The sequence below is a fragment of the Alteromonas sp. 1_MG-2023 genome (genome assembly GCF_030547075.1).
In the GTDB taxonomy this organism is placed as follows: domain Bacteria; phylum Pseudomonadota; class Gammaproteobacteria; order Enterobacterales; family Alteromonadaceae; genus Alteromonas.
The window spans coordinates 1-50,320 of sequence record NZ_JAUOQH010000026.1 but is presented as its reverse complement, the minus strand read 5'-3'; the positions used below and the strand labels follow the sequence as shown (position 1 = coordinate 50,320).

The 50,320-nt window shown below is 44.4% G+C and carries 39 protein-coding genes and 1 tRNA gene; 28 read left to right on the top strand and 12 right to left on the bottom strand.

All coding sequences use genetic code 11. From position 1 onward, the window contains the following. The first annotated feature begins 537 nt into the window (after window positions 1-537). Window positions 538-2,934, top strand: a complete 2,397-nt coding sequence (locus Q4561_RS19080) for a hypothetical protein (RefSeq protein WP_303462840.1) — start codon at window positions 538-540, stop codon at window positions 2,932-2,934. Beyond that, the gene (locus Q4561_RS19075; RefSeq protein WP_303462839.1) at window positions 2,934-4,364 is read left to right on the top strand and encodes a toxin-antitoxin system YwqK family antitoxin; all 1,431 of its coding nucleotides are present in this window, start codon (window positions 2,934-2,936) and stop codon (window positions 4,362-4,364) included. Before Q4561_RS19080 ends, Q4561_RS19075 begins: the two co-directional genes overlap by 1 nt. A 1-nt stretch (window position 4,365) precedes the next feature. Here Q4561_RS19075 and Q4561_RS19070 read toward each other — a convergent pair whose 3' ends face one another. Then, complete coding sequence (locus Q4561_RS19070; RefSeq protein WP_303462838.1) at window positions 4,366-5,130, bottom strand: PEP-CTERM sorting domain-containing protein; 765 nt, start codon at window positions 5,128-5,130, stop codon at window positions 4,366-4,368. A gap of 361 nt (window positions 5,131-5,491) precedes the next feature. Between Q4561_RS19070 and Q4561_RS19065 the strand changes: the two genes are divergently transcribed. Together Q4561_RS19065 and Q4561_RS19060 are read left to right on the top strand one after the other, a co-directional pair. Further along, window positions 5,492-7,150, top strand: coding sequence for a hypothetical protein (locus Q4561_RS19065; protein ID WP_303462837.1), 1,659 nt, complete (start codon window positions 5,492-5,494; stop codon window positions 7,148-7,150). 409 nt (window positions 7,151-7,559) lie between these two features. After that, a complete protein-coding gene (locus Q4561_RS19060; protein ID WP_303462836.1) occupies window positions 7,560-10,100 on the top strand; it encodes a TonB-dependent receptor in 2,541 nt (846 codons plus the stop codon). A gap of 120 nt (window positions 10,101-10,220) precedes the next feature. On the opposite strand, the gene Q4561_RS19055 is transcribed toward Q4561_RS19060, so the two are convergent. Both Q4561_RS19055 and Q4561_RS19050 read right to left on the bottom strand, forming a co-directional pair. Beyond that, complete coding sequence (locus Q4561_RS19055; protein WP_303462834.1) at window positions 10,221-11,837, bottom strand: cisplatin damage response ATP-dependent DNA ligase; 1,617 nt, start codon at window positions 11,835-11,837, stop codon at window positions 10,221-10,223. A 2-nt stretch (window positions 11,838-11,839) separates the two neighbouring features. Next, entirely contained in the window at window positions 11,840-12,922 is a 1,083-nt protein-coding gene (locus tag Q4561_RS19050) for a ligase-associated DNA damage response exonuclease (RefSeq protein WP_303462833.1), read from the bottom strand. Between the two features lie 234 nt (window positions 12,923-13,156). Between Q4561_RS19050 and Q4561_RS19045 the strand changes: the two genes are divergently transcribed. Beyond that, window positions 13,157-15,640, top strand: a complete 2,484-nt coding sequence (locus Q4561_RS19045) for a ligase-associated DNA damage response DEXH box helicase (RefSeq protein WP_303462842.1) — start codon at window positions 13,157-13,159, stop codon at window positions 15,638-15,640. Here Q4561_RS19045 and Q4561_RS19040 read toward each other — a convergent pair. Beyond that, on the bottom strand, window positions 15,637-15,879 hold the full coding sequence (locus Q4561_RS19040) for a hypothetical protein (RefSeq protein ID WP_303462832.1): 243 nt from the start codon (window positions 15,877-15,879) through the stop codon (window positions 15,637-15,639). The genes Q4561_RS19045 and Q4561_RS19040 overlap by 4 nt on opposite strands. 324 nt (window positions 15,880-16,203) lie before the next feature. On the opposite strand from Q4561_RS19040, the gene Q4561_RS19035 reads away from it, so the two are divergent. Continuing rightward, window positions 16,204-17,010 (top strand): metallophosphoesterase, encoded by an 807-nt coding sequence (locus Q4561_RS19035; protein WP_303462831.1) that lies wholly within the window; start codon window positions 16,204-16,206, stop codon window positions 17,008-17,010. Between the two features lie 357 nt (window positions 17,011-17,367). Here the strand turns inward: Q4561_RS19035 and Q4561_RS19030 are convergent, their stop codons facing one another. From Q4561_RS19030 to Q4561_RS19015, 4 genes are all read right to left on the bottom strand, one after another. Then, window positions 17,368-18,261, bottom strand: coding sequence for a carbon-nitrogen hydrolase (locus Q4561_RS19030; RefSeq protein WP_303462830.1), 894 nt, complete (start codon window positions 18,259-18,261; stop codon window positions 17,368-17,370). After that, window positions 18,248-19,312 carry an agmatine deiminase family protein gene (locus Q4561_RS19025; RefSeq protein ID WP_303462829.1) on the bottom strand — a complete coding sequence of 355 codons (1,065 nt, stop codon included), beginning with the start codon at window positions 19,310-19,312 and terminating at the stop codon, window positions 18,248-18,250. Before Q4561_RS19025 ends, Q4561_RS19030 begins: the two co-directional genes overlap by 14 nt. Window positions 19,313-19,454: 142 nt before the next feature. Next, window positions 19,455-19,844: a carboxymuconolactone decarboxylase family protein gene (locus Q4561_RS19020; protein WP_303462827.1), complete on the bottom strand. Its 390-nt coding sequence runs from the start codon at window positions 19,842-19,844 to the stop codon at window positions 19,455-19,457. Window positions 19,845-19,910: 66 nt separating this feature from the next. Beyond that, window positions 19,911-20,282 (bottom strand): MerR family transcriptional regulator, encoded by a 372-nt coding sequence (locus Q4561_RS19015; RefSeq protein ID WP_303462826.1) that lies wholly within the window; start codon window positions 20,280-20,282, stop codon window positions 19,911-19,913. A 399-nt stretch (window positions 20,283-20,681) separates the two neighbouring features. Here Q4561_RS19015 and folE point away from each other — a divergent pair, with 399 nt between their 5' ends. Next, window positions 20,682-21,365 carry a GTP cyclohydrolase I FolE gene (gene folE, locus Q4561_RS19010; RefSeq protein WP_303462825.1) on the top strand — a complete coding sequence of 228 codons (684 nt, stop codon included), beginning with the start codon at window positions 20,682-20,684 and terminating at the stop codon, window positions 21,363-21,365. A 55-nt stretch (window positions 21,366-21,420) separates the two neighbouring features. Here the strand turns inward: folE and Q4561_RS19005 are convergent, their stop codons facing one another. The 3 genes from Q4561_RS19005 to Q4561_RS18995 all read right to left on the bottom strand — a co-directional run bounded on the left by Q4561_RS19005 (window position 21,421) and on the right by Q4561_RS18995 (window position 23,551). Beyond that, window positions 21,421-21,630 carry a hypothetical protein gene (locus Q4561_RS19005; protein ID WP_303462824.1) on the bottom strand — a complete coding sequence of 70 codons (210 nt, stop codon included), beginning with the start codon at window positions 21,628-21,630 and terminating at the stop codon, window positions 21,421-21,423. 515 nt (window positions 21,631-22,145) lie between these two features. Continuing rightward, complete coding sequence (locus tag Q4561_RS19000; protein WP_303462823.1) at window positions 22,146-22,529, bottom strand: VOC family protein; 384 nt, start codon at window positions 22,527-22,529, stop codon at window positions 22,146-22,148. 71 nt (window positions 22,530-22,600) lie between these two features. Then, window positions 22,601-23,551: an aldo/keto reductase family oxidoreductase gene (locus Q4561_RS18995; RefSeq protein WP_303462822.1), complete on the bottom strand. Its 951-nt coding sequence runs from the start codon at window positions 23,549-23,551 to the stop codon at window positions 22,601-22,603. A 98-nt stretch (window positions 23,552-23,649) separates the two neighbouring features. On the opposite strand from Q4561_RS18995, the gene Q4561_RS18990 reads away from it, so the two are divergent. From Q4561_RS18990 to Q4561_RS18965, 6 genes are all read left to right on the top strand, one after another. Beyond that, window positions 23,650-24,228 carry a lipocalin family protein gene (locus Q4561_RS18990; protein ID WP_303462821.1) on the top strand — a complete coding sequence of 193 codons (579 nt, stop codon included), beginning with the start codon at window positions 23,650-23,652 and terminating at the stop codon, window positions 24,226-24,228. Window positions 24,229-24,312: 84 nt separating this feature from the next. Continuing rightward, window positions 24,313-24,870 carry an alkylphosphonate utilization protein gene (locus Q4561_RS18985; protein ID WP_303462819.1) on the top strand — a complete coding sequence of 186 codons (558 nt, stop codon included), beginning with the start codon at window positions 24,313-24,315 and terminating at the stop codon, window positions 24,868-24,870. 28 nt (window positions 24,871-24,898) lie between these two features. After that, the gene (pyrC, locus tag Q4561_RS18980) at window positions 24,899-25,948 is read left to right on the top strand and encodes a dihydroorotase (protein WP_303462818.1); all 1,050 of its coding nucleotides are present in this window, start codon (window positions 24,899-24,901) and stop codon (window positions 25,946-25,948) included. After that, window positions 25,915-27,354, top strand: a complete 1,440-nt coding sequence (locus Q4561_RS18975) for an ABC transporter substrate-binding protein (protein ID WP_303462817.1) — start codon at window positions 25,915-25,917, stop codon at window positions 27,352-27,354. The genes pyrC and Q4561_RS18975 overlap by 34 nt, the downstream gene beginning before the upstream one ends. Then, complete coding sequence (dbpA, locus tag Q4561_RS18970) at window positions 27,351-28,733, top strand: ATP-dependent RNA helicase DbpA (protein WP_303462816.1); 1,383 nt, start codon at window positions 27,351-27,353, stop codon at window positions 28,731-28,733. Before Q4561_RS18975 ends, dbpA begins: the two co-directional genes overlap by 4 nt. 49 nt (window positions 28,734-28,782) lie before the next feature. Next, window positions 28,783-29,181 (top strand): ACT domain-containing protein, encoded by a 399-nt coding sequence (locus tag Q4561_RS18965; protein ID WP_303462815.1) that lies wholly within the window; start codon window positions 28,783-28,785, stop codon window positions 29,179-29,181. Between the two features lie 170 nt (window positions 29,182-29,351). On the opposite strand, the gene Q4561_RS18960 is transcribed toward Q4561_RS18965, so the two are convergent. Continuing rightward, complete coding sequence (locus Q4561_RS18960; protein WP_303462814.1) at window positions 29,352-31,412, bottom strand: M13 family metallopeptidase; 2,061 nt, start codon at window positions 31,410-31,412, stop codon at window positions 29,352-29,354. 249 nt (window positions 31,413-31,661) lie between these two features. Here Q4561_RS18960 and Q4561_RS18955 point away from each other — a divergent pair, with 249 nt between their 5' ends. The 15 genes from Q4561_RS18955 to Q4561_RS18885 form a co-directional block, all read left to right on the top strand. Continuing rightward, a complete protein-coding gene (locus Q4561_RS18955) occupies window positions 31,662-32,276 on the top strand; it encodes an RraA family protein (protein ID WP_303462813.1) in 615 nt (204 codons plus the stop codon). An 88-nt stretch (window positions 32,277-32,364) separates the two neighbouring features. Next, window positions 32,365-34,206, top strand: a complete 1,842-nt coding sequence (locus tag Q4561_RS18950; protein WP_303462812.1) for an ABC transporter ATP-binding protein — start codon at window positions 32,365-32,367, stop codon at window positions 34,204-34,206. 154 nt (window positions 34,207-34,360) lie between these two features. Continuing rightward, window positions 34,361-34,437: transfer RNA gene (locus Q4561_RS18945), tRNA-Trp, on the top strand. Between the two features lie 58 nt (window positions 34,438-34,495). Continuing rightward, window positions 34,496-34,873 carry a preprotein translocase subunit SecE gene (gene secE, locus Q4561_RS18940; protein ID WP_303462811.1) on the top strand — a complete coding sequence of 126 codons (378 nt, stop codon included), beginning with the start codon at window positions 34,496-34,498 and terminating at the stop codon, window positions 34,871-34,873. Between the two features lie 3 nt (window positions 34,874-34,876). Further along, entirely contained in the window at window positions 34,877-35,425 is a 549-nt protein-coding gene (gene nusG, locus Q4561_RS18935) for a transcription termination/antitermination protein NusG (protein ID WP_303462810.1), read from the top strand. A gap of 214 nt (window positions 35,426-35,639) precedes the next feature. Beyond that, window positions 35,640-36,068 (top strand): 50S ribosomal protein L11, encoded by a 429-nt coding sequence (gene rplK, locus Q4561_RS18930; RefSeq protein ID WP_013786332.1) that lies wholly within the window; start codon window positions 35,640-35,642, stop codon window positions 36,066-36,068. Window positions 36,069-36,072: 4 nt separating this feature from the next. Continuing rightward, window positions 36,073-36,768, top strand: a complete 696-nt coding sequence (rplA, locus tag Q4561_RS18925; protein ID WP_013786331.1) for a 50S ribosomal protein L1 — start codon at window positions 36,073-36,075, stop codon at window positions 36,766-36,768. 302 nt (window positions 36,769-37,070) lie between these two features. After that, complete coding sequence (gene rplJ, locus Q4561_RS18920; RefSeq protein WP_013786330.1) at window positions 37,071-37,589, top strand: 50S ribosomal protein L10; 519 nt, start codon at window positions 37,071-37,073, stop codon at window positions 37,587-37,589. Window positions 37,590-37,648: 59 nt separating this feature from the next. Continuing rightward, window positions 37,649-38,023: a 50S ribosomal protein L7/L12 gene (rplL, locus tag Q4561_RS18915; protein WP_013786329.1), complete on the top strand. Its 375-nt coding sequence runs from the start codon at window positions 37,649-37,651 to the stop codon at window positions 38,021-38,023. Window positions 38,024-38,345: 322 nt separating this feature from the next. Then, the gene (gene rpoB, locus Q4561_RS18910) at window positions 38,346-42,374 is read left to right on the top strand and encodes a DNA-directed RNA polymerase subunit beta (RefSeq protein ID WP_303462841.1); all 4,029 of its coding nucleotides are present in this window, start codon (window positions 38,346-38,348) and stop codon (window positions 42,372-42,374) included. Between the two features lie 81 nt (window positions 42,375-42,455). Then, entirely contained in the window at window positions 42,456-46,622 is a 4,167-nt protein-coding gene (gene rpoC, locus Q4561_RS18905) for a DNA-directed RNA polymerase subunit beta' (protein WP_303462809.1), read from the top strand. A gap of 307 nt (window positions 46,623-46,929) precedes the next feature. Continuing rightward, on the top strand, window positions 46,930-47,304 hold the full coding sequence (gene rpsL / locus Q4561_RS18900; RefSeq protein ID WP_013786326.1) for a 30S ribosomal protein S12: 375 nt from the start codon (window positions 46,930-46,932) through the stop codon (window positions 47,302-47,304). Window positions 47,305-47,378: 74 nt separating this feature from the next. Next, window positions 47,379-47,849 (top strand): 30S ribosomal protein S7, encoded by a 471-nt coding sequence (gene rpsG / locus Q4561_RS18895; protein ID WP_013786325.1) that lies wholly within the window; start codon window positions 47,379-47,381, stop codon window positions 47,847-47,849. A 27-nt stretch (window positions 47,850-47,876) separates the two neighbouring features. Beyond that, complete coding sequence (fusA, locus tag Q4561_RS18890; RefSeq protein ID WP_057795666.1) at window positions 47,877-49,982, top strand: elongation factor G; 2,106 nt, start codon at window positions 47,877-47,879, stop codon at window positions 49,980-49,982. 63 nt (window positions 49,983-50,045) lie between these two features. Beyond that, a partial coding sequence (locus tag Q4561_RS18885) for a GTP-binding protein (protein WP_263285996.1) occupies window positions 50,046-50,320 on the top strand: 275 nt, incomplete at its 3' end.

Genomic DNA, 50,320 nt, shown 5'->3' with positions numbered 1-50,320 from the left:
AATGAGTGATTTTCTAGGGCGAGGCATGGTTATGAATCAGCAGTAATAGTGAGTTTTCTATATTTGCGTGAAAGGGAGAAAAAATCTACTGAACTTGGGGATGGTTTGTATGGGTGTCTAACTAATAGGGGCCGAATTGGTTTCGTAGCCATATAATGGCGCAATTAAAAGACACAAAGTAAAGCTGCTATTTGTCTATCCAAGAGTTGCAGGAGATCTCTCCTGAATTTTTTGGAGTCCTAGGTTGGGTAAGTTGTAGTGCTCTAGGTATAGCGCGACCTTTAATTCTTTTGTGTGTGTCTTAGGCTAGTTCTAGATTTTGCCGATATTCACCTGTCGCATTCAAAACTTATAAAAGGCGATTGGCACTTTAGTTGCTTCTCTCCCTACTAAATAGGGTGGCTGTCTCACTTTTATTGAAATAATTAACTAAGGTCGCTACCCTTTTAAGTAGAGTATTTTCCTCTGCATTTCAAAGCTGTTTCACTTCGCTGTAACGCCAATCGCCTTTTCCCTCTATCAAATATACGAGAATTTATGCGTTCACTTTCTTACCTTTTTATCTTTTCTATTACGATATTTTTAGTGGGTTGCTTCGGCGATAACACTATCGAATTTAACCCTGAAGTAGGGGAGAGTCGTCATTATCACACCATTCAAGAGGTGGAAATATCTACGCCCGGTCGTGGTAGTGAAAACATGCGGTTAGATAGCTATGCAACGTTCGAAATAACAGAAAATAAAGCAGATAGTATTAATGTCCATATTTCCCCTGGAAAGGTTGAGACCGATATTGGCTCACGCACTTTCAGTACCTCTGTAGAAGGGGGCTTTCCTGCTGAATTACTTGGCGAGCAAGGCGCTGGCGCAGATATGGTCATCAATAGTCAGTCGGGAGAAATGATAGATGTTAAGACTGCGGGAAATAGTTTGCGTGACAGTTTAACTAATGTGCTTGGTAATAGCGTTGGTAAGTTACTCAATCATGTAAGCCAACCTAATATCGCAGTGCCAATCAGCCCCAACAAAGGGTGGACGAATACCACTGAGTTTCGTGGTGTTTCGAACGTTGAATTTAAGGTGACTAAGGTATCAGACTCAAAGGTATGGATAGAGTTTCAGGGAGGTAAGGAAAGAAATCGTTTAGCAGGGCTGGCAGTTATAGATAAAGCATCCGGCTGGGTAGAGCATCAAGTACTAACTTCAAGTAGTCAGCATACAATTTCAGGTAAGGAAATAGGCATACGTTCAACTGAAGTATTGGCTCGTGTTGTTGATGGAAAAGAAGCGTATGTGCCAACGATGAGAACAAAATGGGCGAACAGATGGCTTGATATTGTTGAGTCGGCGCAAACGCAAAAGGTTGAAGCTGCATCTGACTTAGCTAAAGTTTTCAGCGACCCAGATGGACAATTAATACAAAAGAAAGATGAGCTTTCTTTAGAGCTTAACCATGCGTTAAGCAAAAATGTTTTCTTGGGAAATGTCGAATTTAGTGAGCCGCTGGTTTTTGATAAGAACGATGAGCTTATTAACCAGCCAATACATATAGGGCCCACATTTTCTCACAATCAATATAGAGAAGAAGGCAAAGTTAGCACCGCACAAATACATTTCACGGGCGCGGGTGGTCTTACTGAGTCTATTAAGCAAGCTGCTAGTGTTCGGGCAAAAATAGCGTGGTATCCAGATGAGTCTTTTATTACCAACGTTTCGATAGACCAAAACCAAAAAGCTCATTACGAAGACAATGGGGTAATAATTAATTTTAGTCTGGTTGATTCTGGCGCTGTGGATCATACAGGTAGCGAAAACGGCAAGCAGAATAGCGATAGAGAGAATAGTGGTCGTCAAGATAATAGCGGTCAGGACACCCACAATAATGAATATCAGGAAAACGAGAGCAAGCAAACCAATAAAGGCCCTCAGACTACAAGCGGGAAGAGTAACGCTGATAACGTTAAAATTTACGAGCTTACCTTCGAGGGGCAGGAAAATGACCGCCTTAATTTTGAGTTAGGAGAGGGGCAAGCTTATGATGTTCAATATCACGCTTATCCTAACCCGCCTCAATGGTTAACTGCCGAGGAAAGTAATACGCGCTACCAAGCCAGTGCTCACACCGAAGCCCATAAGGTGTTAATTCGCACGAAAGAGCAGCCTTCCAGCCTTAATATTATCGTCTATCGTGCTGCGAAGGAGCCTGCTGAAGTTCGTGACATTGTGTTTCTTACCGAGGAAGCAAAGCGATTTAGCTCAACAAGGAAGCCCGAAACTAACTACTTATATGAAAGTGATACTCCACATGTGGGTGCAGAAAACCTCAAACCAAAGGGTATTGAAAAAGGACAAGTAGAATTGGTGCTGGGCAATGCTCAAATTGATGTTTGCACTGCGACCTTGTCTCCTAAAGCTGAAGAGGCTGGCAATGCATTGGTATTTAAGCCTGTTTTTAATAATAAGAGCTTTATAAAACCCGCATCGCTTTTATTGCAAACAGAAGATGGGATTAGGCAGTATTTCTATGGTTTAGGTGCACGAGAAGTGACATTAAGCTGCTCTCAAACCCAACAATGGGTAGATTCGAACCTAAAACTTGATGCTGAAACACCTTGGGTAGTGGCTATCGAGGATTTAACAGCTATTAATAGAGAAAAAGGTGAAAATAAAAATGAGGACACCCACACCGTGGGTGACATTCTTTCTCGCTATCGCTTCCTAGATGCAGAGGGCCGAGTACTTAGCTTAGTGACTATTAATCAAGATGTTACGTTGTCCCCAAGCACTGAAATAGAGGATGTTTTATTTCCTCATAATACACTTCGAATAGCCGGTGAACCTGTGGGTGTCCAAGAAATTAGGATGTCTGATACGCCTATCAACAAAACATTCAACATTACCTTCCTCAACTTACCAACGGGGAGTGATGAATAATGCGTTTTATTCTTTCATTGATGTTAGGTATTAGCCTTATGCCTTCGTTGGCGTATGGCGAAACCGAATATTTAGACGTTAATTTAAAGCCAACTAAGGTAGAGATAAATCGTCGCTATCATTATGAGAGCGACGTGAAACCCGATGAAAATGGCGTCTACACGATACCCGTTTACGATAAAGAAGGTGTACTAATAGTCACGTTTCAAAGTACTGAACCTGTCATTGCCCGCGGTACTTTTACCGGAAAACAAGTGGCAGAAGAGCGCAAGTTGGGATTGCTGAATAGGGTGATTTACGCCCTTGGTGAGGGCTTCGATGGACGCGTGGAAATGCGAGATAAAAGCGGTTACTTACAGGAAGAAGTGACCTACGTTAACGGCAAACGCGATGGCATAAAAAAGCAGTACTACGATAACGGTGCCATTAACGCCATTACGCACTTTAAGCAAAATAAAGAAGTGGGCACAACTAAACGTTGGAACAGGAACGGCGTACTAGTTAGAGAAACAAAGCGTACGGAAGAAGGTACCTTTATTAGCGAACATGAATGGAATAGCGAAGGCATTTTAAGGCAGGAAACAGTGCCCACAAAGATAGAAGGGTACGGGGCTGGACTTAAAGAAACTACTTGGGAACTCGGTGAAATAAAGACTTTCATTGCCGCTGGGGTGAGCGATCCTAGTCGAGGTTTTGTGCGTGGTGCTAATCACGCCTATAAGTTAATAAAAAGAGAGCGCGCAACAGACGGTGAGTTAATAGCACTGGAAGAAGTACATGACTATGGGCGAAACGGCGAGCAGCGTTTGTACCACGAAGGGTTCTCGATTATCGAGAATACAACGGATGGTAAGCGCGACGGCCTATACAGCCAAGGTGACTTCGGCGACGAAGCTACCAAGGGCATGTACAAAAACGGTATAAAAGTGGGTAAGTGGCGAGATACCAATAAAAGTGGCGATATTATATACGAAACCTACTCTAATGCTGGCGAACTAAACGGGGATCGAACTGTTCAAGATAGTGAAACCGAGGCCTACATCGTTAAAGAACATTACAGCAATGGCAAAAAGCACGGCAAATACCAACACTTCGATTATGATGGTAATTTGGATACATACGGAGTATATCAAGAGGGTGTTAAGACCGGAGACTGGGTAGAGGCTGAAAGCGACACCACTTGGAAAGGCACGTATAACCATGGTAAAAAAGTCGGACGTTGGCTCAAATACAACGCGCAAAAATATGTCGTTTACGACTTGCAGTACAAAGACGGAGATCTAAACGGCCCTCAATATTTATTTGCCGACAATGGCGCTATCACTTTATTTGAAATGCGAAAAAATGGCATCCGTCATGGCAAGCGAATTACCTACGAAAATGGTATCGAAACCAGTAGGGGAAACTTTGTGAACGGACAAAAAGAATAGCCTATTTTTCTACGTTAATATGCTTCCTTGCAGATAAACCTAATGCGCCTATGAAGAAAAGAAGCAAGGTGTTAGGCGCTGGTACGTTTACCTGTAAATCGTAAAATTGTGAGCCTTGGTCGTTGACTAACGTGAGTGACGGGACTGCTGCATTTATCTGAGCCCACTCGAGAAATGCATCGAAGTGATCTATTTGAGGCGTGCTCAAACGTGCGCCCATGATGCTATTATTCCGAATAAGACTAGTGACTGGATCTAACGCTCCACCAGTATATTCATCGAATAAGCCAATCATATGCCCGAACTCGTGAGCAGCTATAATGCCTTGATTGCGGTATCCCCATCCCGAGGGGTTTCCTGTATACCATTGCCTTAAATTCACGTTTCCATTACCGGCATTTACATTCACAAAGTGGTCGGCTTCCGAATACGAATCTATCCAGTCAACATTAAATACCGTGTCGTAGTAGAAAGTGCCGTCAAATAAGTCAAAGGCATTGCTCCAAATCGACTCAATACTGCTTTCCCACGTATCGCGTAACGTACTACCTGGGTCAACACCAGTTAAAAAAACATCGACATCAATGAGTAAGTCTTGGTTAACAAAGCCAATATCGTAACTTGCATTCCAAGCGAAGCCCCCAGTTGTAATACGATATGAAACGGTTTCAGATACAATATCAGTAATTAACCCTGCATGACTGGCAGTTGTAAATAGTAGCGTAAACCCGATTAGGCAGCGTTTGAAAAAGCGATTATGTAGCATGGTATACATCCTTGGCGTACAATTATTTGTGTAGGCCAACATAAAGCGGCTTCTGATAGACCTTCGTAAAAAAGGGTTACAAGAATAAGCTAAAACTAATAAATTTAAGTGTAAGACATAATCTGGATTTGTAAAAAAAATGTGCGAAGTTTTTATTGTCGATTAACGCTTTCACATTCCAAAGTACCTGCTATAAAAGCAGCCAGAATCATGCCGATGAAGCTTAAGACGAAATGTCAGTACTTCACTTAAATCTAATAAAATCTCCAATCAAATCCTCTGTTTAAATATTGTTCAATTCGTATCTATCTAAAAAAAATATCTGTGCTATATTCAAAAAACGTTTATCAAGGAAGACAAAATGAAATTAACGCTGATTTCAGTTGTGCTCATCTTTTATTCTTTTTTTGCTACTGCAAATTCGGACTTTAACGAATTAGAATCTTTGTTCACTCAATGGCGTGCGTTTGAAGCACCTCCATTACATCAATTGGCTCCAGACTATCGCGAGCAAACATTTCAAAAAAGAGAGCCTGAGTGGCTTACGTTTAAAACTAAACTTTTAGCCTTTGATAGAAAAAATTGGACTGTCGCACAGCAAGTGGACTGGTTCGTTATGCTGTCTGAAATCAACGGTTACGAATTTAACGCAAATATACTGAAACCTTGGCAACGTGATCCTGCATTTTATAAGCAGGTATGGACCTATCAAAGCGATGTTCCAGCACATGAAGGGCCGACGCCACACTATGTCACGGAGTTATGGACGTATCAGTTTCCCCTCAGTGAGGAAGAGCAGAAGCGCTTAGTAACTGATTTATCTCGCATAGCGCCTTTACAGCAACAGGCAAAGATAAATTTAACAGGGAATGCTAAAGAGTTATGGATAGCAGGAATTCGAGATATTCAAATACAACATGACGTGCTTCTTAAGCTATATACGTTAATTGAGAATACAGGCAATGAGGTGCTTATTGCGCAGCAACAGGAAGCTGTTGCATCGACGCAAGAATTTATAAATTGGCTGCAAAAAAAAGCACCTGAGAAGAGCGGTCCTTCAGGGTTGGGAATTGAACACTACACCTGGTATCAACAAAATGTGCATATGATGCCAATGTCATGGGCAGATGAAGAGCGTCTGCTGCGCCGAGAATTGAATCGTGCTTGGTCATCGTTAAAGTTAGAAGAGCAAAGAAATAAAGACATACCGCAACTCGTAGCAGTAAAAAATGCCGATGAATTCGACCAATTGGCTACTCGGTCTGCAGAGTACTTCTTAAATTTTCTAGACGAAGAAGATATTGTTACTGTCCCTGATTATTTTAAACCTGCTCTTTTTGATAAGTTAGGCAGCTTCGTTCCTGAAGAAAGCAGGCACTTTTTTCATATAGGTTCTCATCTCGACCCCACGCCACTTTATTCTCATTTTTATCATTGGTTTGAGTTGGCCATTATGGTGAATGATCCCAGTCCGCGCGTCTTAAGGAAGCAGTCTCTTCTTTATAACATTTTTGATTCGCGGAACGAGGGAACGGCTACGGCCGTGGAAGAAATTTTTATGCACGCGGGATTGTATGACCATAATCCCCGAGCGAGAGAAATTGTATGGGTAATGCTGGCACAGCGGGCTGCTAGAGGATTAGGGTCTTTGTATGCCCATGCTAATCAAATGACGATGGAGGACGCGGGCGATATTCATATGAATTACACCCCGAGAGGCTGGATGAAAACGGAGCCTGACTTGCTAATTTTTGAACAGCATCTTTACCTTCGTCAACCAGGATATGGCACAAGTTACGTGACCGGAAAAATTCTGCTAGACGCTGCCATGTTGCAAAAAGCAAAGCAGGATGAAGAACAGAATAAAACCTTCTCATTAAAATCATTTTTTGATGAGTTAAACAGTATCGGCGGCATTCCAATTGCCTTAGGTACTTGGGAAATGACAGGGGAAAAACCTGAATTCCTTAACGATGTAGAAAAAACAGCGCGTAGCAAAAGCAGTTTGAATGCTATGTAGCTAGCCCGATAAAAAGTCAGTGGTGGTGCGAAAGCCATTCTGATCTTTTTATATTGATATTCGTCGAATATCAACCTCAAAACGTGATGTGCTTTGACAGTCAAGCAATCGTCTATATCACGATAAATAAGTCGCTTTACCGTGGTTTTCAAGCAGCATTCAGTCTTGGTTAATACTCATTAACTAATCGATTAGGCAAGAAATTACGTGATTCCTACACGGCATCTGATGTGTTTAGATAGTTTCGTTGACCAAAAAACAATCTTCAAAACATACAAATTTGCCAGTAAAAATTGTTTTTCGATTTGAAAGCTTTTTTAAGGGATTGTTTGTAGTGTTTAGTCAAAGTTTCTGTCTTTCGCAACGGTGTCCAAATCTTCAATGAAAATAATAGAAACCAGGGAACACCATGAATATCAGAAAGTACTCATTAATTTCGCTATCAGTCGTCCTAGCGCTGGGCTCATCTGTATCGCTTGCTCAGGAATCGGATGAAGGGTTGGAGCGTATACAAGTCACAGGGTCAAATATAAAGCGCAACGATTTAGAAGGTGCAGCGCCGGTTCAGGTTATTGGGCGTGAAGATATTGACCGTACCGGTTTTACAAACTTGCAGCAATTACTAGAAACGCTTCCAGCGGCAGGTACTGGCACTTTTTCTACCCAAGGTAACAACCAAGATTCTACGGCAAATGGGGGCGCAGCAATAAGTCTTCGAGGCTTCGGTGCAGATGCGACCTTAGTACTCATTAACGGTCGTCGTGTTGCCAGCAGTGCGTTTGCAGAAGGGATTGTGAATTCTTTTGTGGATATCAATAATATTCCAGTTGCGGCTATAGAGCGCATTGAAATACTTAAAGATGGTGCTTCAGCCGTCTATGGCTCAGACGCGGTAGCAGGGGTAGTTAACGTTATTCTTCGTAAAAACTTTGAAGGTACAGAAGTGTCATTGGGTTTTGGTGGCACGACAGGCCCTAGCTATGAAGAAACAAGCTTTAGCCTCTTATGGGGAACCGGAAATGAAGAAAGTAACGCTACTGTCATTCTGGACTACTTTAAAAATACACCACTAATGCGCGATGAAGTGGGCATTTACGGCACAGTTTACCAGCCAGAAAATGGCATTGATGGGCGATCTTCTTCTGGGTTTCCCGGCACGTTTATTGTAGATGGCGTATTAACCCCTGATGCTGCTTGCCCTGACGAAAATATAGTTAACAGTACTTGTCGTTATGATTATGGGCCGGCGGGTGCAGTACTTCCTGTCGCTGAGCGTATTGGCGTCATGCTTCAAGCTAACCAAATGCTAAGTGATTATGCTGAAGGTTATATAGAGATGTCAGCACAGCATAATACGTCTATGGCGTTTGGGGCTGCCACACCACTTGGAAGAACGGCGGGTTTAACAGTAAGTGCTGAGCATCCAGATAACCCATACGGTACAGACGTTATTATTAATAACTACCGTACCGTCGATGCTGGGGGGCGGGTGTGGAATATCGAGTCAGATACATTGCGACTTGTTGCAGGTATCAGAGGAACGATTAAAAATTGGGATTACGATGTTTCTGCGCAAAAAGGACGAAGTAAATCTCTTCAGACTGGTGGAATTGGTGATGGTTGGATACGCGTAGACTATCTTCAAAGAGAAATAGATGCGGGTAACTACAATCCGTTTGGGGGGACTTACAATGATCCTGACGTAGTTGCCGATATATCGACGAGTTTGGTGCGACAAGGTGAGTCACATATGACCTCATTCAACGCCAATATCGCTGGCGATGTATTTACCATTTCAGACATGACTGTACAGATGGCGGCAGGTGCAGAGTACCGCGAAGAGGATGCATCAGATAAACCTGATGAGCAATTCGAAAGAGGGCTTATTTTCGGTACTGAGGCAATATCGGCACAGGCATCAAGAGATATCACGGCAGCATATATCGAGTTTTTGGTGCCTTTCACAGATACCTTTGATGTAACCTTGGCAGGTCGATACGATGATTACAGCGATTTTGGTTCTACCACAAATCCACAAGTTTCATTCTCCTGGCGACCGCTGGATAATTTCTCGTTAAGGGCTTCATGGGGGCAAGGATTCCGCGCTCCGTCTTTAGCTCAGATTGGATTAGGGCCATCTCAAGACTCTCCTTTAGTTGACGACTTTTATCGATGTGAATCGGATGGAGTGTGCGAAGGCGAGCGAGAAAGAAGCGTCATTTATACTTCTGATGCGGTATTGCAACCCGAAGAATCAACGACATGGAATATAGGGGTAGTGTGGCAAGTTACGGAAGCTTTCGATTTTACCGCTGACTTGTGGAGTATTGAGCAAGATAACAAAATCGATCAAAACCCTGTTGAAAACATTTACGCCGCTGAATGTGGGGATCAGAACAGCACTATTTGCCAGCGTTTTGACCCGCTTCCAGGGGAGACGTTAGGACAAATTGATAAAATATATAACGTATATGTCAATTTAAGCTCGCAAGAGGCTAGTGGGTTAGATGTTACGGCTGGATATCTATTTAAACTAGACGAGCTGGGCATGCTGAAATTTGGTGTCGACTGGTCATATATCGATTCGTTTGAGAAAGACGGTATCGAATACGCCGGAGAGCTCAATTATCCCGAGCATCGAGGTCGGATAACCGCGGATTGGACATTAGATGACTATGGAGTAACAGCAATAATTCAATACATCGGAGAGTTTGAGAGTTATCAAGCCTTATCGGTTATGGAGGAAAGTGAAGCTGATATGGTTGATTCGCATACCTTAGTGAGTTTACAAGGGCACTACAACATGAATGACAACACCAAATTCACGTTAGGAGCGACTAACCTTTTTGATACCGATCCACCATTTACTGCTCGAGGATATGGCTATGTGGCTGAAACGCATAGTCTTAGAGGGCGATTCATTTATGGCTCTATAAAATACAAGTTTTAGTTAATCCTATAAAACTATGCTTATAAAGCTATGCCCATAATACAATGAAAGCCCCCTCTAAGTCATTTAGAGGGGGTACCGAACTCAGTAAACAAAACCCAGACACAAAATATGTATGGGTTATTGTTCGATTAACGCTTTTACATTACTAAGTGTATCTGCCTCGTTCGCAGGTTTATCCCAGCGAATACGGTGTATGCGAGGAAATCGTAGCGCTACGCCTGATTTATGCCGTTTGGAGGGGTGAACCGCATCGAAAGCCACTTCTAGTACCAGCTCTTTTTTAACCTCTCGCACTGGCCCGAAACGGCCTATGGCGTTTCGTCTTACCCAGTTATCTAGTTTCTTAAGCTCTTCATCAGTAAATCCCGAGTAAGCTTTGCCGATAGGCAGCAGTTGCTCATCTTGCCATGCACCAAAGGTGTAATCGGAATAAAAGCTAGAGCGCTTACCGTGACCACGCTGGGCATACATCATCACCGCATCTACCACCAACGGGTCGCGTTTCCACTTGTACCACTGGCCTTTAGGTCTGCCTGGCACATAAGAGCTGCTTGAACGCTTTATCATTAACCCTTCTACCGCGCGGTTTTCACATACCCTTTTATGCAGTGCTTTAAGTTCTGTTGGTGAATCGGCAGATAAGCACTCAGATAAATGCAGGCGTGATTTATTGTCTTGTTCCTGAATACCATTTTTGTCAAACCATGCTTCTAGCGCTTTGCGTCGGGTAACAAGAGGGGAGTCGGTTAATTGCTTACCCTCTAACACCAGTGCATCATAAACAATAAGCCCTGCGGGGTTGGTTTTCATTAACGCTGCAGTGGGCTTTTTCTTATTGAGCCGCTGCTGCAGAGCATTAAATGTATTGACTTCATCGTTATGCATCACCAACAGTTCGCCATCTAGCACCATGTTATCTACAACCATATTGGCATTCACACTATCGAGTAGGTCGGGGAATGCATGGCTAATGTCATCACCGGTGCGGGAAAATAGCGCCTTTTCAGGTTCTTCTTTTGTGGTATTACAAACCAACTGCACCCGAATGCCGTCAAACTTGTGTTCTATTTGCCACTGCTCGGGGATAAAGTCGTCGATATCACTTTGCGCAATGGGGTGGGATAGCATGACAGGGTGAAACGTAACTGCATTGCTAATATCCGGTTTAGGGGCGTTACCTTCAAGCCATGCGAGCAGGTCGGTATAAGGCGGTGTAACCCCATGCCACAGTTTTTCTATTTCAGTGATATCTTGGTTGCCGTATTCCGCCAAAATCTGTTTGATTGAACGAGCCGGTACCCCAATTCTCAGCCCCCGTGTTCCAAGCTTTAATAGTGCCCAGCGCTGTGATGGGGTCATTATGGTGAGATAATTTGCTAATGTTGAAGCAACTTTTTGTTTGCTGACATTCGCAAATGTATCTACCACCTCAGACAAACTAGGCAAGGTTTTATCCGGTGTAAACTCGGGCCATAAGTGGGCCACTGTTTCGCTTACTTCGCCCACATAATCGTAGCTCATTGCAAATAGCTCTGAGTCTACCCGTTCAGTGATCAGCTTTTTAACGGTATTACGTTTGAAGAAATCAAATCGAAGGGTACCTGCCATCGCGGCAATAGCCCAGCCGCGATCGGGGTCTGGCGTAGTAGCAAGGTAATGCAAAATGAGCTGGGCTTTCGCTTTGGTTCCCGCGGTATAGTAAAGCTGTTCAAGTAAGTCACTAAACGCCCGCATTGCTATTCCTCCTGCGCCGCTTCATCGTAACCTACCAGCGATAACGCTCGTGCTTTAAACCCCATCTTCTGTGCCTGATACATAAGTGCGTCTTCTCGGCCGTGGGTCACCCATACCTCGCTAGGGTTCACTTCGGTAAGGGTTTGCAATAACTCGGGCCAATCGCAGTGATCTGAAATAATAAGTGGTAGCTCAGCGTTGCGCTGCTTAGCTCGAGCGCGAATTTGCATCCAACCAGACGCCAACACTGCGCGAACATGTGGCAAGCTTCTCGACCACCTGTCGGCTAATGCAGAAGGGGGAGCCAATACGATTTCACCGGCTAGTGACGCTTTGTCTTCAACCTCGCTAACCGGAATAATATCGCCTAACGCAATACCTTCTCGTTCATACAAATCACACAGCTTCAGTAATGCACCGTGTAAATAGATAGGCTTGGTATAGCCCGCTTCTCGAAGCGCTAAAATAACCCGTTGGCATTTTCCTAGCGCATAAGTGCCAACTAAATGGCAGCGTGTTGGAAACACATCAAGGGAATGAAGAAGCTTTTGAATTTCCTGTTCAATTGGCGGGTGGGCAAATACTGGTAAACCGAAGGTGGCTTCAGTAATGAGCACATCGCAAGGTACTACCTCAAACGGCGGACAAGTGGGGTCGTGCCTTCGCTTGTAATCGCCAGATATCACAAGCCGATAACCCGCATACTCAATAAGTAATTGTGACGAACCGAGTATATGACCAGCTGGGTAAAAAGTGACTTTTATTTTGCGTTGCCCTTGTTCAGTTGAGGCACTGTTACTATCAGTAGTGGTTACTTCATCAAACTCTACGCTCTCGCGATAGGGCACCGGTATTTGTACTTCAGCCATGTCGTCGCCATAGCGGGTGGTCATAATTGCCATGGTTTGCGGGTGGGCGAATACTCGCTTGTGGCCGGCCCTAGCATGATCGGCATGACCGTGGGTAACAAGCGCGGTATCTACAGGCTGCATGGGGTCTATATAGAAATCACCAGGTACGCAATATAAACCAGCGTCGTCAGTCTTCATCCACTTCGAAGGGTGTATTGTATTCTCGGCCGTCATATAAAAACCCACAAGCTCACGGTTATCGTTTCATATGACTACGGTGGTTTTACGCAATTGGTTGAGCGTAGTGGAAAATTAAACCCTTCTGCCGCATTAACGTATATCTACTATTGCTTACCATCGAAACAGCAGAGTAACGAAAAATCATGGCGCAGGAGAAGTTTGGGCAGGGGCCTAGGGTTGTACGTAGCTTTTATGTCGGAAGATATACCAGCAGATATGCCAGCACATATGTCTAAAACCAAAGCATCACCTAAGAAATCAATTGAAACCAGTAGCGACATTTTGCCACCGGCGTTTAGCCAATGGTTCAAAAATAAAGGCTGGACGCTTCGAGATTACCAAATGCAGATGTTGGCGCAAGACACCCACAACACTACGTTATTAATTGCCCCAACCGGAGCTGGAAAAACCCTATCGGGCTTTCTACCTAGCTTAGTCGAGTTAGCGCAATCGCCACAGCCAGGCTTGCACACCTTATACATTTCCCCACTTAAAGCGTTAACCCAAGATATTCATCGCAACTTATTGCAACCTATTGAAGAGATGGAATTGCCGATAACGGCAGAAACTCGCACTGGCGATACACCTTCGCATAAACGGCAGCGGCAACGAAAAAAACCACCAAACCTGCTGCTTACTACCCCAGAATCTTTAATGTTGATGCTGAGCTATGCCGATGCTGACAAGCTATTTGGCAAGCTAAAGCGAGTCATTATTGACGAAACCCATAGCTTGGTAGCAAACAAGCGGGGGGACTTTTTATCTTTAGCGCTAGCACGACTTTCAGTATTGTCGCCTAAAATGAAGCGAGTAGGCCTATCGGCTACAGTGGCTTACCCAGAAACGCTAGGTGCATGGCTTGCTGGCACAGAAGGCGTTGCTAATATCATCAGCGTGAAAGCGGGTGAAAAACCGAAAGTAGAGATGCTGCAATCTGAAAACCGCATGCCCTTCGGTGGTTTTATGGCGCGTTATGCCATCACCGATATCTACAAGGCCATTGAAGGGGCGAAAACGACCTTGGTGTTCGTTAATACTCGGGCGCAATCTGAACTAATTTTTCAAATGCTGTGGGAACACAATACCGCTGCGCTACCGATAGCCTTATATCACGGCAGCTTAAGTAAAGAGCAACGGCGCAAAACAGAAGCAATGATGTCTAGCGGATTGCTACGGGCAGTAGTGTGTACCTCGGCGCTAGAGCTAGGTATTGATTGGGGCGATGTCGATAAGGTTATTCAGGTAGGCGCACCAAAAGGTGTAAGCCGACTATTGCAACGTATTGGGCGAGCAAACCATCGGTTAGATGACCCCAGCGAAGCGTTACTTGTACCAGCTAACCGATTTGAAGCCCTTGAATGCCAAGCGGCTATTGATGCAATTAACAAAGGCGAGCTAGATGGCGATGCGCCGCAGCCGGGGGCACTGGATATCATCCCCCAGTTTATAGTGAATTGCCTATGTAGCAATGCTGACAGCCCAAATACCCTTTACGAGCAAATCCTCATGGCATCGCCCTACCAAGGCCTCGATAAACAAGATTTTGAAAAACTATGGCAGTTCGCGTTAGATGGCGGGAGTGCGCTTAACGCCTACGAGCGATATCAGCGCCTTATGCAAAATGAGGATGGGACTTTTTCTCCGGCCAATAGGCGAGTTATTCAGCGTCACAGGCAGAATATAGGCACTATTGTTGAGGCTGGCAGGCTCAAAGTGAAGCGTATTCGTCGTGGTAACCAGGGCAAAATTATTGGGGAAGTAGAAGAATATTTTGCCCAGCAACTTACCCCAGGCGATACGTTTTATTTTGCTGGTGAAGTGCTTAAATACGAAGCCATTCGGGATATGCAATTGCATGCACGCCCCGCTAAAGCAAAAGAGCCTAAAATCCCCAGTTACTCTGGCGGCCAAATGCCACTTTCGACGTACCTGGCTGACGGGGTTAGAGCTATATTAGCTAACCCCAAGAGTTGGCGCAATTTACCTGCACAAGTGCAAGAGTGGCTGAGGTTACAGCAGCAGTTTTCACAGCTTCCTGAGCCTGAAAAGGTGTTGGTAGAGCAGTTTCCATTTCGTAACGTGAATCATACGTTGTATTACACATTCGAAGGTAGAAAAGCGAACCAAACCTTGGGCATGCTGGTTACCCGTAGAATGGAAAAAATGGGGATTAAGCCGCTTAGCTTTAGTGTGACTGATTATGGGTTGTCGATAAGTGCAGTGAATCAGATTACCGATACTCAACTACAACAACTATTCCAGCCGGATATATTGGGCGACGAACTAGAAGATTGGATGTTACAGGCACCCATGTTGAAACGATCTTTCAGGCAGGTAGCAGTAGTAAGCGGCTTAACCGAGCAGCGTTATCATGCCAGTCAGAAAACCATGAAGCAGGTAACGTTTTCAACTGACTTGATTTACGACACGCTGCGTGAGCACGACCCTGATCATATTCTTTTAGCGGTCGCGCGGGCTGATGCAGAGCGGGAGTTGTTAGACTTGCAGCGCTTAGCGAATTTGCTTATTCGCTTTGTAGATAAAACCACGTTAGTTAACTTAGAAAAAGTCTCGCCCATGGCCATACCGATTGTGCTGAATATGCGCAGTGAGCAAATAAAAGGGGCAGGTGCTCAGGCGATTATCGAGCAAGCCGATTTATATGCCGAAGCAGAAAATATGCTAGACGAAGTTCGGGCTTTGTTGTCCTAAAAGCTAAAAGCGGTGGAGTGGGGTTGGGTCTGGAACTCGCCGTGAATACATCCATGTAGGCTCTGATGCAGCATCCATGCTGCATAAGGTTCCATACCCAACCCCACTCCACCGCTATAGTTCGTGCGTGGGTTTGTATTTAAGTTCGAATGTTGAGTGTTGTAGAAAGAAGCACGCCGTGAATACATCCATGTAGGCTCTGATGCAGCATCCATGCTGCATAAGGTTTCTAGTGCCAATACTGCTCACCCAGTCTAATTCTATTGGTGTTAAAGTGAGTGAATATGAATTGAATACATCCATGTAGGCTCTGATGCAGCATCCATGCTGCATAAGGTTCCATACCCAACCCCACTCCACCGCTATAGTTCGTGCGTGGGTTTGTATTTAAATTTGAAAGTGTCGTGTTGTCGAGAGAAGCACGTAGTGAATACATCCATGTAGGCTCTGATGCAGCATTCATGCTGCGGAAGGTTCTAGACCCAACCCTATTCCCCGCTATTGTTCGTTCGTGGGCCTAGAAGTGGTGGAAAGGTGTTTAACATTATAAAAGAGGTCAATCAGTGGCAATAAATGAGCAGTGGCTATCTTCACAGGTGGCATTGCGTAGTATCAGTATTGTGAAATTTGCAGAGCTGCTTTGGTTGTTAGATGCCAGAGGTGTGGCGTATTTGCCTGCGCTTGACTGGCTGGTGGTATCCGATTTACACCTTGAAAAAGGGAGTTATTTACGTAGTTATGGTAATCCGCTGCCAAGTGTAGATTCCGTTGCTACGCTTAAACGTCTGCAGCACATTATTAGCGATTATAACCCTGCTCGGGTAATTAGTTTGGGTGACAGTTTCCACGATAAGCACAGTATGTCTCGCATGACTGCTGAAGACAGAAACCTCTTATGCGATATCATAAATAGCGTTCCTCACTGGGATTGGGTAGAAGGGAATCACGACCCCGACTTACCTGAAGGTATTCCTGGTAACCCTTGCCATGAAATAGTGCATACTAATGTGGTGTTTCGCCATGAGCCAGAAATCTATGAACCAGAATCAAGTGAAACAGATACACATGAAACAGAGCCACATAAAAAAAAGCTATATGAAAAAGAACTAGGTACGAAGGATAGGGTTCAAGCTAAGCCCCACGCTGAGTCGCAAGTTATTGGTCACTACCACCCTAAAATACGCAAGACTATTTCCCGTCGTCGATTTTCAGGGAAGTGCTTCGTTGTCACTGAAGACCTATTTATCATGCCAGCTTTTGGGCAATTCACTGGCGGCTTAGATGTGGATGAAGAGGTCATGCTAGCGTTAGCATCTAAAAAATCCCGTGCTTGTTACATGCTTTACGAAGGCACAATATTTAAAGCGTGACTTATAGAGTAAAATCAAAAAAGTTAGGACACTCACCTAAGATAAAATGTGGACACCCACTTTAGGAGCCTACCTGTCGAAGTAAGTAGGAGCTCCAAATTATTTAGACACCCACTCGAAAAGTATATCCTCATCAATTGGTTACTAAAATCCCGCTAGCTTTCTTCCGTTAAAATTTGCGTGTTTTTGAAGAAAAAGAAAGGTGGGTGTCCAATTTTAAAAGTGTGTGAGAATTGTGGGTGTCCAGTTTAAAGAGAGTTTGAAAACTGTGGGGGTCCAAGAAATACAAATAAATAAGAACAATAAAAAACGGGCAACAAAGTTGCCCGTTTTTTTTGAATTTACTATCAAACTAGTTTAATCGCGCCAGCGCTTGGTTAAGTCTTCGTAAGCATCTATGCGACGGTCACGGAAATAAGGCCAAATGCGTTTTACTTTTTCAGTGCGGGTTAAATCTAGCTCTACCGAAAGAGTGGTTTCACCTTCCGCTTCTGCCTTCGCTAAAATTTCACCTTGTGGGCCGGTTATAAAACTTTGACCCCAAAATTGAATGCCTGGGTCGCCCGCCACTGGCGAAGCTTCAAACCCTGTGCGGTTTGCTACGATAACCGGCACCGAGTTTGCCACTGCATGTGAGCGCTGAATGGTTTCCCATGCGCCATGCTGGCGGATCTGCTCTTCTTCAGTATCGGTAGTATCCCAGCCAATTGCTGTTGGGTAAAATAATAAATCAGCGCCAGCCATTGCCATCAGGCGAGCGGCTTCTGGATACCATTGATCCCAACATACCAGTACGCCCAATTTACCCACGCTGGTTTCAATTGGCGTAAAGCCCATGTCACCAGGTGTGAAATAAAACTTCTCGTAAAAACCAGGGTCGTCGGGGATATGCATTTTACGGTATTTACCGGCAATTTCTTTGCTTCTATCAAATACCACTGCGGTATTGTGATAAAGACCAGAACCGCGCTTTTCAAATAGCGATGTTACCAACACAATATTGTGTTTTTCAGCCAGTTCGCCAAAGAAATCTGTCGCAGCACCTGGAATAGGTTCGGCTAAATCGAAGGCATCTGTGTCTTCCTGCTGACAGAAATAAAGGGTGCTATGAAGTTCCTGCAACAAAATGCACTCACAACCTTCAGCGGCTAATTTCGCGACTTGCTCAGCGCTTTTGTTCCAGTTAGTTGCTTTGTCGTTATCAGCAACAGACTGTTGTACCAAGCCTATTTTTAGCTTAGTTCGTTGCATATACAGACACTCCTTTTGAAAAGGTGGAAATAACAGATTCTTTCAACGTATTTGTGGGTACCTGCATGGAAATACAATGCAAACTACCGAATTGCTTTACCAACACCGAGCAATCAATAGGCTCGATAATATGGTCGGGGTAAGCCAACTGCATTTGGCTAATTGCCGCTTCATCTTCAGGTTGCCCGTAAATAGGTAAGAGCACCGCGCGATTACAGATCAAAAAATTGGCATACGATGCAGGTAAACGCTCGCCTTCGCTATTCACAATATTAGGCAAAGGTAACCTGAATTGCTCGTGTTCAGGCATTACGCTGGCGCACTCATCACACAAGGCGCTCAGCCCAGCATAGTGACTGTCGTCTTTTCGATTATCAGCCGCTTGAATCACTAAACCTTTATTAGGCGTAAAGCGCACCAAGGTGTCTACGTGGCCATCGGTATCATCACCTTCAAGATGGCCGTGCTCTAACACCGTAAAGGTGCTGCACCCTAGCATTTCGTTAAACGTTTCAGCATAGTCATTGATAGTCATATCGCTATTACGTTTAGGATTTAGTAAACACTGAGATGTGCTAAGCAAATGGCCCATATCGTCAATTTCTAACGCGCCACCTTCGGCAACTACAGGGCTACTTCGAAGCGGCAATTTACATAATGAAGCTAAGTAACGTTGGTTCGCCATATTGTCTTCGCTGGCATCGAATTTATCACCCCAGCCATTGAAGCGGAATTCTACCGGCGCACCGAATCCTTCAGTATCTCTACAGGTTAAAAAGCCGTAGTCGCGAACCCAAGTGTCGTTGTATGATGCAGGCAAAATAAGTACCCGTGAGTGATCGCCAAGGCGAGACTGTACATCGTCAACATCATCGGGAGCACATAGCAAGATTACACCAGCGTGATAACGGTTAACTGCCGCAATCACGTTTAGGTAGGTTTCTCGGGCTTCTTCTAACCACGGCGCCCAGTCGGTTTCTGCATGTGGCCAGGCAAGCATCACTGCATCAACGGTTTCCCATTCAGGTACCAGTTTACGACTACCTTGCATGTCTATTCTCGATAGAAATAAATAAAGCCGCGATTATAACTATCCTATCCACGGCAACCAATAGCAAACTTGATGAAATTCTGTGGCTGTCACGATTCATAGCTCGACTTGTCCTCGTCGTAACTATTCTTGTTAATAGCCACTAACTATTAAGTATTCCGCGCTCATCAAATACCGCTTTTGCGGCGCTCGCGCCATTTAGCGCCGCCGGAAACCCCGCATAAACCGACATCTGAATTATCACTTCTATTATCTCTTTTGGTGAACAACCCACATTTAACGCTGCATGAATATGTACTTTCAGTTGTGGCTGGGCATTTCCCAAAGCGGTTAACGCAGCGATAGTCGCTATTTCACGATACTTAATATCTAGCCCTTCACGACAATATACATCACCGAATGGGTATTCAATGGTATATCGGCCTAAATCAGGGGCGATATGTTTTAAGGATTCAATAACCTTTTCGCCTGCGTAGCCATCTATTTCTTTTAATTTTTTCCAGCCGCGATTGTAGCGTTCTTCACTGTTCATTTACTCTTCTCCGGTTTGTAATGCCTCAAATCAAGACCTACTTAGGCTAAACCTTAGAGTTAACTCTCAGTCAAGCGGGGAATGACTAGTTAACATTTCATCGTACAGGCCAATCTTGTTACTCAGCGCCTCTAGATGGCCTTGTTGCTTGTTTATTATGTCAGACAACATGCGCGCATGATTTACAAGCATAGCTTTACGAGCTTCAAGTGTGCAGGCGCCTTTTTCCCGCAACTTTGCGTAGGCTAGTATGCTTTTAAGTGGCATATCGGTTTCTTTCAATCGTTGAACGAACTCAATCCACTGGATATCTTTTTGTGAAAACACCCTATGGCCATTGGGCATTCGACGTACATTGCCAATTAACCCAATCTTGTCGTAATACCTGGTAGTGTGGGGAGTAATTCCAACCTGTTTTGAGAATTCAGATACATTCATAATGCACACCAATTAAATTGAGAAAGCAGTTTGCTAGCTAGATTAGCATATTGAAAAAATGTGTTGGGGCTACAAAAGTCACGTGAAACTTAGGTTACTGGTGGGGCAATACCGGATAGTTAAATTTACATATGTGCTTAACATGCTATGAGTAATAGCTTTTAGTGATTAGGCTAATCTAAGCATTTGCTCGATCAATAGTCGCTAGAATGCTAAAATATGTGCGTTAGAAGTCGCCAATCCTTTTTTGCCTAAGCGAAATCACTTAGGTCGTAATGAAGCTACTCAGTAGCCTTGCGTTGGCTTTCAGGCGGTATTGTCATTTGCATCTTGGTATCAAGTTAGCCTTAATCGTACTGGTTTCGTTTAAGGGTAAAGAAGTATTTACGGATAGGGTTAATGTTAGCAAAAGAAGCGGTCATTGTGCGTGATGCACTAGAGCCATCTATTTCTGAATCGGCACAACGTGTTAGAGCAGCGCTTGAAAATAAAGGGCTGGAAACACCTATGGTGCCCAACGGTTTATCTGATGAGCAGAAACGTCAGAAAATCGAAATTGCCATGCGTGACGTTATGAATACGCTTGGGCTCGATCTTACCGACGATAGCTTGCACGACACGCCAACCCGTATTGCAAAGATGTACGTGAATGAAGTTTTTGGTGGCCTAGATTACCGCAACTTCCCCAAAATAACTCAAATTGAAAATAAGATGCGCTTAGATCAGCCTGTGCAGGTATCTGATATCAGCCTAACCAGCACATGTGAACATCACTTTGTGACCATTGATGGGCTAGCAAGCGTTTCTTATATCCCTAAAGATACCATTATTGGTTTATCTAAACTAAACCGCTTAGTAAGCTTTTTCGCACAGCGCCCTCAGGTGCAAGAGCGATTAACACAGCAAGTGCTTGTGGCTATTCAAACCCTAGCAGCAACTGACGACGTCGCGGTAAGCATTAACGCAACGCATTATTGTGTTAAAGCTAGAGGGATACGGGATACTAATTCTTATACGAAAACGTCTGCATTAGGGGGCAAGTTCTTGTCTGATGTAGAGTTACGAAGAGCATTTTTTAGTTAGTAGTTGCGTGATTTTAAAAGCTGCTACAAGACTAAAAGCCGCTCTTCTAGCGGCTTTATTTCGAATGAAATTCTGTTTCTAATTCACTTATGACAAGGTTGATTCGACCTTGTACGCCATTTGCTGCGATCAGGCTTAAATCCTTCTTACAACATCCACAGGTTTCAACCTGCTCTTGATACATATCTCGAATGGTCGTTTCAGCAAATTCGTTAATTGCACCACAATATGGGCACATATATTCTAACGTGGTTACGGTCTTCATATTTTGTCCTTTTAAGCTTCACCCATATCCATATGGTGACTTTATATATTAAAGCTTGAGTGTTGAACGGCAGTGTCTGACTAAGAATTAATACGTGTGGTAAAACCAAATCGATTAATCTAAAAAAGTATAGTCGCAAATTAATATGTTGCCCGGTGAATACGCTAATTTTTTCTAAGTTTAGGTACTACAACAAAAAATAAGTTAATCGGTTACCTTGACCAGAGCTCAAACGAGAACTCAACTCAGATTATTGATTAGTACTAGTATGCTTAAGTAAGCCGAGGGCTACTGGGGATATGGATTCAGCTAGGACGAGTAGCATAAGATAGGAAACAGGCGCTTTTTTAAAATGAGCACAGAAAACAGCGCTATTTTGTTGGATATTTTGTGAGTGCCCCGAACTTTTTATTGGCTATCGAACTATGGGTGTCCAAATCTTTGTAAAATATTTCAGATGCTTGAGATATTAAAAAGGTGGGTGTCCCTAAATTTTTTACAATAAGTTTTTCTTTTTACAGTTCATAAAGTTCTAGCGGTAACCCGTCAGGATCGGCGAAAAACGTAAAACGCTTACCAGTGTACTCATCAACGCGAATAGGTTCGCATTCCACTTTTTTAGAGGTTAAATGGGCGATGACGTCATCAATATCATCTACCCTAAATGCCAAGTGACGTAACCCTTGCGCTTCTGGCCTAGAGGGTCTAGCTGGTGCTCCTGGAAAAGAAAATAACTCCAATTGCCCACCATCTGGTAACGCCAGGTCACATTTATACGACTTTCTTGCTTCGCGATAATTTTCCGCAATAACACTAAGACCAAGAATGTCTGTATAAAAGTGTTTAGATACAGGGTAATCGCTACAAATCAACGCGACGTGGTGAATTCCTTTTAACATAAATAAGCTCCGTTAAGGCATCAACTGAGGGGGCTATGCGCCTTGTTACCGGCGCATACATAGCAAGCCTACTATGGCATTTCTTGACCGCGAGCGGTCTCAAGTAACAAATACCAATGCTCACGAGTAAGTTGCACATCCATCGCTTTATGACAGGCTTTTATTCGCTCGATATTGGTAGTACCAAGTACCGGCTGAATGTTGGCAGGATGGCGCATTAACCAAGCTAATACGATGGCTTCTGGGCTAGTAGCATATTCAGCGGCCAACGAATTAACTAGCGCAGCAGTGGCAGCATCCGCTTCATTTTGCGTTCTTGCGCCGGTATATTTACCTTGAGCTAAGCTACCCCATGCCTGAAGCTGAACCTTGTTCATCATGCAGTACTCAAGGGTACCTGGTGCATAACCTGAATTACGGTTTGCTGGGCTATTGGTGGTAACACCGTCTTCTAGCCAGTCGCGAAACGCTAAGCTCATCTCCAACTGATTTGCCACAATTGGGCTTGAAAGCGCCGATTGTAGGTACGCCATTTGATGGCCATGCATGTTCGATACGCCTACATGCTTTATCTTACCTTGCTGTTGCAATGAAGAAAGGGTGGTGGCGACCTCGTCTAATTCCATGAGTGGATCGGGGCGGTGAAGTAACAAAATGTCAAGCTGCTCAATGTTCAAACGCTGTAAAATACCTTCTACCGAAGATTCAATCCACTGTGCCGAGAAGTCGTAGCGCTTTGGTCCTAAATCGTCTTCAAAACGTATCGCACATTTAGACTGCAGAATCATTTTTTCTTTAAGCGAAGGGTTTTCCTTCAAAACCTGACCAAACACGGTTTCAGCTTTTCCAAAGGTATAAATGTCTGCATGATCGAATACATTAATATCAAGAGCCAATGCTTGTTCTATTACCTGGTGTGCTTGCTTCACGTGTTCTGGTGTGGGTGACTCATTGTTCCAGCCACCACCAAGGCCCATGCAGCCATAAACGAGTCTGCTTGCTTCTGGGAAATAGTTCTGCATCTTGTACTCCAAATGAATGTGCAACTACATTGGCAGTTACACTAACGTGCTATTTTACTAAAGTAAGCCATATATAGATGAAGCTAGGGGATTAGTCGATGTTTAACACATTGAATACGTATGAAGGTATTTTTCGCCGTTTATTTAGTAAACAAATTAAAAAGTGGGTTGCGGTAACCTTACTATTTTCTTTGTTTGGATGTACGTCGGTCCCTGATGGTGTAACGCCAGTAGACGAATTTGAACTAGACCGATATTTAGGCCAGTGGTACGAAGTTGCTCGCTTCAACCATAGCTTCGAAGAGGGCTTATCAAACGTCACCGCTACCTATTCAATGCGCGAAGATGGTGGGGTGAAGGTTATCAATCGGGGTTACTCTGAAGAAGAAGGTAAGTGGGATGAAGCTGAAGGTAGAGCCTATTTTGTATCGTCCCCAAACACGGCTCACTTAAAAGTATCGTTCTTCGGCCCCTTCTATGCTAGTTATGTTGTGATGGCATTAGACAAGGAAGGGTACGAATATGCCATGGTGACTGGACCTGATAGAGAGTATCTGTGGATTTTAGCCAGAGAGAAAACCTTACCTCAAGACACAATTAATAGGCTTTTAGCTCAGGCAACGCAAAAAGGCTACGATACTGACAAGCTTATTTGGGTATCTCAAGAAGCACCTTAATGGCTACAGCACGGCGTTTTTGGCAACCCATATTTTGCCGATTTGTGGTATACTTTGCGGCAAAATATTCAAGGAACATATGCTGTGCTTCAAGAAGCTGTTTTCAATCGAGCGGATAACGCTTGTGAGTTATGTAAAAACACCGAAAATTTAGATGTTTTTATGGTCCCAGAGTCGCCAGATGAAACGGCTGGATGTGCGGTACTCACCTGCCAAACTTGTCGTACACAGCTTACCGGCGAAGCCGACATAGATACTAATCACTGGCGCTGCCTAAATGATGCCATGTGGTCTCCCACTCCGGCGGTTCAAGTGGTCGCTTACCGTATGCTTAATAAATTAAGCGGCGAAAGCTGGGCACAAGATTTGTTAGATATGGCTTATTTAGAAGACGATGTCAAACAGTGGGCCGAGGCGGGACTGATTGAGCAAGAAGCCACGCTTGATTGTAACGGTACGGCTTTGCAAGTTGGCGATAACGTACATCTTGTTAAAGATCTTACTGTCAAAGGGGCGAACTTTACGGCAAAGCGAGGCACCCCGGTAAGAGGCATTAGCCTAAGCGACAATCCTTTGCATATTGAAGGTAAAGTGAACGGCACCCGCATTGTCATTATTGCGGCTTATACTAAAAAATCTTAATTTGTCTTAAAGAAGAGAGCTTTCGGTTATGCAAACGCTAACGATTAGAACCCCCGATGATTGGCACCTACATTTTCGTGATAACGAAATGCTAGCAGAAACTGTACCTGCGACAGCCCGATGTTTTCAGCGTGCCATCGTTATGCCTAACTTGGTTCCACCCGTGGTGAACGCAAGTATGGCGGTTGCTTATAAACAGCGTATTGAAGCGGCTCGCCCTACCGGCAGTAACTTCGAACCATTGATGACCCTCTTCTTAACTAACACTACATCAGTGCAAGATATTGCCGATGCAAAAGCCGCAGGCGTAACGGCTTGTAAGCTTTACCCCGCTGGCGCAACGACCAATTCAGATGCTGCAGTGAAAGGCATTGAGGCTTTATACCCTGTATTTGAAGCGATGGAAGCGCACGGATTATTGCTGCTTATTCATGGTGAAGTCACTGAAGCGCATATTGATATTTTTGACCGTGAAAAAGTGTTCATTGATACCCATTTGTCACCTATTGTAGCGGCGTTCCCGAACTTGAAAGTGGTGTTTGAACACATTACTACCGCAGATGCTGCGGCCTTTGTGGTAGACGCTAGCGCCAATGTAGGTGCAACTATCACCCCGCAACATTTATTGTTAAACCGTAATGATTTGCTAGTCGGCGGTGTGCGTCCTCACAATTACTGCTTACCAGTATTAAAACGCAATACCCACCAAAAAGCGTTGCAAGATGTAGTGGCCACCGGTAACAACAAGTTTTTCTTGGGTACCGACTCTGCCCCTCATGCAAAACATAAAAAAGAGAACGCATGTGGCTGTGCCGGTTGTTATAGCGCTTGGTCAGCCATAGAGCTTTATGCTGAAGTGTTCGAACAGTTGGGCGCATTAGATAAGCTAGAAGAGTTTGCCAGTAACTATGGCGCTGATTTCTACGGCTTACCCAGAAACAACACTACAATGACATTAGTAAAAGAAGCGTGGACAGTGCCTGAGCAAGTTACGTTAGCTGACGGTACTGATATGGTACCTTTTTATGCAGGGCAGACGCTTCAATGGAAATTACAAGACACTTTCCAAGCGCGCTAGCCCGTTTAGCGCTTTGCCTCGCGCTATTGTTTTATACCGTAGCGCATTCTGTCGTGCAGGCAAAAAGTTCTGTTATGCCCGTCTCTACGGTTGAGAGCACAGGGGGTATTCACCCAGATGTATTAAGTGCTTATCAACATAGTTTGGTGACTGAGATTGTAAAAGTCGCCGGATACCAAGCACAATTCGACTCATCGTTAAGCCTAGCAAGCACGCTGTTCACCTCGGAAAATGTGGGAAATACAGAGAGTGTGGGGAATACAGAGAGGACGGAGAGCACTAAAGGCATAGAAAGCACAATAGGTACAAACGATGTTAAGTTTCGCCAAGCGCATTCCAAACGTTTATATACAGGTGTTCGTAGAACCCCAGAAAATGAACATCAATACTATTGGATAACTCCCATCGCTGCATTCTCATGTGCGAACAATACGATTGAATGCAGTAATAACATGGGCGAGGGGAATACTGACGTTAGCTTAAGCTATCTAGCACTGTACAATATTGTTGAAAATAAAGAGTTAGCAGAGTCACTTTCGTTAACCGCGAGCGAATTTAAAGCATCAGCCAGTTACCAAGAGTTACAAAATGAGATATCGGCCAAACTTGATTCACCACAAAGTGTGTTTTCTTTTGGTATTTTGAGTTTTGTAGGCAACTTACACGTTGATACCAGTAATTTGTGGATCATTTCAGATTTGGTGCCGCTGTTTAGCCAGTTAGGCGAACGTAACGAACTAGAAGGCTTGGCTGCAGATTTTGTAAGAGAAGTATTGATTGACGCAGAGATCACATCTCCTATTCTCTATGCTCCTTGGGATCGCATTGCTAAAGAAGCCACCACAAAGTCCAATGTATTAGTGTTCTCAATAGTATTAACTGCTGAGCGAGAACCTATATTTCATTGGATAACGCCAATATCTCGTAATTTGCATGGTTTCTTTGGCATCAATCAAGGCACGTTCGAGAAAATTGATGACGTTCCACTGAAAACTCGGGTAGGTACATTAAAGAACGATTACCGCTTTGATGTGGCAGCCTCTAGAGGGTTTGACGCTAAGGCGTATGGCAGTTGGCCTGAAATGGTTGAAGCGGTATTAAAGAATGAAGTGGATGTCATATTCGGTTCACAAGGCGCAGTCGACTTTGGTTGCAATGGGAATGCGCGATGTAGTGATATACAACAAGTGGCGCCCTATAACGTGTCATCGACCTATTTAGCCTTATCAAAATTAGACACTTCGTTGGTGTTAGTAGAAAAATTGAAACTCGCATCAGCCAGAATTAAGAAAAGTAACAAATTTAAGCAAACCTCCCAAGCGTGGAGCGAAGCCGTTCATAATAATCACAATGTTGCCCATCATATTGAAAATGGTGTCGTGCATCTTTGGAAAAAACAGAAATGACTATTGAAACAATAAAGCAGCTTGAAATAAATCCAGCTATCACGAAAGCGTTAGATTCACAGGGTATTTTTACCTTGTCACCTATTCAAGCTCAGTCTTTGCCCCATGCTTTAGCTGGGCAAGACGTAATAGGACAGGCACAAACCGGTAGTGGTAAAACACTGTGCTTTGTAATACCTGCCCTAGAAAAGATAGATCCTACCTTATTTGCAACCCAAGTACTGGTGTTGTGCCCAACACGAGAGTTGGCCGACCAAGTAGCTGTGCAGTATCGAAATGCGGCCAAGCTAATAGGTAACATTAAAGTGATGACAATTTGTGGCGGCCAGCCTATGGGCCCGCAAATACAGTCGCTTAAGCATGGTGCTCATGTAGTTGTAGGCACGCCGGGTCGCGTGATGGAGCATGTCGAGAAACGCAGGCTGATGCTTAAAAATGTACGTTTACGCGTGCTTGATGAAGCCGACCGCATGCTAGACATGGGTTTTGAAGATGCGTTACGAGTTATCTTTTCGCCAATGAAAAAGGGTGTGCAAACGTTACTCTTCTCTGCCACTTACACGGAAGAAATTGAGCGTATTGCCGATCAGTATCTAACCGAACCGGTGATTTGTAAGGTTGAGAGTGATGAGTCGAGTAAGCCGTCCATTACTCAACTAGGCTACAGTGTTCTGCCGCATACCAGAATACAAACGCTAAAAGCTATTCTTACTGATTCACAGCCGAAAACTGCCATTGTATTTTGTAACCGCCGAGTCCAAGTTACTGAAGTGGTAGCATCGTTACTTGAAGATGGTTTTAGCGCGGCAGGTCTGCAAGGTGAAATGGAGCAGTACGAGCGTACCGCGGTACTTAACCAGTTCGCCAGTGATGCATTACAAGTTTTGGTTGCTACAGACGTGGCGGCGCGTGGGCTTGATATCGATGATATTCCCTGTGTAATCAACTACACCGTGAGCGAAGAGCCAGAAACTCACATTCACCGTATTGGGCGTACAGCTCGTGCGGGCGCCGAAGGCACTGCAATAACGTTGGTGAGTGACGAAGAAGAGCACTTCCTGCGTAAAATTGAAGTACTACAAGGTACCGATATTCCACTAAAAGGCGCGCAAGGCTTACGTTTTCATAAAAACCGTATTATCCAACCTGAATTCAGCTGTATTTCACTAAGTGCAGGTAAAAAGCAAAAACTTCGTCCTGGCGACTTAGTGGGTGCGCTTACTAAAGATGCAGGCATACCCGGTGATGATGTAGGAAAAATTGCAGTACAAAATAGCCAGAGCTTTATTGCGGTTAAATTACGCAGCGTAAAGCGCGCCATGAATCACTTTCGTGAAGGCAAAATCAAAGGTAAGCGTATTCGCGCACGCAAGTTGTAATCTGCGCTTAATAGTACCAACGTAAATAGCCTCAAATTAAGGTGATTGTATGTCAGGTGAGACAGACTTAGGTAAGTTACTCCAAACCCTTCAGCCGGTGTTAAGCGCCGAAGAGTTTGTATTTGTGAGTGTTCCGTATTCTGTTTCTTCTACTCAACTAGCCAATGCCCTAATGGTATTTAAAGAAGAGGAAGGCACAACCCTTATTCTTGAATCGTCCTTTGCAAGTAATGAAGGCTTTGAAGTAGATAGCACTTACAAGCGTATTACTTGTAACGTACATTCAAGCCTTGATGCCGTGGGCATGACGGCGGCCATGTCAGCAGCACTGACTAACGCAAACATCAGCGCTAACGTGGTGGCAGGCTATTATCACGACCACATTTTTGTGCCCCAAGCCCGTGCTGATGAAGCAATAGCGGTTCTGTTAGGCCTAGCAAGTCGCTAATAATGGTGTGAAGCGGGCAAGGCTAAAACGCTGACCCTTCGGTTTGAGCCAATACACTAAACATTGTAATACTGAATAGATAAAAATAAGGCGACATGCTCACACATGTCGCCTTTTTGTTCGTATTGCTTTTATTGAGGGGGTTTATTTACGCCCTCTCATAAACAGTACTACCAGATTTTTACGCGCTGCTCTGGTGGTAAATACAAATCGTTTTCCTCAGTTACATCAAACGCTTCGTAGAATTCAGGCACGTTGCGCAGTGCGCCGTTGGTACGGAATTTCGTTGGTGAGTGAGTATCAGTTTGAATTTGGCTTCGCAGCGCTTCATCACGATATTTGCTTGCCCATACTTGGCCATAACCAATGAATACACGCTGATTACCAGTGTAACCGTCAATCACAGGCGCTTCTTCTCCGTCTAAGGTTAAGTGATAAGCTTTAAGCGCAATGCTAATACCGCCCAAATCGCCAATGTTTTCCCCAAGGGTGTATTCGCCGTTCACGAATAGTTCTGGCAGAGCTTCAAACTCGTTGAATTGGTCGATAAGTGTTGCAGTGCGTGCTTCAAACTCAGCACGGTCTGAGTCGGTCCACCAATTGCGAAGTACGCCATCGCCATCAAAAGTAGAGCCTGAATCATCAAAACCATGGCCAATTTCATGACCAATAACCGCCCCAATACCACCATAGTTCACCGCATCTTCTGCACTCATGTCGAAGAACGGAGGCTGTAATATAGCGGCAGGGAATACAATTTCATTCGCCGTTGGGTTGTAGTAGGCATTAACCGTTTGAGGTGTCATCGACCACTCGTGCTTCCAAACAGGGCCGCCCTGCTTTTTAAGCATTTCATCGTAGGCAACATCAGCAGAGCGTTTTAAGTTGCCAAATAAATCACTGCCCTTTACCACCAACTGAGAATAGTCTTTCCATGTATCTGGGTAACCAATCTTAACCGTAAACTTAGACAACTTGTCTAGCGCCTGCTCACGCGTTTCATCTGTCATCCAATCGAGCTTTTCAATACTGTCTTTGTAGGCCAGTAAAAGATTACTGACCATTTCGGTCATGCGCTCTTTCGCTTCAGGCGGGAAGTATTGTTTCACGTATACTTTACCGATAACTTCGCCTACATGGGCATTAGAAAGGCTAACCGCTCTGCGCCAGCGCGGTTCAGGCTCTTCAACACCACGTAATGTTTTGCTGTAAAAATTAAAGTTAGCGGTATCGAAATCTTCACTTAAACGACTGGCTGAGGCATTAAGTAAGCCCCATTTTAGAAACACTTTCCAATCTTCAAGAGAGGTTTCAGTAATGAAGGTATCCATTTGCTTCATGAAATCAGTCTGTAGAAATACAACACTGTCTACATCGTCTAATTCCATTTCTTTAAGGAATAACTCCCAAGGGAAGTTAGCCATGTGAGTGCTTAATTCTGACACAGGCACTTTATTGTAGTTAGCCGCCCAATTACGCACTTCCTCTTTCTTCATATGAAGTTCGGCAATACGGCTTTCCATATCAAACAGCATTTGTGCATTATCTGAAGGCGCTTCAAATTCAGCTAGCGTGAACATAGTTTCAATGTGTTTTACATACGCATCGCGAATTTCTTGTGATTTGGTGTCGTCTTTAAAATAGTAGTCTCGCTCGGGCAGGCCAAGGCCAGACTGCCAGGTATAAATCATATAAGATTCAGGCGATTTGAAATCTGCGTTTTGACCAATATTAAATGGAGACGCATAACCGTAACGATTCGCATAAGCGAAGTAGGCGGCTAATTCATCATAACTAGATATGCTTTCAATTTTTTCAATGTCGGCATTAATTGGGCTTATACCCAACTCATTAAGCTTGTCGGTATTCATGTAGGCACGATAAAAGTCACCCACTTTCTGCTCGTCGGTACCATCGGCAAAATCGCCTTCGGCAGAACTCTTGATGATTTTCATCACGTGATCTTGAGACTCGTCACGTAGAATAGTGAAAGCACCATAACTTGATTTGTCAGCGGGGATCTCAAGGTTATCAACCCAAGTACCATTTACGTATTGAAAGAAATCATTGCCAGGGTCGACAGTTAAATCCATGTTTTCTTTAATAACACCCGACTTTAACTCTTGCTGCTGAGTAGCGGCAGTAGGCGCTTGGGGTTCGGTTTGTGAATTTTGTGGGCTACATGCACTAAGTGCTAATGCCACACTTAAGCTAACTACGCTTTTTATCATGGATTGTTATTCCTATTTTTTATACGCTTGTTTATGAACCAAGTCGTTATTAAATTATGCCGTTAAGTACGAAATCTATTTTGATAAAGACAGTATTCTCTTAGGGTAATTATTATCACGCCCCTCACATTAGAAAAAGCACTTATAGTGAAAATACATAGCTTGTAACAACTTCTGTGCGTAATTTCGATATATTGGGCCTTTATGGCAATACTGGTTTGCACTTCTCTCAACGCATAAGGAATTACAATGACCCCATTCGATACTGTATCACCCTGCGAATATGCTGATGCACTGCCACGAGAGCAGTTTATGGACTACAGCATTAAGCCATTGTGGCAACCTATGCCACGTATTGCAGGCCCAGCATTCACGGTAAAATGTGAAGCGGGCGATCATCTTATGCTTCACGCAGCTATTTATCGTGCTAAGCCTGGCGACATCATTGTGGTAGAGGCCGATGATAAATTTGCTGTGGCGGGGGGAAATGTTTGTGCAATTGCACAGTCTCGTGGCATCAAAGGGTTTGTTATCGACGGCGTTATTAGAGACTTAGCGGAAACAAGAGAAAATCAATTTCCTGTCTTTGCCCGTGGTGTCATCCCTATACCCGGAGCCAAAAAAAGTATATCTCCGCTAAATCAGCCTATTCAATGTGGCGGTGTTACGGTGAATGCAGGTGACATTATTGTGGCCGATGAAGAAGGTATTGCGGTAATACCACAGGCTCAAGCACAAGAGGCGTTTGATATTGCGTTTGCACGGGGCGAAAAAGACGCAGCGACGAACCTTCAACAGTGGCAAGCACAACATAACGAAAAGGTAGAGAGCATTCTGACAAACTTAGGCTTTAAGGAAGAGTAAGCCCATGTTTTAAACCCTCGTGTTGAAGATATCGTGTAGAATTACGTAATTAAACGCAGTTGATGTAGAACGACACGAGTTATGTTGCATGTTTTCATTTTTTGAACGATTAACACAGCCTTTCCCTAAAGCCCCACCAGGGCAACCTCCAACAGGTATTGTGGCCTTTTGTAAGTACTACACGCAAGGTATGTGGGGTGTTATCGCCACCGTCTCTATTTTAAGTGCCATTGTGGCGGTACTTGAAGTGGCGCTTTTCGGCTTTCTAGGTCAGTTAGTCGATTGGTTTTCAGAACAAAACCGCGAAACTTTTTTAGCAGAACAAAAATGGACCTTAATTGGCATGGCGGTCACCGTGCTAGTGCTCATTCCAGGTTTTATATTATTGCGTTCACTGTTTTCACGTCAGTCGCTGATGGGAAATTTCCCTATGCGTATTCGCTGGCAAGCGCATCGGTATTTACTCGGGCAAAGTTTAACCTTTTTTCACGATGAATTTGCAGGTCGCGTAGCAACTAAAGTAATGCAAACCGCGCTATCAGTGCGCGAAACCGTAACAAAGGTCCTCGATTTACTGGTGTATATCAGCGTTTACTTTATTTCCATGGTGGTATTGGTATTTAGTACCGATTGGCGATTAGCTGTGCCGCTTGTGGTGTGGTTCTTCGTGTACATGTTTATCTTGCGCATGCTGGTACCAAAACTTAAAGAGGTATCGCAAAAACAAGCTGACGCTAGGTCTATGATGACGGGGCGAATAGTTGATAGTTACACCAATATCACAACGGTAAAGTTATTTTCCCACAGCCGCCGAGAAGCGGATTATGCCAAAGAAAGTATGGATGGTTTTCTAAAAACCGTTTACCCACAAATGCGTTTAGTCACCGTATTAGAGTTTTGCGTAGAAATGTCGAATGCCATATTAGTGTTCACGATTGGCGCGTTGTCTGTGTACTTATGGATGGAAAACTTGGCTACACCGGGCGATATTGCCATTGCTATTAGTTTATCTCTTCGCTTAAACGGTATGTCACACTGGATAATGTGGGAGGTATCAGGTTTATTTGAAAACTTAGGAACAGTGCAAGACGGCATGAATACCTTAGCGCAGCCTGTTGCAGTTAAAGATACACCTAAAGCCACCGCATTGAGTGTGCAAGGCGGCGGTATCAAGTTTGATAAGGTACATTTCGCTTACGCAGGTGCTGATAACCAACCCATTGATGTATTTTCTAACTTAGAACTCGCCATTCATCCCGGGGAAAAAGTGGGCTTGGTAGGGCGTTCAGGTTCAGGTAAGTCTACGTTAGTTAATTTGCTGATGCGATTTTACGACACTCAATCGGGGCGTATTGTCATTGATGGGCAAGATATCACCCAAGTAGGCCAAGAAACCCTGCGGGCTAAAATTAGCATGGTGACCCAAGATACATCGCTAATGCATAGGTCAGTGCGTGACAACATTCTTTACGGGCGTACTAATGCCAGCGAAGAAGAAATGATAAACGCAGCCAAGTTGTCAGAAGCGCATGAATTTATTCTTACCCTTACAGATAGTCAGGGTAGAACGGGCTACGATGCTCATGTGGGTGAGCGTGGCGTGAAGTTATCTGGCGGGCAACGTCAACGTATTGCGATAGCACGTGTGCTATTAAAAGACGCACCAGTATTAATTTTAGATGAAGCTACATCGGCGTTAGATTCAGAAGCGGAAGCGGCTATACAAACTAGCCTTGATAAAGTCATGGAAGGCAAAACCGTACTGGCCATTGCCCACCGTTTATCAACCATAGCGCAAATGGATAGGCTATTAGTGTTAGAGAGAGGTCAGATAGTAGAGCAGGGCACTCATGCTGAACTGATTGCACACAATAGTATTTACGCCAAATTGTGGGCACATCAAACAGGTGGGTTTATTGGAGTAGAGTAGTATTGTGTTTAAATAACTAGAATAACAAAAAACCTTGTGCCGCTAGTTATCTTGAGTATAATACGCCTCCCTCCCTTGCGATACCGCACTTTCCATTGAAATGACGCTGAATTCCCAAGGGTAGTGTAAGTAAAATTTGTGAGTTAGACACCACAGGGGTGTAGTTCGAATTGGTAGAACAGCGGTCTCCAAAACCGATGGTTGGGGGTTCGAGTCCCTCCACCCCTGCCAAATTACAAGTTCGCGTATTAACGCGAGCAAAACGACGCTGTAGTGCTAGGATCGTGACATGAGCGAAAAGACGGAAAATCAGTCCAATGCATTGGACATGTTTAAATGGGTAGTGGTATTTGCCCTACTTGCTGGATTGGTTACGGCCAACACAGTGTTCGGTGAAATTTCAGTATTATACCGTGCTGTTACAGCAGTAGTTGTGGTAGTTATTGCTGGCTTCATCGCAGCATCTACGGTTAAAGGCAGCACTTTCCTTAGCTTTGCTAAAGAATCGCGTACTGAAGTTCGCAAAGTAGTATGGCCGACCCGTCAAGAAGCAAACCAAACTACTATCATCGTACTTGCGGCAACGTTGGTAATGGCATTAATCCTTTGGGGTTTAGATGGCATTATCGTTCGTGTTGTGGGCTTTATCACTGGAATAGGAGCATAACGTATGTCTGAAGAAGAAGTTAAAAAAAGATGGTACGTAGTACAAGCTTATTCTCAGTATGAAGGTCGCGTTCAAAAGACATTGCTTGAATACATTAAAATGCACAGCATGGAAGATCACTTCGGTCAGATTCTTGTTCCTACCGAAGAAGTTGTTGAAATGCGTGCTGGCCAAAAGCGCAAATCTGAGCGTAAGTTCTACCCAGGTTATGTATTGGTAGAAATGGCAATGAACGAAGAATCTTGGCATTTAGTGAAAAGCGTTCCTCGTGTACTTGGCTTCATCGGTGGTACTTCTGATCGCCCAATGCCAATTACCCAAAAAGAAGCAGACGCAATTCTTAACCGTCTTGAAGAGTCAGTTGATAAGCCTAAGCCGAAGACATTGTTCGAGCCAGGCGAAGTGGTTCGCGTTACAGACGGTCCATTTGCAGACTTCAACGGCGTGGTAGAAGAAGTAGACTACGAAAAGAGCCGCGTAAAAGTGTCGGTACTTATCTTCGGTCGTTCTACACCAGTAGACCTAGAGTTTGGACAAGTAGAAAAAGGCTAAGCCTCTTTCTGGTTGTTATATAAGTTTGAAAAAACCTGCTTCGGCAGGTTTTTTGTTTATTTAGCCTTAAGAACGTTTTTTAGGCACATTTATACTTGCATACCATTTGAACACCTTATATAATGCGCGCCCTTTTAAACGGAAACGGGAAGCCGATTGAGCAGGTAATCTCTGTACTTGCAAGGCGCTATACCCAAACAAGAGAGCATTTAAAATGGCTAAAAAAGTAAGCGGTATTATTAAGCTTCAGGTTGCAGCAGGCGCTGCTAACCCAAGTCCACCAGTTGGTCCTGCATTAGGTCAACACGGTGTGAACATCATGGAATTCTGTAAAGCGTTTAACGCAAAAACAGACAGCCTTGAGAAAGGTGCTCCGGTACCTGTAGAAATTACGGTTTATGAAGATCGTTCTTTCACATTCGAAACTAAGACTCCTCCTGCGTCTTACCTGCTTAAGAAAGCAGCGGGCATCAAGAGCGGTTCTGGCCGTCCTAACACTGAAAAAGTGGGTACTGTTACTCGCGCTCAGTTGGAAGAAATTGCCAAAACTAAAGAACCAGACTTAACTGCAGCTGACCTAGATGCAGCGGTTCGCACTATCGCGGGTTCTGCTCGCTCAATGGGCTTGAACGTAGAGGACTAATCGAATGGCTAAATTATCTAAACGCGCTCGCATTATCCGCGAAAAAACAGACGCGACTAAAGAATACGAAATCAACGAAGCAGTTGCTTTGCTTAAAGAATTAGCTACAGCTAAATTCGCTGAAAGCGTTGATGTTGCAGTAAACCTTGGTATCGACGCTAAGAAATCTGACCAAAACGTTCGTGGTGCAACTGTACTACCTAACGGTACTGGTAAAGACGTTCGCGTTGCAGTATTTACTCAAGGCGCAAACGCTGAAGCAGCTAAAGAAGCTGGTGCTGACATCGTTGGTATGGAAGACCTTGCTGAGCAAGTGAAGAAAGGCGAAATGAACTTTGACGTTGTTGTTGCCAGCCCAGACGCTATGCGTGTTGTTGGTCAACTAGGTCAAATCTTAGGTCCACGTGGCCTAATGCCTAACCCTAAAACGGGTACAGTAACGCCAGACGTTGCTACTGCTGTTAAGAACGCTAAAGCTGGTCAGGTTCGCTACCGTAACGATAAGAACGGTATCATCCATGCTAGCATTGGTAAGATTGCGTTCGAAACAAACCAAATTCAAGAGAACCTTGAAGCATTACTAGAAGCATTGAAGAAAGCTAAGCCTTCTTCTGCTAAAGGTACTTATATCCAGAAGATCAGCCTAAGCACCACTATGGGCGCTGGCGTATCTCTAGATAAAGCTTCAGTAGGTCTTTAATAGCCTGCCGGGGCAACTCGGTTTCTCTGTAAAGGTAATGGGTTGGAGTCGTCAATACAGCAGTGCTGATTGGCAACTCCCGTCCAAGACCGCAGGTGCGATGTGGTGATAGAGGTAAGAGAACTTTCACATTAAACATATCGCTTAATAGAACAACCTGCGCAGACGGTGGTTTGACTCAGACTCTCTGGGGTAACAAACACCGTAGAGCGGTATCATCAATTATGTTGATATCAATCTGTGAACCCTGATGGCGTAAACAGGTAACTGTATACAAAGTCAGATACAAAGAGGTGAACTCAGTGGCACTAGGTTTAGCAGCAAAAAAAGAGATCGTAGCAGAAGTTTCTGAAGTTGCGTCTCGCGCTCTATCCGTTGCCGTCGCTGAATACCGTGGGATGGAAGTTGCAGAACTGACTGACCTTCGCGTAAAAGCTCGTGAGCAAGGCGTATACCTTAAGGTTATACGCAACACTCTAGCTAAGCGTGCATTGGCAGACAGTAAATTTGCAGACTTAGATAGCGCCCTTACTGGTCCTCTTATCTACGGCTTCTCAGTTGAGGCACCTGGTGGTGCAGCACGTCTTTTTAAAGACTTTGCGAAGCAAAACGATAAGTTGAACGTAACAGCTCTATCTATTGGTAGTGGTCTTCTTGGTCCAGATAAATTGGACGCAGTTGCTTCACTTCCTACTCGCGACGAAGCGCTTGCAAAACTTCTTGCAACCTTCAAAGCACCGGTTGGGAAATTCGTTCGTACTATCAACGAAGTACCTACCAAGTTTGTGCGCGTATTGGCGGCGATCAAAGACGAGAAGTAATTCCCGTTTTTGGCATATTGATTTTTTTAACATTTTAAAAACCCAGGAGTTTAGACCACATGGCTCTAACTAAAGAAGATATCTTAAACGCGATTGCTGAAATGCCAGTTATGGAATTGGTTGAGCTAATCGAAGCAGCTGAAGAAAAATTCGGTGTTGACGCATCTGCAGCAGTAGCTGTAGCTGGTCCAGCAGCGGGCGAAGCAGCAGCAGTTGAAGAAAAGACTGAGTTTGACGTTGTAATGACTTCATTCGGCGCAAACAAAGTTGCAGTAATCAAAGCAGTTCGCGCAGCGACTGGCCTAGGTCTTAAAGAAGCTAAAGAAGTAGTTGAATCTGCTCCTAAAGCTATCAAAGAAGGCGTAAGCAAAGAAGAAGCTGAAGAACTTAAAGCACAGCTAACTGAAGCTGGTGCTGAAGTTGAAGTTAAGTAATCTATTTGTTTAGATTATTTGCCTGAGACGGCAAGGCTGGTGGTTTTTTAAACCACCAGCCTTTTTGCGCTGTACAGTGTGTAGATTCTAACCCTTGACTACACTACTATATGCGCACTTCGGAAATTTCACATAAAAGCATAAAACCAACAAGTTAACTAATAATTGGTTAAATTTTGTTGTATGCTGTGGAATTGCCCCGAAAAAGGGTTGTGGAAGTTTGTTGCTTATGCGCAATTCAACACGAAGCTCATAGCTTGAAGCACTCGTCGCGATGCATAATGCAGCAGGTTGGGTCATAAATCAGCAGGCTGAGGAACCCATGGTTTACTCTTATAGCGAAAAGAAACGTATCCGTAAGGATTTTGGCAAACGCCCACAGGTATTGGAAATTCCATACCTTCTTTCAATTCAGCTTGATTCTTTCAAAAAGTTTATTGAGATCGACGCCGATGCTCAATACGGCTTGGAAGCAGCATTTCGTTCCGTTTTTCCGATAAAAAGCTACTCAGGTAACTCGGAGCTTCAATATGTTAGCTACCGTTTGGGAGAGCCAGTATTCGACGTTAAAGAATGTCAAATTCGTGGCGTCACATTCTCTGCTCCATTAAGAGTAAAACTACGGTTAGTATTGTTTGATAAAGACGCTGCGCCAGGTACCGTAAAAGACATTAAAGAACAAGAAGTGTACATGGGCGAAATCCCATTGATGACTCAGAACGGTACGTTCGTTATCAATGGTACAGAGCGTGTTATCGTGTCACAACTACACCGTTCACCTGGTGTGTTCTTCGATCACGATAAAGGCAAAACTCACTCGTCAGGAAAAGTGCTTTATAATGCACGTGTAATTCCTTACCGTGGTTCTTGGCTTGATTTCGAGTTCGATCCAAAAGATAACCTGTTTGTTCGTATTGACCGTCGTCGTAAGTTGCCAGCAACAATCATCTTACGCGCGCTTGAAATGACATCAGAAGAAATTTTGGATACGTTCTTCGAGAAAGTCAGTGTACGTATCGATAAAGACAAGTTAATGATGGAAGTGGTGCCTGATCGTCTTCGTGGCGAAACAGCAGCATTTGATATCATTGATGGTGAAGGTAATGTTGTTGTTGAAAACGGTCGTCGTGTATCTGCACGTCATACCCGTGCGCTTGAAAAAGCCGGTTTAACTGAACTTGAAGTTCCAGCAGATTACCTAATTGGTCGCGTATTCGCGGCAACATACGTAAATGAAGATACTGGCGAAGTTATCGCTAGCGCTAACGATGAGTTAACGCTTGAGAACTTAGCGGCGCTAAGCCAAGCTGGTATTAAAGAGTTCGAAACGCTGTACATTAATGAATTGGACCACGGTTCATACATTTCTGACACTTTGCGTATCGACTCTTCAACAAACCGTTTAGAAGCGCTTGTTGAAATTTACCGTATGATGCGTCCTGGTGAACCACCAACAAAAGATGCAGCAGAAACCTTATTCCAAAACCTTTTCTTCTCAGATGAGCGTTATGATCTATCTTCTGTAGGTCGTATGAAGTTCAACCGCCGTTTAGGCCGTGAAGAATTGATTGGTTCAGGCACCCTAGATAAAGAAGATATTGTTTCAGTAATGAAGCAACTTATCGAGATTCGTGACGGTAAAGACGAAGTGGACGATATTGACCACTTGGGTAACCGCCGCATCCGTTCTGTGGGTGAAATGGCTGAAAACCAATTCCGTGTTGGTTTAGTACGTGTTGAGCGTGCTGTTAAAGAGCGTCTAAGCTTAGGCGACCTTGATAGCATAATGCCGCAAGACCTTATTAACGCTAAGCCTATCTCGGCTGCGGTTAAAGAGTTCTTCGGTTCATCACAGCTTTCTCAGTTCATGGACCAAAACAACCCGTTATCAGAAGTAACGCATAAGCGTCGTATTTCTGCATTAGGCCCGGGTGGTCTTACGCGTGAGCGTGCAGGCTTCGAAGTACGTGACGTACACCCTACGCACTACGGTCGTCTGTGTCCTATCGAGACTCCTGAAGGACCAAACATCGGTTTGATCAACTCATTGGCGAGTTTCGCACGCACCAATGACTTTGGTTTCCTTGAAACGCCGTTCCGTCGCATTGTTGATGGTGTGGTAAGTGAAGAAATCGATTACTTGTCTGCAATTGAAGAAGGTCAATTCGCAATTGCACAGGCAAACATTGTTTTAACCGCAAACGGTGAGCTAGTAGACGACCTTATTCCATGTCGTCACCGTGGTGAAACCACCTTGATGCCGAAAGAAGACATCAAGTACATGGACGTTTCTCCACAGCAAATCGTTTCAATCGCTGCGAGTATCATTCCGTTCCTAGAACACGATGATGCTAACCGCGCATTGATGGGTGCGAACATGCAACGTCAGGCTGTACCTACATTGCGTGCTGACAAGCCGCTTGTTGGTACCGGTATGGAAAGAACCATAGCTGTTGACTCAGGTGTTACTGTAGTTGCTAAGCGTGGTGGTAGAGTTGACTATGTTGACGCTAGCCGTATCGTTATTAAAGTAGAAGAAGATGAAATGCTTCCTGGTGAAGCAGGTATCGACATCTACAACCTGACTAAATACACACGTTCTAACCAGAACACCTGTATCAATCAGCGTCCTACTTGTAGCGTAGGCGACCCGATTGTTGCTGGCGATGTATTGGCTGACGGTCCATCTACTGACTTGGGCGACCTTGCTCTTGGTCAGAACATGCGTATCGCGTTCATGCCTTGGAACGGTTATAACTTCGAGGATTCAATCCTTATCTCTGAGCGTGTAGCTCAGGAAGACCGTTTCACCACTATCCACATTCAAGAACTAAGTTGTATTGCTCGTGATACTAAGCTTGGGCCAGAAGAAATTTCTTCTGATATTCCGAATGTTGGCGAGTCTGCACTAAGCAAGCTTGATGAATCAGGTGTTGTTTACATTGGTGCGGAAGTGAAAGGCGGCGACATTCTGGTAGGTAAAGTAACACCTAAAGGTGAAACTCAGCTTACGCCAGAAGAAAAACTATTAAGAGCAATCTTCGGTGAAAAAGCGTCTGACGTAAAAGATACGTCACTACGTGTGCCTAACTCTGTTCACGGTACGGTTATCGACGTTCAAGTCTTTACCCGTGACGGCGTAGAGAAAGACAAACGTGCGCTTGAAATTGAAGACATGCAACTTCGTCAGGTTAAGAAAGACCTTACTGACGAATTTGAAATTCTTGCAGACGGTATCTTTGCTCGTGCACAAAACGCATTACTACGCTCTGGTGTTGATCAAGCTAAGCTTGACAGCCTACCGCGTGAAAAGTGGTTTGAAATTGCATTAAACGACGAAGACGTTCAGCTTGAGATCGACCAAATTGCTGATCAGCACGCAGAAATCAAAGAAGACTTCGATAAGAAGTTTGAAACTAAGCGTCGCAAGATCACACAAGGCGATGACCTAGCACCTGGTGTCCTTAAAATTGTTAAGGTTTACCTAGCTGTTAAACGTCACATCCAGCCTGGTGATAAGATGGCCGGTCGTCACGGTAACAAAGGTGTAATTTCAACGATTCAGCCTGTGGAAGATATGCCATATGATGCTAATGGTACGCCGGTAGACATCGTATTGAACCCACTAGGTGTACCATCGCGGATGAACATCGGTCAGATCCTAGAAACACATATGGGTATGGCTGCTCACGGTCTTGGTGTGAAAATCGATCGCATGCTCAAAGAGCATGAAGAGATGCAGAAGCTTCGTAATTTCTTAAAAGAAATTTATGAGCTTGGCGAAAATCACCAAGAAGTGGACATCGATAACTTCACCGACCACGAAATTACACGTCTTGCAAACAACCTACGTAAAGGTGTTCCAATTGCAACACCTGTATTCGACGGTGCACGTGAATCTGAAATTAAGGAAATGTTGAAGTTAGCTGACATTCCTGAAAGCGGTCAGATTTCGTTGTTCGACGGTCGTACTGGTCGCGAGTTTGAGCGTCCGGTAACGGTTGGTTACATGTACATGCTGAAACTGAACCACTTGGTTGACGACAAAATGCACGCTCGTTCAACTGGTTCGTACAGCCTTGTTACACAACAGCCGCTGGGTGGTAAAGCTCAGTTCGGTGGTCAGCGCTTCGGAGAGATGGAAGTGTGGGCCCTTGAAGCTTACGGTGCAGCATATACCCTTCAGGAAATGCTTACTGTTAAGTCGGATGATGTTAACGGCCGTACTAAGATGTACAAGAACATCGTCGATGGTGACCACAGAATGGAACCTGGCATGCCAGAATCATTCAACGTATTACTTAAAGAAATCCGCTCGTTGGGTATTAACATCGAGTTGGAAGAGAAGTAACACGGCAATCGCCACGTTATGACAAGAGATGGCCCGGCGCTTGCGCCGGGTTCTAGAGACTGACTCCGCTGGGAGAGTAATGTGAAAGACTTATTAAAGTTTCTAAAGCAACAAAACAAGACCGAAGAATTCGATAATATTCGAATTGGTCTTGCTTCACCTGACATGATTCGTTCATGGTCTTTTGGTGAAGTTAAGAAGCCAGAAACAATTAACTACCGTACGTTCAAACCAGAACGTGACGGCCTGTTTTGTGCGCGTATTTTCGGACCAGTTAAAGACTACGAATGTCTTTGTGGTAAGTATAAGCGTCTGAAGCACCGTGGTGTTATCTGTGAAAAATGTGGTGTTGAAGTAACCCTAACAAAAGTACGTCGTGAGCGTATGGGTCACATTGAACTGGCAAGCCCAGTTGCACACATTTGGTTCCTTAAATCACTTCCGTCTCGTATCGGCTTAATGCTTGATATGACACTTCGTGATATCGAACGTGTACTATATTTTGAATCTTACGTAGTAACCGAGCCGGGTATGACTACCCTTGAGCGCAGCCAACTTCTTAACGAAGAAGATTACTTGGATGCACTTGAAGAGCACGGTGACGAGTTTGACGCGAAAATGGGTGCTGAAGCCGTATTTGACCTTTTAAAAGTGTTAGATGTAGATGCTGATGTAGTTTCCATGCGTGAAGAATTGCCTTCAATCAACTCTGAAACTAAACGTAAGAAAATCACTAAGCGTCTTAAGTTGCTTGAATCATTCCAACAGTCTGGCAACAAGCCAGAGTGGATGATCTTGACTGTACTTCCAGTACTTCCGCCGGATCTTCGTCCGTTAGTACCACTGGATGGCGGTCGATTTGCAACGTCTGACCTGAACGATTTATATCGTCGTGTTATCAACCGTAACAACCGTCTTAAGCGTCTTCTAGACCTTGCGGCACCTGACATTATCGTACGCAACGAAAAGCGTATGCTTCAGGAAGCGGTAGATGCATTACTAGATAACGGTCGTCGTGGCCGCGCTATCACAGGTTCAAACAAACGTCCTCTTAAATCACTTGCCGATATGATTAAAGGTAAGCAAGGTCGTTTCCGTCAGAACTTACTTGGTAAGCGTGTTGACTACTCTGGTCGTTCTGTAATTACCGTTGGTCCTACATTACGTCTTCATCAATGTGGTCTTCCTAAGAAAATGGCACTTGAGTTATTCAAGCCGTTTATCTACGGAAAACTTGAAGGTCGTGGTTTAGCAACAACTATCAAAGCCGCGAAGAAGCTGGTTGAACGTGAAGCTCCAGAGGTATGGGACGTACTAGACGACGTTATCCGTGAACACCCTGTTATGCTTAACCGTGCACCAACACTTCACCGTTTGGGTATCCAGGCATTTGAACCAACCCTAATCGAAGGTAAAGCGATTCAGCTTCACCCACTAGTATGTGCGGCCTACAACGCCGATTTCGATGGTGACCAAATGGCTGTACACGTGCCGCTGACTATTGAAGCTCAGCTTGAAGCACGTGCGTTGATGATGTCGACCAACAACATTCTGTCACCTGCAAATGGTGAGCCTATCATCGTTCCTTCACAGGACGTTGTATTGGGTCTTTATTACCTAACCCGTGACAAAGTCAACGGTGTGGGTGAGGCAATGGTATTTACCAGCCCGAATGAAGCAGAAAAAGCATACCGCACAGGTAACGCAGAACTTCACTCACGCGTTAAAGTACGTATCACTGAATACGACATTGACGAAGATGGCGTGAAGACTGAGAAAGTAACGCTAACAGATACCACTGTTGGTCGTGCGATTTTCTCACTAATGCTACCTAAAGGTTTGCCGTTTGAAATTATCAACCAGGCAATGGGCAAAAAGCAGATTTCACGTTTGCTAAACGCTTGTTACCGTACACTGGGTCTTAAAGACACAGTAATCGCTGCTGACCAAATCATGTATACCGGTTTCCACTACGCAATGATTGCGGGTGCATCTGTTGGTATCGATGACATGGTAATCCCAGCTGCGAAGAAAGATATTATCGACGCTGCAGAAGCGGAAGTTATCGAGATCCAAGAACAGTTCCAAAATGGTCTTGTAACAGCCGGTGAGCGCTACAACAAAGTTATCGATATCTGGTCAAATGCCAACGAAAAAGTTGCCAAGGCCATGATGGATAACCTTAAGACTGACATCGTAATTAACCGCGATGGCGAAGAAGAAGAGCAAACCTCATTTAACTCTGTTTATATGATGGCCGACTCGGGTGCTCGTGGTAGTGCCGCTCAGATTCGTCAGCTAGCTGGTATGCGTGGTCTGATGGCTAAGCCAGATGGCTCAATCATCGAAACGCCAATTACGGCTAACTTCCGTGAAGGTCTTAACGTACTTCAGTACTTCATCTCTACTCACGGTGCGCGTAAAGGTCTAGCTGATACAGCACTTAAGACTGCGAACTCGGGTTACCTAACTCGTCGTCTAGTAGATGTTGCACAAGATTTGGTTATTACTAACGACGACTGTGGCACCTTCGGTGGTGTTACGATGACACCGCTAATTGAAGGTGGTGATGTTGTAGAACCACTTCGTGAGCGTGTACTAGGTCGTGTAGTTGCAGAAGATGTAGTTAAACCAGGAACGACAGAAGTATTGGTTGAGCGTAATGTGTTACTAGACGAAGCGCTAGTAGACATGCTTGAAGCTAACTCTGTTGACCAAATTCAAGTACGCTCGGTTATCACCTGTGATAACGACTTCGGTGTGTGTGCAAACTGTTATGGTCGTGACCTTGCTCGCGGACATATGGTTGGAAGCGGTGAGTCTGTGGGGGTTATTGCCGCACAGTCAATCGGTGAACCAGGTACACAGCTTACCATGCGTACGTTCCACATCGGTGGTGCGGCATCACGAGCTTCTGCTGAGAACAGCGTTCAGGTTAAAACTGCGGGTAGCCTTAAGCTACACAATGAAAAATCAGTACGTAACTCAGATGGCAAAGTGGTTATTGTTTCTCGTTCAACAGAACTTACTGTTATCGATGAACAAGGTCGTGAGAAAGAGCGCTATAAAGTACCTTACGGTGCTGTACTTAGCGTGGATGACGGTGCAACTATTGCAGCTGGCGACGTTGTTGCTAACTGGGATCCGCATAGTCACCCAATCGTTACTGAACGTGCAGCTAAGATTAGCTTCGCCGACATCGACGACTCTAACACTGAGATGCAACAAGACGAACTAACTGGTCTTACGCGTATCGTAGTTAAAGATCTTGCGAAGAGTAACTCTAAAGAACCTAAACTTATCCTTGAAAGTGATGAGCATGGGTTACAAGAGATTCGTCTTCCAAGCTTTACGACAATCGAAGCGAAAGAAGGCAAAGTGGCTAACGAAGGTGACGTGTTAGCACGTATACCTCAAGAAAGCTCGAAGACACGTGATATCACGGGTGGTCTACCTCGCGTAGCCGACTTGTTTGAAGCACGTAAGCCTAAAGAGCCAGCTATCCTTGCTGAAGTTTCAGGTACTATTGGTTTCGGTAAAGAAACCAAAGGTAAGAAACGTTTGGTTATCACGCCGCCAGAGGGTGATGCATACGAAGAGATGATTCCAAAGTGGCGTCAACTTAACGTGTTTGAAGGTGAGAAAGTAGAACGTGGTGAAGTTATTGCAGATGGCCCTGAGTCACCGCATGACATCTTGCGTCTACGTGGTATCTCTGCAGTAGCAAACTACATCGTGAACGAAGTTCAGGAAGTTTACCGTCTACAGGGTGTAAAAATTAACGATAAGCACATCGAAGTTGTTATTCGTCAGATGTTGCGTAAGTGCGTTATTACCCATTCAGGTGATACTCAGTTCCTTGAAGGCGAACAAGTTGAAGTGTCTAACGTGAAAGTGACCAACCGTGAAGTTGAAAAACACGGTAAGATCCCAGCGCAGTATGAAACACAACTGCTTGGTATCACTAAAGCGTCGCTATCTACTGAGTCATTCATCTCAGCTGCATCGTTCCAAGAAACAACACGTGTTCTTACCGAAGCTGCTGTTCAAGGTAAAGAAGATGACCTTCGCGGTCTGAAAGAAAACGTAATCGTGGGTCGATTGATTCCAGCGGGTACAGGTTTCGCTTACCATGAACGTCGTGCACAAAGACGTAAAGAAGAAATCGAAGAAATGTCAGTTTCTGCTGCTGATGCAGAACAGGCACTAACCGAAGCACTTAACGCCGGTGACGACTCAGCCGAATAAGGCATGATCGTAGGAGTACGTTAACGTACTCCTAACAAATTGGCATGTTAAGCTGACAGATTGCAGTTAAATGGCTGCTTAACCTTTGTACAGCTTGACACGCCGAGCTATGATCATTAATATTCCGCGACCCGATTTTGGATGACCTCTAAAAGGCAGAAGAAAATGGGCGCGGTTTTTTGTATCAGAGCTCAGTTAATGCTGACAAGCACAGTATTAACATTGAATGAGTGACGTTAGAAAAGTCGCTTTAATGGACCCAATCAGAGTGATTGGGTTTTTGTAGTTTTTAATCAGGAGCTAGTTAATGGCAACAGTTAACCAGTTAGTCCGCAAGCCGCGCAAAAAGCCCGTTGAAAAAAGCAACGTAGCTGCATTGCAAGCTTGTCCTCAAAGACGCGGTGTATGTACTCGTGTATATACTACTACGCCTAAGAAACCAAACTCTGCACTACGTAAAGTATGTCGTGTACGTCTAACTAACGGTTTTGAAGTTTCTTCATACATCGGTGGTGAAGGTCACAACCTACAAGAGCACAGTGTAGTACTTATCCGTGGTGGTCGTGTTAAAGATCTACCAGGTGTTCGTTATCACACAGTTCGCGGTACATTAGACTGCGCAGGTGTAAACGATCGTAAGCAAGCCCGTTCTAAGTACGGTGCGAAGAAGCCTAAGTCTTAACGGTTCTCCGTTAGTAAGGCCAAACTGAAGTTTAAGAGTTTTGGGTAATTCCTGAATTCATACGGAGAATAGAAATGCCAAGAAGAAGAGTCGTAGGTCAACGTAAAATCCTACCAGAGCCAAAATTTAGCTCACAACTGCTTGCAAAATTCATGAATGTCGTAATGCTTGACGGCAAGAAGTCAGTCGCTGAAAAAATCGTTTACGGTGCGCTCGATATTGTTGCTGAAAAAACCAGCAAAGCTCACCTAGATGTATTCGAAGAAGCACTTGATAACATCCGTCCTACTGTAGAGGTTAAATCTCGTCGTGTAGGTGGTTCAACTTATCAAGTACCAGTAGAAGTTCGTCCAGTTCGTCGTAATGCCCTAGGTATGCGTTGGTTGGTAGATGCTGCTCGTAAACGTGGCGAAAAGTCTATGGCTCAACGCCTAGCTGCTGAAATGATTGATGCATCAGAAAACAAAGGTTCTGCGGTTAAGAAACGTGAAGACGTTCACCGTATGGCCGAAGCAAACAAAGCGTTTGCTCATTACCGTTGGTAATAAACGTAATATAACTGAGAGAGATGTATGCCTCGTAAGACCTCGATTGAGCGTTACCGCAATATTGGTATTGTGGCTCATGTGGACGCGGGTAAAACCACGACCACAGAGAGAGTCCTGTTTTATACAGGGTTGTCTCATAAAATCGGTGAAGTGCATGATGGTGCTGCAACCATGGACTGGATGGAACAAGAGCAGGAGCGTGGTATCACTATCACGTCCGCTGCTACTACTTGTTTCTGGTCAGGCATGGAAAAACAGTTCGATCAGCATCGTATAAATATTATAGACACGCCAGGACACGTGGACTTTACCATTGAGGTAGAACGTTCATTACGAGTTCTGGATGGGGCTGTAGTGGTTTTTTGCGGGTCTTCTGGGGTTGAACCTCAATCAGAGACAGTCTGGCGACAGGCTGACAAATATGAGGTGCCACGTCTCGTGTTCATCAATAAGATGGACCGAGCTGGCGCCGATTTTGAGCGTGTTGTGGGTCAAATCCGTAAACGCTTAGGCGCAAACTGTGTTCCTATTCAATTGAACATGGGCGCTGAAGAAGAATTCCATGGCGTTATCGATCTTATTAAGATGAAAGCCATAAACTGGAATGCCGAAGACATGGGTATGACTTTTACCTATGAAGATATTCCAGCGCAATATTTAGACAACGCACAAAAGTATCGTACAGAGATGATTGAAGCTGCTGCTGAAGCCTCTGACGAACTAATGGATAAGTATTTAGAAGGCGAAGAGCTAACTGAAGCTGAAATCCGACTTGGTTTACGTACCCGTACACTGAACAACGAAATTGTTCTCGCCACCTGTGGCAGTGCCTTCAAAAACAAAGGTGTTCAGGCAGTACTAGACGCGGTAGTAGAATACTTACCGTCACCAAGTGAAGTGAAAGCTATTACGGGTGTTTTAGACGATAAAGATGAAACTGAAGCTGAGCGTCATGCAGACGACAGCGAGCCATTCTCGGCCCTTGCATTTAAAATCGCTACCGACCCATTCGTAGGAACGCTGACTTTCTTCCGTTGTTACTCTGGCGTTGTTAATACTGGTGATACGGTATACAACCCAGTGAAAGGTAAACGCGAGCGCTTTGGACGTATAGTTCAAATGCACGCTAAAGACCGTGAAGAAATTAAAGAAGTTCGTGCAGGCGATATCGCCGCAGCCATTGGTCTTAAAGATGTGACCACAGGTGATACGCTTTGCGATCCGAATAATGTCATTACACTAGAGCGTATGGAATTTCCTGATCCGGTAATTTCTATCGCTGTAGAGCCTCGCTCTCAGGCTGACCAAGAGAAGATGGGACTCGCGCTAGGTAAGTTAGCCGCTGAAGACCCGTCATTTAAGGTTAAGACTGATGAAGAGTCTGGCCAAACGATTATCTCTGGTATGGGTGAGCTTCACCTTGATATCATTGTTGATCGTATGAAACGCGAATTTAAGGTTGAATGTAACGTAGGTAAACCTCAGGTTGCTTATCGTGAGACCATTCGCAAGAAAGTAGAAGTTGAAGGTAAATTTGTACGTCAGTCTGGCGGCCGTGGCCAATTTGGTCATGTATGGCTTCGTATTGAGCCACAAGCTGAAGAAGGCGCAGGCTACGAATTTGTTAATGACATCACCGGTGGTGTGGTACCAAAAGAGTTCATACCAGCGGTTGATAAAGGAATTCAGGAGCAGTTGCAAAGTGGTGTTGTAGCAGGGTATCCGGTACTTGATGTAAAGGTAACTTTGTTCGACGGTTCTTACCATGATGTTGACTCTTCTGAAATGGCGTTTAAGATCGCCGGCTCTATGGGTTTCAAAAAAGGCGCCGCAGAAGCAAATCCGGTGTTGCTTGAACCCATGATGAAAGTTGAAGTAACTACTCCAGAAGACTGGATGGGTGATGTGGTTGGTGACCTAAATCGTCGTCGCGGCATGATCGAAGGTATGGAAGAAGGCGTAGCAGGTATTAAAATAGTACGTGCTAAGGTGCCGCTTTCAGAAATGTTCGGGTATGCTACTGACTTGCGTTCACAAACGCAGGGTCGCGCATCATACTCTATGGAGTTCTTCAATTATTCTGAGGCGCCGAAAAATGTGGCGCAGGCTATTATTGAATCTAGAATTTAATCTAAATGAAGGTTCGGTCCGGTCCCGTATTGGGTCGGACTTTTAACTTAGGAAACGAGAAAAATGGCAAAAGAAAAGTTTGAACGTACGAAACCCCATGTAAACGTGGGTACAATCGGCCACGTTGACCACGGAAAAACTACCCTTACTGCAGCTATCACTACTGTTCTTTCAAAGACATACGGTGGTTCAGCTCAGGCTTTCGATCAAATCGATAACGCGCCTGAAGAAAAAGCTCGTGGTATCACCATCTCTACTTCACACGTAGAGTATGACACTCCTACTCGTCACTACGCTCACGTAGATTGCCCAGGACACGCTGATTACGTTAAAAACAT

Excerpts from the sequence above, each read along its gene's own strand:
- Q4561_RS19075 (WP_303462839.1), top strand. The coding sequence starts at position 2,934 with ATGCGTTTTATTCTTTCATTGATGTTAGGTATTAGCCTTATGCCTTCG.
- dbpA (WP_303462816.1), top strand. The coding sequence starts at position 27,351 with ATGACTATTGAAACAATAAAGCAGCTTGAAATAAATCCAGCTATCACG.
- Q4561_RS19030 (WP_303462830.1), bottom strand. The coding sequence starts at position 18,261 with ATGCAACGAACTAAGCTAAAAATAGGCTTGGTACAACAGTCTGTTGCT.
- pyrC (WP_303462818.1), top strand. The coding sequence starts at position 24,899 with ATGCAAACGCTAACGATTAGAACCCCCGATGATTGGCACCTACATTTT.
- Q4561_RS19045 (WP_303462842.1), top strand. The coding sequence starts at position 13,157 with ATGTCTAAAACCAAAGCATCACCTAAGAAATCAATTGAAACCAGTAGC.
- Q4561_RS19020 (WP_303462827.1), bottom strand. The coding sequence starts at position 19,844 with ATGAACAGTGAAGAACGCTACAATCGCGGCTGGAAAAAATTAAAAGAA.
- Q4561_RS18965 (WP_303462815.1), top strand. The coding sequence starts at position 28,783 with ATGTCAGGTGAGACAGACTTAGGTAAGTTACTCCAAACCCTTCAGCCG.
- Q4561_RS19005 (WP_303462824.1), bottom strand. The coding sequence starts at position 21,630 with ATGAAGACCGTAACCACGTTAGAATATATGTGCCCATATTGTGGTGCA.
- rplL (WP_013786329.1), top strand. The coding sequence starts at position 37,649 with ATGGCTCTAACTAAAGAAGATATCTTAAACGCGATTGCTGAAATGCCA.
- nusG (WP_303462810.1), top strand. The coding sequence starts at position 34,877 with ATGTCTGAAGAAGAAGTTAAAAAAAGATGGTACGTAGTACAAGCTTAT.
- Q4561_RS19000 (WP_303462823.1), bottom strand. The coding sequence starts at position 22,529 with ATGTTAAAAGGAATTCACCACGTCGCGTTGATTTGTAGCGATTACCCT.
- folE (WP_303462825.1), top strand. The coding sequence starts at position 20,682 with ATGTTAGCAAAAGAAGCGGTCATTGTGCGTGATGCACTAGAGCCATCT.
- rplA (WP_013786331.1), top strand. The coding sequence starts at position 36,073 with ATGGCTAAATTATCTAAACGCGCTCGCATTATCCGCGAAAAAACAGAC.
- Q4561_RS18975 (WP_303462817.1), top strand. The coding sequence starts at position 25,915 with ATGGAAATTACAAGACACTTTCCAAGCGCGCTAGCCCGTTTAGCGCTT.
- rpoB (WP_303462841.1), top strand. The coding sequence starts at position 38,346 with ATGGTTTACTCTTATAGCGAAAAGAAACGTATCCGTAAGGATTTTGGC.
- Q4561_RS19065 (WP_303462837.1), top strand. The coding sequence starts at position 5,492 with ATGAAATTAACGCTGATTTCAGTTGTGCTCATCTTTTATTCTTTTTTT.
- Q4561_RS19070 (WP_303462838.1), bottom strand. The coding sequence starts at position 5,130 with ATGCTACATAATCGCTTTTTCAAACGCTGCCTAATCGGGTTTACGCTA.
- secE (WP_303462811.1), top strand. The coding sequence starts at position 34,496 with ATGAGCGAAAAGACGGAAAATCAGTCCAATGCATTGGACATGTTTAAA.
- rpsG (WP_013786325.1), top strand. The coding sequence starts at position 47,379 with ATGCCAAGAAGAAGAGTCGTAGGTCAACGTAAAATCCTACCAGAGCCA.
- rplK (WP_013786332.1), top strand. The coding sequence starts at position 35,640 with ATGGCTAAAAAAGTAAGCGGTATTATTAAGCTTCAGGTTGCAGCAGGC.
- fusA (WP_057795666.1), top strand. The coding sequence starts at position 47,877 with ATGCCTCGTAAGACCTCGATTGAGCGTTACCGCAATATTGGTATTGTG.
- Q4561_RS18990 (WP_303462821.1), top strand. The coding sequence starts at position 23,650 with ATGTTTAACACATTGAATACGTATGAAGGTATTTTTCGCCGTTTATTT.
- Q4561_RS18995 (WP_303462822.1), bottom strand. The coding sequence starts at position 23,551 with ATGCAGAACTATTTCCCAGAAGCAAGCAGACTCGTTTATGGCTGCATG.
- Q4561_RS19025 (WP_303462829.1), bottom strand. The coding sequence starts at position 19,312 with ATGCAAGGTAGTCGTAAACTGGTACCTGAATGGGAAACCGTTGATGCA.
- rpsL (WP_013786326.1), top strand. The coding sequence starts at position 46,930 with ATGGCAACAGTTAACCAGTTAGTCCGCAAGCCGCGCAAAAAGCCCGTT.
- Q4561_RS19050 (WP_303462833.1), bottom strand. The coding sequence starts at position 12,922 with ATGACGGCCGAGAATACAATACACCCTTCGAAGTGGATGAAGACTGAC.
- Q4561_RS19055 (WP_303462834.1), bottom strand. The coding sequence starts at position 11,837 with ATGCGGGCGTTTAGTGACTTACTTGAACAGCTTTACTATACCGCGGGA.
- Q4561_RS18960 (WP_303462814.1), bottom strand. The coding sequence starts at position 31,412 with ATGATAAAAAGCGTAGTTAGCTTAAGTGTGGCATTAGCACTTAGTGCA.
- Q4561_RS18955 (WP_303462813.1), top strand. The coding sequence starts at position 31,662 with ATGACCCCATTCGATACTGTATCACCCTGCGAATATGCTGATGCACTG.
- Q4561_RS19060 (WP_303462836.1), top strand. The coding sequence starts at position 7,560 with ATGAATATCAGAAAGTACTCATTAATTTCGCTATCAGTCGTCCTAGCG.
- Q4561_RS18950 (WP_303462812.1), top strand. The coding sequence starts at position 32,365 with ATGTTTTCATTTTTTGAACGATTAACACAGCCTTTCCCTAAAGCCCCA.
- Q4561_RS19015 (WP_303462826.1), bottom strand. The coding sequence starts at position 20,282 with ATGAATGTATCTGAATTCTCAAAACAGGTTGGAATTACTCCCCACACT.
- Q4561_RS19080 (WP_303462840.1), top strand. The coding sequence starts at position 538 with ATGCGTTCACTTTCTTACCTTTTTATCTTTTCTATTACGATATTTTTA.